General features: G+C 74.2%; 43 protein-coding genes (1 of these 43 running past the window's edge). 27 read left to right on the top strand and 16 right to left on the bottom strand.

The window, feature by feature from the left end; all coding sequences use genetic code 11:
• Window positions 1-886, top strand: partial view of a hypothetical protein gene (locus tag ACGFZL_RS27660; RefSeq protein ID WP_393695716.1) — the 3' portion only. Its footprint begins 23 nt before the window's first position; 886 of the gene's 909 nt are visible here — the last part of the coding sequence; its start codon lies beyond the left edge, outside the window; it ends in the stop codon at window positions 884-886.
• Here the strand turns inward: ACGFZL_RS27660 and ACGFZL_RS27655 are convergent.
• Together ACGFZL_RS27655 and ACGFZL_RS27650 are read right to left on the bottom strand one after the other, a co-directional pair.
• Window positions 810-2129: a D-arabinono-1,4-lactone oxidase gene (locus tag ACGFZL_RS27655; RefSeq protein WP_393695714.1), complete on the bottom strand. Its 1320-nt coding sequence runs from the start codon at window positions 2127-2129 to the stop codon at window positions 810-812. The two genes, ACGFZL_RS27660 and ACGFZL_RS27655, sit on opposite strands and share 77 nt — an antisense overlap.
• A complete protein-coding gene (locus tag ACGFZL_RS27650; RefSeq protein WP_393695712.1) occupies window positions 2089-3327 on the bottom strand; it encodes an MFS transporter in 1239 nt (412 codons plus the stop codon). Before ACGFZL_RS27650 ends, ACGFZL_RS27655 begins: the two co-directional genes overlap by 41 nt.
• Window positions 3328-3516: 189 nt before the next feature.
• Here ACGFZL_RS27650 and ACGFZL_RS27645 point away from each other — a divergent pair, with 189 nt between their 5' ends.
• Complete coding sequence (locus ACGFZL_RS27645; RefSeq protein WP_393695710.1) at window positions 3517-4644, top strand: ferrochelatase; 1128 nt, start codon at window positions 3517-3519, stop codon at window positions 4642-4644.
• 18 nt (window positions 4645-4662) lie between these two features.
• Window positions 4663-5511: an inositol monophosphatase family protein gene (locus tag ACGFZL_RS27640; protein ID WP_393695708.1), complete on the top strand. Its 849-nt coding sequence runs from the start codon at window positions 4663-4665 to the stop codon at window positions 5509-5511.
• Between the two features lie 83 nt (window positions 5512-5594).
• On the opposite strand, the gene ACGFZL_RS27635 is transcribed toward ACGFZL_RS27640, so the two are convergent.
• A complete protein-coding gene (locus ACGFZL_RS27635) occupies window positions 5595-5768 on the bottom strand; it encodes a hypothetical protein (protein ID WP_393695706.1) in 174 nt (57 codons plus the stop codon).
• A 351-nt stretch (window positions 5769-6119) separates the two neighbouring features.
• Here ACGFZL_RS27635 and ACGFZL_RS27630 point away from each other — a divergent pair, with 351 nt between their 5' ends.
• The 4 genes from ACGFZL_RS27630 to ACGFZL_RS27615 all read left to right on the top strand — a co-directional run bounded on the left by ACGFZL_RS27630 (window position 6120) and on the right by ACGFZL_RS27615 (window position 9658).
• The gene (locus ACGFZL_RS27630) at window positions 6120-6773 is read left to right on the top strand and encodes a response regulator transcription factor (RefSeq protein WP_355171385.1); all 654 of its coding nucleotides are present in this window, start codon (window positions 6120-6122) and stop codon (window positions 6771-6773) included.
• Between the two features lie 6 nt (window positions 6774-6779).
• Entirely contained in the window at window positions 6780-8030 is a 1251-nt protein-coding gene (locus ACGFZL_RS27625) for a sensor histidine kinase (protein ID WP_393695704.1), read from the top strand.
• Window positions 8031-8412: 382 nt separating this feature from the next.
• Window positions 8413-8709 carry a DUF4193 domain-containing protein gene (locus ACGFZL_RS27620; RefSeq protein ID WP_003993510.1) on the top strand — a complete coding sequence of 99 codons (297 nt, stop codon included), beginning with the start codon at window positions 8413-8415 and terminating at the stop codon, window positions 8707-8709.
• Window positions 8710-8722: 13 nt separating this feature from the next.
• Entirely contained in the window at window positions 8723-9658 is a 936-nt protein-coding gene (locus ACGFZL_RS27615; protein WP_355171381.1) for a hypothetical protein, read from the top strand.
• A 5-nt stretch (window positions 9659-9663) separates the two neighbouring features.
• Here ACGFZL_RS27615 and ACGFZL_RS27610 read toward each other — a convergent pair whose 3' ends face one another.
• Window positions 9664-10116, bottom strand: a complete 453-nt coding sequence (locus tag ACGFZL_RS27610; protein WP_393695702.1) for a DUF3093 domain-containing protein — start codon at window positions 10114-10116, stop codon at window positions 9664-9666.
• A gap of 57 nt (window positions 10117-10173) precedes the next feature.
• Here ACGFZL_RS27610 and ACGFZL_RS27605 point away from each other — a divergent pair, with 57 nt between their 5' ends.
• From ACGFZL_RS27605 to ACGFZL_RS27575, 7 genes are all read left to right on the top strand, one after another.
• Window positions 10174-10758: a PaaI family thioesterase gene (locus ACGFZL_RS27605; RefSeq protein ID WP_393695700.1), complete on the top strand. Its 585-nt coding sequence runs from the start codon at window positions 10174-10176 to the stop codon at window positions 10756-10758.
• Window positions 10755-11315, top strand: a complete 561-nt coding sequence (gene dut, locus ACGFZL_RS27600; protein WP_355171375.1) for a dUTP diphosphatase — start codon at window positions 10755-10757, stop codon at window positions 11313-11315. The genes ACGFZL_RS27605 and dut overlap by 4 nt, the downstream gene beginning before the upstream one ends.
• Before the next feature lies 1 nt (window position 11316).
• Entirely contained in the window at window positions 11317-12069 is a 753-nt protein-coding gene (locus ACGFZL_RS27595; protein WP_355171373.1) for a DUF3710 domain-containing protein, read from the top strand.
• A gap of 248 nt (window positions 12070-12317) precedes the next feature.
• Window positions 12318-14876 (top strand): ATP-binding protein, encoded by a 2559-nt coding sequence (locus ACGFZL_RS27590; RefSeq protein ID WP_393695697.1) that lies wholly within the window; start codon window positions 12318-12320, stop codon window positions 14874-14876.
• Entirely contained in the window at window positions 14873-15556 is a 684-nt protein-coding gene (locus ACGFZL_RS27585) for a response regulator (RefSeq protein WP_393695695.1), read from the top strand. Before ACGFZL_RS27590 ends, ACGFZL_RS27585 begins: the two co-directional genes overlap by 4 nt.
• A 98-nt stretch (window positions 15557-15654) precedes the next feature.
• Window positions 15655-16053 carry an OB-fold nucleic acid binding domain-containing protein gene (locus ACGFZL_RS27580; protein ID WP_355171367.1) on the top strand — a complete coding sequence of 133 codons (399 nt, stop codon included), beginning with the start codon at window positions 15655-15657 and terminating at the stop codon, window positions 16051-16053.
• Window positions 16054-16056: 3 nt separating this feature from the next.
• Window positions 16057-16839 (top strand): DUF3159 domain-containing protein, encoded by a 783-nt coding sequence (locus ACGFZL_RS27575; RefSeq protein WP_393695693.1) that lies wholly within the window; start codon window positions 16057-16059, stop codon window positions 16837-16839.
• Between the two features lie 134 nt (window positions 16840-16973).
• Here ACGFZL_RS27575 and ACGFZL_RS27570 read toward each other — a convergent pair whose 3' ends face one another.
• Together ACGFZL_RS27570 and ACGFZL_RS27565 are read right to left on the bottom strand one after the other, a co-directional pair.
• Entirely contained in the window at window positions 16974-17651 is a 678-nt protein-coding gene (locus ACGFZL_RS27570; protein ID WP_355171363.1) for a TrkA family potassium uptake protein, read from the bottom strand.
• Window positions 17651-18322: a TrkA family potassium uptake protein gene (locus tag ACGFZL_RS27565; protein ID WP_355171361.1), complete on the bottom strand. Its 672-nt coding sequence runs from the start codon at window positions 18320-18322 to the stop codon at window positions 17651-17653. The genes ACGFZL_RS27570 and ACGFZL_RS27565 overlap by 1 nt, the downstream gene beginning before the upstream one ends.
• Window positions 18323-18828: 506 nt before the next feature.
• On the opposite strand from ACGFZL_RS27565, the gene ACGFZL_RS27560 reads away from it, so the two are divergent.
• Window positions 18829-20892, top strand: coding sequence for an APC family permease (locus ACGFZL_RS27560; protein WP_393695690.1), 2064 nt, complete (start codon window positions 18829-18831; stop codon window positions 20890-20892).
• Window positions 20893-20946: 54 nt separating this feature from the next.
• Window positions 20947-22302 carry a class I SAM-dependent RNA methyltransferase gene (locus ACGFZL_RS27555; protein ID WP_393695688.1) on the top strand — a complete coding sequence of 452 codons (1356 nt, stop codon included), beginning with the start codon at window positions 20947-20949 and terminating at the stop codon, window positions 22300-22302.
• Between the two features lie 89 nt (window positions 22303-22391).
• Here ACGFZL_RS27555 and ACGFZL_RS27550 read toward each other — a convergent pair whose 3' ends face one another.
• Entirely contained in the window at window positions 22392-23015 is a 624-nt protein-coding gene (locus ACGFZL_RS27550; protein ID WP_393695686.1) for a TetR/AcrR family transcriptional regulator, read from the bottom strand.
• A gap of 127 nt (window positions 23016-23142) precedes the next feature.
• Between ACGFZL_RS27550 and ACGFZL_RS27545 the strand changes: the two genes are divergently transcribed.
• The 3 genes from ACGFZL_RS27545 (at window position 23143) to ACGFZL_RS27535 (ending at window position 27309) form a co-directional block, all read left to right on the top strand.
• Entirely contained in the window at window positions 23143-24333 is a 1191-nt protein-coding gene (locus ACGFZL_RS27545; RefSeq protein WP_393695684.1) for a CaiB/BaiF CoA transferase family protein, read from the top strand.
• Window positions 24334-24433: 100 nt separating this feature from the next.
• Window positions 24434-25885: an MFS transporter gene (locus ACGFZL_RS27540; RefSeq protein WP_393695682.1), complete on the top strand. Its 1452-nt coding sequence runs from the start codon at window positions 24434-24436 to the stop codon at window positions 25883-25885.
• A complete protein-coding gene (locus ACGFZL_RS27535; protein ID WP_393695680.1) occupies window positions 25882-27309 on the top strand; it encodes an amidase in 1428 nt (475 codons plus the stop codon). The genes ACGFZL_RS27540 and ACGFZL_RS27535 overlap by 4 nt, the downstream gene beginning before the upstream one ends.
• Here the strand turns inward: ACGFZL_RS27535 and ACGFZL_RS27530 are convergent.
• Window positions 27296-28525: an Lrp/AsnC family transcriptional regulator gene (locus ACGFZL_RS27530; RefSeq protein ID WP_393695678.1), complete on the bottom strand. Its 1230-nt coding sequence runs from the start codon at window positions 28523-28525 to the stop codon at window positions 27296-27298. The two genes, ACGFZL_RS27535 and ACGFZL_RS27530, sit on opposite strands and share 14 nt — an antisense overlap.
• 305 nt (window positions 28526-28830) lie before the next feature.
• Here ACGFZL_RS27530 and ACGFZL_RS27525 point away from each other — a divergent pair, with 305 nt between their 5' ends.
• Both ACGFZL_RS27525 and ACGFZL_RS27520 read left to right on the top strand, forming a co-directional pair.
• Complete coding sequence (locus tag ACGFZL_RS27525; protein ID WP_393695676.1) at window positions 28831-29580, top strand: SDR family oxidoreductase; 750 nt, start codon at window positions 28831-28833, stop codon at window positions 29578-29580.
• Window positions 29581-29687: 107 nt separating this feature from the next.
• A complete protein-coding gene (locus ACGFZL_RS27520) occupies window positions 29688-30563 on the top strand; it encodes a LysR substrate-binding domain-containing protein (RefSeq protein ID WP_393695674.1) in 876 nt (291 codons plus the stop codon).
• A gap of 84 nt (window positions 30564-30647) precedes the next feature.
• On the opposite strand, the gene ACGFZL_RS27515 is transcribed toward ACGFZL_RS27520, so the two are convergent.
• A complete protein-coding gene (locus ACGFZL_RS27515; RefSeq protein WP_393695672.1) occupies window positions 30648-32396 on the bottom strand; it encodes a carbohydrate binding domain-containing protein in 1749 nt (582 codons plus the stop codon).
• A gap of 840 nt (window positions 32397-33236) precedes the next feature.
• On the opposite strand from ACGFZL_RS27515, the gene ACGFZL_RS27510 reads away from it, so the two are divergent.
• A complete protein-coding gene (locus tag ACGFZL_RS27510) occupies window positions 33237-33485 on the top strand; it encodes a hypothetical protein (protein ID WP_355171339.1) in 249 nt (82 codons plus the stop codon).
• Between the two features lie 128 nt (window positions 33486-33613).
• Window positions 33614-33793, top strand: coding sequence for a hypothetical protein (locus ACGFZL_RS27505; RefSeq protein WP_393695670.1), 180 nt, complete (start codon window positions 33614-33616; stop codon window positions 33791-33793).
• Here ACGFZL_RS27505 and ACGFZL_RS27500 read toward each other — a convergent pair.
• On the bottom strand, window positions 33771-37139 hold the full coding sequence (locus tag ACGFZL_RS27500) for a BTAD domain-containing putative transcriptional regulator (RefSeq protein WP_393695668.1): 3369 nt from the start codon (window positions 37137-37139) through the stop codon (window positions 33771-33773). The genes ACGFZL_RS27505 and ACGFZL_RS27500 overlap by 23 nt on opposite strands.
• Before the next feature lie 188 nt (window positions 37140-37327).
• Here ACGFZL_RS27500 and ACGFZL_RS27495 point away from each other — a divergent pair, with 188 nt between their 5' ends.
• Window positions 37328-38578, top strand: a complete 1251-nt coding sequence (locus ACGFZL_RS27495; RefSeq protein WP_393695666.1) for a helix-turn-helix domain-containing protein — start codon at window positions 37328-37330, stop codon at window positions 38576-38578.
• Here ACGFZL_RS27495 and ACGFZL_RS27490 read toward each other — a convergent pair.
• The 6 genes from ACGFZL_RS27490 to asnB are packed head-to-tail and all read right to left on the bottom strand — an operon-like array spanning window position 38527 to window position 48296.
• Window positions 38527-39936 (bottom strand): MFS transporter, encoded by a 1410-nt coding sequence (locus tag ACGFZL_RS27490; protein WP_393695664.1) that lies wholly within the window; start codon window positions 39934-39936, stop codon window positions 38527-38529. The two genes, ACGFZL_RS27495 and ACGFZL_RS27490, sit on opposite strands and share 52 nt — an antisense overlap.
• Window positions 39933-40979, bottom strand: coding sequence for a TauD/TfdA family dioxygenase (locus ACGFZL_RS27485; protein ID WP_393695662.1), 1047 nt, complete (start codon window positions 40977-40979; stop codon window positions 39933-39935). The genes ACGFZL_RS27490 and ACGFZL_RS27485 overlap by 4 nt, the downstream gene beginning before the upstream one ends.
• Window positions 40980-41012: 33 nt before the next feature.
• On the bottom strand, window positions 41013-43778 hold the full coding sequence (locus ACGFZL_RS27480) for an amino acid adenylation domain-containing protein (RefSeq protein ID WP_393695660.1): 2766 nt from the start codon (window positions 43776-43778) through the stop codon (window positions 41013-41015).
• The gene (locus tag ACGFZL_RS27475; RefSeq protein ID WP_393695658.1) at window positions 43775-45643 is read right to left on the bottom strand and encodes an AMP-binding protein; all 1869 of its coding nucleotides are present in this window, start codon (window positions 45641-45643) and stop codon (window positions 43775-43777) included. Before ACGFZL_RS27475 ends, ACGFZL_RS27480 begins: the two co-directional genes overlap by 4 nt.
• Window positions 45640-46416, bottom strand: coding sequence for an aspartate/glutamate racemase family protein (locus ACGFZL_RS27470; RefSeq protein ID WP_355171323.1), 777 nt, complete (start codon window positions 46414-46416; stop codon window positions 45640-45642). Before ACGFZL_RS27470 ends, ACGFZL_RS27475 begins: the two co-directional genes overlap by 4 nt.
• Window positions 46404-48296: an asparagine synthase (glutamine-hydrolyzing) gene (gene asnB, locus ACGFZL_RS27465; protein WP_393695656.1), complete on the bottom strand. Its 1893-nt coding sequence runs from the start codon at window positions 48294-48296 to the stop codon at window positions 46404-46406. The genes ACGFZL_RS27470 and asnB overlap by 13 nt, the downstream gene beginning before the upstream one ends.
• A 298-nt stretch (window positions 48297-48594) precedes the next feature.
• On the opposite strand from asnB, the gene ACGFZL_RS27460 reads away from it, so the two are divergent.
• From ACGFZL_RS27460 to ACGFZL_RS27450, 3 genes are all read left to right on the top strand, one after another.
• On the top strand, window positions 48595-50382 hold the full coding sequence (locus tag ACGFZL_RS27460; RefSeq protein ID WP_393695654.1) for a carbamoyltransferase: 1788 nt from the start codon (window positions 48595-48597) through the stop codon (window positions 50380-50382).
• Window positions 50372-53023 carry a condensation domain-containing protein gene (locus ACGFZL_RS27455; protein ID WP_393695652.1) on the top strand — a complete coding sequence of 884 codons (2652 nt, stop codon included), beginning with the start codon at window positions 50372-50374 and terminating at the stop codon, window positions 53021-53023. Before ACGFZL_RS27460 ends, ACGFZL_RS27455 begins: the two co-directional genes overlap by 11 nt.
• A partial coding sequence (locus tag ACGFZL_RS27450) for an amino acid adenylation domain-containing protein (RefSeq protein ID WP_393695650.1) occupies window positions 53020-57671 on the top strand: 4652 nt, incomplete at its 3' end. The genes ACGFZL_RS27455 and ACGFZL_RS27450, both read left to right, overlap by 4 nt.

Here is a 57671-nt window from a genome sequence, read left to right as displayed (position 1 = left end):
GGCCGGGACGGGCCAGGGGAACCAGGGGAAGGAGACGGGGACCAGGCGCATCGACCTGAGCCTGCCCCAGGTCGCGGGCAGCGCCCTCGCGGCCGTGGTGGCCGCCAAGCTCGCCTCCTCGTTCGGCGTCTACGGCACGATCGTCGGCGCCGGCCTGATCAGCGTCGTCGCCACCTGCGGCGGCACGCTCTTCCAGCACTTCTTCAGCCGCACCGGCGAGGAGCTGCGCAGCCGGCGCACCGTCGGCACCGCCACCGTGCGGCCCACCGCGTCCACGCCGTCGGCCACGCCGGCCGCGGGGCCGGCCGCCGGGGAGTTCACCGCGGGCACCGTCTACCGGGCACGCAACAAGGGCTGGCGGCGGCCGGTGGTCGCGGCGGCCGTCGTCTTCGGCGTCGCCATGGGCGGGATCACCGTGTACGAGGTGGCGTCCGGGCACGACCTGAGCGGCGGCCACAGCACCACCGTCGGCAACGCCTTCTCCGGTCACAACCGCTCCGCGCCGCACCGGCCGAGCGATCCCGGCGGGTCGGACGACCCCGGCACGGGGGATTCCGGCGGCTCCGAGGACGGACAGCGGCCCGGCGGCCCGGGCGCGTCGCAGGACACCGGCGATCCCGACGGCACCGGGTCCGGTTCGGGCTCGGGCTCGGACTCCGGGAGCGACGACCCGGCCGCCACCCCGTCCGGTACGCCCGGCGGTGACGCGGGCGGTCAGGACGACGGCGGCACCCCGAAGGCCACGCCCAGCCCCGGCGCGACAGGCGGCGACGACTCCGGCGGCACCGACCCCGCCCCCGACGACTCCGCTACGGCCCCAGCACCCTCCGCAAGTGGTCGTTCAGGAACAGCCGGTCAGGGTCAAGACGATCCCGCAGCGCCGTGAACTCGCCGAAGCGCGGGTACACGCCGGCCAGGTACTCCGCGGTCCGGGTGTGCAGCTTGCCCCAGTGCGGCCGGCCCTCGTGCGCGGTGAAGATCTGCTCGGCGGCGGTGAAGTACTCCCGGTAGGGCGTCCCGCGGAACATGTGCACGGCGACGTAGGCGCTGTCGCGGCCCGAGGCCGTGGACAGCGCGATGTCGTCGGCCGGGGCGGTGCGCACCTCGACCGGGAAGCTGATCCGCAGCCCCGACCGCTCGACCATGGCGCGCAGTTCGCGCAGCGTGTCGACGAGGGCCGCACGCGGCACGGCGTACTCCATCTCCACGAACCGCACCCGGCGCGGCGAGGTGAACACCTTGTACGGGATGTCGGTGTAGGTGCGCGCGGACAGCGCCCTGCTGGAGAGCCGGGCGATCGCCGGGACGGTGGCGGGCACCGTGCGGCCGAGCACGTTGGCCGCCTGGAAGACGCCGTTGGAGAGGAACTCGTCCTCCAGCCAGCCCTGGAGGCGGCCCACCGGCTGCTCCGGACCGGCGCTGCGGTTGTTGCGCTTGGTGTTGGTGCTGCCGGTGTGCGGGAACCAGTAGAACTCGAAGTGCTCGTTCTCCGCCCACAGCTCGTCGAAGTCGGCGAGCACCCGGTCGAGCGGCATCGGCTCCTCGCGCGCGGTGAGCAGGAAGACCGGCTCGACGGCGAAGGTGATCGCGGTGACGATGCCGAGGGCGCCCAGGCCGATCCGGGCGGCGGCGAAGACCTCCGGGTTCTCCTTCTCGGAGCACCTGAGCAGCGAACCGTCGGCGGTGACCAGCTCCAGGCCCTTGATCTGCGCCGCCATGGAGGCGGACTCGCGGCCGGTGCCGTGGGTGCCGGTGCTGGTGGCCCCGGACACGGTCTGCTCCATGATGTCGCCCATGTTGGTGAGCGAAAGGCCCTCGCGGGCCAGGGCGATGTTGAGCCTCTTGAGCGGGGTGCCGGCCTCGACCGTGACCGTCATGTCGGCACGGTTGATCTCCCGGATGCCGGTCAACAGTTGAGGGCGTATCAACACGCCGTCGGTCGCCGCGATGGCGGTGAAGGAGTGCCCGGTGCCCACCGCCTTGACCCGCAGCCCGTCCTCGGCTGCCCGGCGCACCGCCTCGGCCAGCTCCTCCACGGACGTCGGGGCGACCTCCCGCGCGGGACGCGCGGCGACGGTGCCGCCCCAGTTACGCCACGTGCCGTTCCTCGCGCTCGCTGTGCTGCTCAACGATCCCTCCCTGATGCGGAGCCGGCCGCTTGAGCCGGCGGAACCCCAGGAAACCGACCACCACCGCGACCGCCCCGGCGACCGCCGGAACCGCGTACCCGGCCCGCGCCCCGGCCGCGTCGATCACCCAGCCGGAGACGGAGGACCCGAGCGCGACGCCGACCGCGAGGCCGGTGCTGACCCAGGTCATGCCCTCGGTCAGCCGCGCGCGAGGTACGTGCTGTTCGATGAGGGACATCGTCGTGATCATCGTGGGCGCGATGGACAGCCCCGCAACGAACAGCGCCACGGCCAGCAACGGCAGGTTTCCGACCAGTAGGAGGGGGATCATACTCACGGCCATCGCGCAGACGCCCAGCAGCCAGCGGCGCTCGGGCGGTCCGGCGGGGCGCAGCAGCCCGAAGACCATGCCGGCCGCGCAGGAGCCGGCCGCGTACAGGGCGAGCACCACGCTGGCGGCCGCCTTGTGCCCGCGCTCCTCGGCGAAGGCCACGGTGACCACGTCGATGGCGCCGAAGATCGTCCCGGTCGCCGCGAAGGTGACCACCAGGACCTGGAGCGGCCGGGAGGCCAGCGCGCTCCCCCTGCCGTGCTGCCCGCGCGGGTGCGGCACCGGTTCGGTGGCGCGCTGGGCGGTCAGCCAGAAGACGCCGGCCGCCAGGAAGCAGCCGGCGAGCAGCGGGCCCGCCTCGGGGAACCACACGGTGGACAGCCCGATGGAGATGATCGGCCCGAAGATGAAGCACACCTCGTCCACCACGGACTCGAAGGAGTACGCGGTGTGCAGCCGCGGGGTGCCGCCGTACAGCGCGGCCCAGCGGGCCCTGACCATCGCGCCGAGGCTGGGCACGCAGCCCATGCCGAGGCAGGCGGCGAACAGCACCCAGTCCGGCCAGCCGTAGTGCGCGGCCGGCAGCAGCACCGCCCCCGAGGCCAGCGCCACCAGGGTCGCCGGGCGCAGCACCCGCCGCTGCCCGTGCCGGTCCACCAGGCGGGAGACCTGCGGGCCCAACACGGCGGCGGCCAGCGCGATGGTGGCCGACAGGGCGCCGGCCAGCCCGTACCGCCCGGTGAGCTGCGAGATCATCGTGACCACGCCGATGCCCATCATGGACAGCGGCATCCGGCCGACGAAGCCCGCGGCGGCGAAGCCCTTGGTGCCGGGCGCGGTGAACAGGGCGCGGTAGGGGCTGGGCAACGAGGTCTCCGGGGCGGGTCGTCAGGTGCGAACGTAAGGTGCGAACGCGGCTCGAACAGATTACCGGTCGGCTCATCCGAAAAGTACCCTCGCGCACCACCGCCCGAGTGCCGTCGCGCACCACCGCCCGACGCACCCGGGATCGGGCCCCGATGCCCCGTTGTCGGTGCCTGGTGGCAGGATCGGAGCATGCCTGACGTGCGTGATGCCCAGCCCTACGACGCCCTGCTCCTGCTCTCGTTCGGCGGCCCCGAGGGCCCGGACGACGTGGTCCCGTTCCTGGAGAACGTGACGCGCGGGCGCGGCATCCCCACCGAGCGCCTCAAGGAGGTCGGGCAGCACTACTTCCTCTTCGGCGGGGTCAGCCCGATCAACGACCAGAACCGCGCCCTGCTCGACGCGCTGCGCAAGGACTTCGCCGAGCACGGCCTGGACCTGCCGGTCTACTGGGGCAACCGCAACTGGGCGCCGTACCTGACGGACACCCTGCGCGAGCTGGTCCGCGACGGCCGCCGCCGCGTCCTGGTGCTGGCCACCAGCGCGTACGCCTCCTACTCGGGCTGCCGGCAGTACCGGGAGAACCTGGCGGACGCGCTGGCCGCCCTGACCGCCGAGGGCCTCGAGCCGCCCCGTGTCGACAAGCTGCGGCACTACTTCAACCACCCGGGCTTCGTCGAGCCCATGGTCGACGGCGTGCTGCGCGCCCTGGCCGACCTGCCCGAGGAGGTCCGCGACGGCGCGCACCTCGCCTTCTCCACCCACTCCATCCCCACCGCCGCCGCGGACACCTCGGGGCCGGTGGCGGAGCACGGCGACGGCGGGGCCTACGTCCGCCAGCACCTGGACGTGGCGGCGCTGGTCGCCGACGCCGTCCGCGAGCGCACCGGCGTGGACCATCCCTGGCAGCTCGTCTACCAGTCGCGTTCGGGCGCCCCGCAGATCCCGTGGCTGGAGCCCGACATCTGCGACCACCTCGCGGAGCGGCAGGCGGCCGGCGCCCCGGCCGTCGTCATGGCCCCCATCGGCTTCGTCTCCGACCACATGGAGGTCCTCTACGACCTCGACACGGAGGCCACCGCCAAGGCCGAGGAGCTGGGCCTGCCGGTGCGCCGCTCGGCGACGGTCGGCGCCGACCCGCGGTTCGCCGCCGCGGTGCGCGACCTGGTCCTGGAGCGGGCCGCCCACGAGCGCGGCGCGCAGGCCGCCCCCTGCGCCCTGGGCGCGCTCGGCGCGAGCCACGACGTGTGCCTGGTCGGCTGCTGCCCCGCCCGCGCCCCACGCCCCGCCGCCGCGGGCGCCGACAGCCCCTACGCGTAAGGAACCGTGAGAGTCACCGTGACCGAGGCAACCCCTGGCCCCCTGTCCACCGGCCCCCGGCCCACCGACCCGCTCCACGCCGAGCTGCTTGAGACCGCCCTGGAGGCGGCCCGCCGCGCGGGCGAGCTGCTGCGCGACGGCCGCCCGGCCGACCTGGCCGTCGCCGCCACCAAGTCCAGCCCGATCGACGTGGTCACCGAGATGGACATCGCGGCGGAGAAGCTGATCACCGGCCTGATCGCCGACCGCCGCCCCGACGACGGCCTCCTCGGCGAGGAGGGCGCCGCCACCGAGGGCACCAGCGGCGTCCGCTGGGTCGTCGACCCGCTCGACGGCACGGTCAACTACCTCTACGGCCTGCCCACCTGGTCCGTCTCCATCGCCGCCGAGCAGGGCGGCGAGACCGTCGCGGGCGTGGTCGCGGTGCCGATGCGCGGCGAGACGTACCGGGCCGTGCGCGGGGGAGGAGCCTGGGCGACCGGGGCCTGGGACGGCGAGCGCCGGCTGGCCTGCCGCGGCGCCGCCCCGCTGGACCAGGCGCTGGTCTCCACCGGCTTCAACTACGTCGCCGAGGTGCGCGCCGAGCAGGCCGAGACCGCGCGCCGCCTGATCCCGCTGGTGCGGGACATCCGGCGCGGCGGCTCGGCCGCCATCGACCTGTGCGACGTGGCCGCGGGCCGCCTCGACGGCTACTACGAGCGCGGGCTGCACCCCTGGGACCGCGCGGCGGGCGACCTGATCGCCCGGGAGGCGGGCGCGGTGACCGGCGGACGCCCCGGTGAGCGCCCCTCGGACCGGCTGACCATCGCCGCCACCCCGGCCGTGTTCGAGCCCCTCCAGCGCCTCCTGGCGGACTTCGGCGCCTGAGCCGGGCGGACATGGGCAGACAGGGGCCCCGGCGGTGGATCCGCCGGGGCCCCTTCAGGTCGCCTGTGTCGGTACGGGCCTGGTCAGATGCCGGTGAGCCCGACCTCCACGCCGTGCTCCGCGGCGAGCCGGCGCAGGTCGTCGAGCTCGCCCAGTTCCACCTCGACGAGGAACTCGTCCCCCTCGTCTCGGGCCCGGGACAGGTCGGACTCGGTCGTCTCTATGCGCTGTAGAAGTCCGGCGGTGAAAGCGTCCATGCTGCGCCCCCTCGTCCTGGGTCGGTGGGTCGGTGGCACGGGGTGTGCCGTTCGGAAGGGGCGATCACGTCTCCGGTGGAGTGCCCAGCGCTGCCCGGCCGGGCGGCGACGGTGCCGGACACCCACGCCCGCTCTGCGGAAGCGGACCGCGGCGCACCGCGGGTCGTGCGGTACAGGCAGAGCGTGATCGCGGGGTGTAAAGCCGTCCTCCCCCCGCTCTCTTCCGCGGAAACCTCAACCCGGCGAGAAAATCTCCTATTCCCCGCGTCCCTCACCCGCCTTACCGCCGACTTACGGCCGAAAAGGGCAGGATGGGGGCGAAGACTCCCCACCCCTGGAAGGACCTGAGACGTGCGCGTACTCGTCGTCGAGGACGAGCAGCTGCTCGCCGATGCGGTGGCCACCGGACTGCGCCGGGAGGCCATGGCCGTCGACGTCGTGTACGACGGCGCCGCGGCCCTGGAGCGCATCGGGGTGAACGACTACGACGTGGTCGTCCTCGACCGCGACCTCCCCCTGGTGCACGGCGACGACGTCTGCCGCAAGATCGTCGAACTCGGCATGCCCACGCGCGTGCTGATGCTGACGGCCTCCGGCGACGTCAGCGACCGGGTCGAGGGTCTGGAGATCGGCGCCGACGACTACCTGCCCAAGCCGTTCGCCTTCAGCGAGCTGATCGCGCGCGTGCGCGCCCTGGGCCGGCGCACCAGCATCCCGCTGCCGCCGGTCCTGGAGCGGGCCGGGATCAAGCTCGACCCCAACCGCCGCGAGGTCTTCCGGGACGGCAAGGAGGTCCAGCTCGCGCCCAAGGAGTTCGCCGTCCTGGAGGTCCTCATGCGCAGCGAGGGCGCCGTCGTCTCCGCCGAGCAGCTCCTGGAGAAGGCCTGGGACGAGAACACCGACCCGTTCACCAACGTCGTCCGCGTCACCGTCATGACGCTGCGCCGCAAACTGGGCGAGCCGCCCGTGATCGTCACCGTGCCCGGCTCCGGCTACCGGATCTGATCGACCGTGGCGAGCACCCCCGCGCCCCCGCAGGCGCCACCGAAGCCCACCTGGGACCCGCGCCCGGCCACCCCGCTGCCCTGGCTGCGCCCGACCATCCGGATACGGCTCACGCTGCTGTACGGCGGCATGTTCCTCATCGCCGGCATCCTGCTGCTCTCGATCATCTACCTGCTGGCCGCGCAGGCGCTGAACACCGGCAACGAGCCGCTGTTCAAGATCGTCGGCGGTGGTGACAACGTCAAGGTGGCCAGCGCCAAGTGCCCGGCCGTCAACAACGCCAGCAACCTGCCGCTGTCCACCTTCAACGCCCTGATCAGCGAGTGCACCGACCACCAGCGCCAGGTCGCCCTTGACACCCTGCTCAGCCGCTCCCTGCTGGCCCTGCTGGGCCTCGCCGTGATCGCCTTCGCCTTCGGCTACGCGATGGCCGGCCGCGTCCTGTCGCCGCTGGGCCGGATCACCCGCACCGCGCGCGCGGTGGCCGGCTCCGACCTCTCGCGCCGCATCGAGCTGGACGGCCCGGACGACGAGCTGAAGGAGCTGGCCGACACCTTCGACGACATGCTCGAACGACTGGAGAGAGCGTTCAGCGCCCAGCAGCGCTTCGTCGGCAACGCCTCCCACGAGCTGCGCACCCCGCTGGCGATCAACCGCACCCTCCTGGAGGTGCACCTGTCCGACCCGGGCGCTCCGGTGGAGCTCCAGCAGCTCGGCAAGACGCTCCTCGCCACCAACGAGCGCAGCGAGCAGCTGGTGGAGGGCCTGCTGCTGCTCGCCCGCAGCGACAACCAGATCGTCGAGCGCAAGCCCGTGGACCTCGCCGAGGTGGCCGGGCAGGCGATCGACCAGGTGCGCGCCGAGGCGGACGGCAAGGGCGTGGGGATCCACGGCGTCCGCGAGCCGGCGGTGGTCCAGGGCAACGGCGTCCTCCTGGAGCGGATCGCCCTGAACCTGGTCCAGAACGCCGTGCGCTACAACGTCCCCGAGGACGGCTGGGTGGAGGTCACCACCGCCCTCACGGGCGGTCAGGCGGTCCTGGTAGTCACCAACACCGGGCCGGTGGTGCCGGCGTACGAGATCGACAACCTCTTCGAGCCGTTCCGGCGGCTGCGCACCGAGCGCACGGGCAGCGACAAGGGCGTCGGCCTCGGCCTGTCCATCGCCCGCTCGGTGGCCCGGGCGCACGGCGGGCACATCTACGCCGAGCCGCGCGAGGGCGGAGGTCTGGTGATGCGGGTCACGCTGCCGGTCTGAGGACCGGAGATTTGTTCGCTTTCAGCGCAATTCGGCGTTCGGTGACCGCGAGGGCTCCTGTGTGATCGATCACAGGGGCGCCTTTTCGGCCGCCCACTCTCCGTGATCATGTACCTGGTCGGAAAGCCAGGAAATGCCTGGTTTCCCGGGGTCCTGATCACGGGAAGTACACGGTGAGACGCCTTTGAAGAGCGGCATTCGGACCGTGTACGGTCCCCTTCGCCATCCCGGCCGATCACTCATCAGGAGTCCGGTTGGGTGTCGATTGAGTAACAGACCTTGATGTGAGGCAAAATCTCCGCCTCGGGTCGGGCACAAGTCCGGCCTCTCACGCGTTAGTGCGCTGGAGACACCGCAGACCACCCAGAGGGGGAGAGCGATCATGGCAACCGATTACGACACTCCACGCAAGACCGACGACGACGTCGACTCGGACAGCCTGGAAGAGCTGAAGGCCCGGCGGAACGACAAGTCCGCCTCGGCCGTCGACGTGGACGAGTTCGAGGCCGCGGAGGGCCTGGAGCTCCCGGGCGCCGACCTCTCCAATGAGGAGTTGGCCGTCCGCGTCCTGCCCAAGCAGCAGGACGAGTTCACGTGCATGAGCTGCTTCCTGGTCCACCACCGCAGCCAGCTGGCCCGCGAGAAGAACGGCCAGCCGATCTGCCGCGACTGCGACTGAGGCGGGGTCGGCCGTGACCGGCTCGACCCCTCCCTGGAAGCGCCGCTTCCCGCGCAGGGGAGCGGACCAAGGGCCCACCGCGGGCCCGCACAGCGCGCACGACGACGAGCGGGGCGGCACCGGCACGGAGCCGGCCTCGCTCGGACCGGCGGACGACCGGAGTGACCTCCCGGCGACCGCCTCCTCACCCGCGCCGCCCGCCCGGCGGCGCGCGGCTGCGTTCCGGCAGGCGGCCGGGGAGGGCGTCCGCAAGGGCGGCGACCGCGCCAGGGCCGCCCTGGCGCACCTCGCCGACCGCGTCATCGACCTCGCCCCGCGCGTGCCCGTACGCGACCTGGCGACCCTGCGCCGGCAGTTCCCCGGGCTCGGCCCCGAGGAGATCGCCGACCGCCTGGTGGCCGGCGCGGCCATGGGCACGGCGACCGTCGGTGCGGGCATCGGCGCCGCGGCGATGCTGCCCGTGCCGCCGGCCATGCCCACCGAACTGGCCGCCGAGATCACCGGCGTGGCCGCCATCGAGCTGAAGCTGATCGCCGAACTGCACGAGGTCTACGGCCGCCGCCCGCCGGGCTCCCTCGCCCAGCGCAGCACCGCCTATCTGAACTCCTGGTCGGACGAGCGCGGCGTCGACGCCACCGAGCCCTCCACCATCGGCTCGGCCGTCAACAGCCACATGAAGCGCCAGCTGCGCCAGCAGATCATGAAGCGCATGGTGCGCGACCTGCCCAACCTGATGCCCTTCATGGTGGGCGCGGCCGTTGGCGCCGTCATGAACCGCCGCGACACCCGCAGACTCGCCTCCCGCATCCGCGCGGACCTGCGCAAGTCACAGGTGCCGTGGAGCGCGCTGGACGCCCAGCCGGCGCTGGAGAGCCCGAAGGACGCGCTGGACATGAGCGACCTGACCAAGGAGCTGGGACCCCGCCGGGGCGGCCGAGGCCGCCGCTGAGCCCGCTACCGGGCCGCCTCCAGCGCCTCGATCAGCCGCTCCGGCTCCCGGGTCGACAGGTACAGGTACGGGGTCGGGTCCTCGGGGTCCGTCACCTCCACGCGCACCGCGCGCGGAATGTAGGCGCGCAGCAGCATGAAGGCCCGGGTGTCGGCCTTGTACGTGCGCCAGGCGCGCGCCTCCTCCGCGTCGAGGACCTCCGCCTCGCCCAGCGCCGACACCGGCACCTTCGCCTCGCCCGCCACCAGCGAGCCGTTCACCACCCGGATGCGCACCGCCCCGTAGGAGCTGGCCGCGACCGCCGCGACGGCCGTGCCGGCCACCAGGCCGCCCAGCATCGGCAGGGTGCCGAAGGGCAGCAGGATCAGGGCGAGGGAGACCCCGACCAGGAAGGACACCAGCCACCAGGAGCGGGGCGCGGTGAGGCGTTCTTCGAAGGGGGCGGCGGAGAGCTGCATGGAGCAAGCTTGGCACGGTATCGGTGATCCCCCCGCGCGCGGGTAAGGTCTGCGCCTGTGAGTGGTACTTCCCCGGGCCTGCGGCCCCCCGCCGACGCCGTCGCGCCGGTACGGCATCCCGACGCCCCCGCCCCGGGCGAGCTGCTCGGCGCGCACTACGGCCAGTGCTTCGGCTGCGGCGACGACCAGCCGCACGGACTGCACCTCCAGGCGTACGCCGGCGAAGGCGTGTCGATCACCGCCGAGTTCACCGTGCAGCCCGCCCACCAGGGCGCGCCGGGGCTGGCGCACGGCGGCGTCCTCGCCACCGCCCTGGACGAGACCCTGGGCTCCCTGAACTGGCTGCTGCGCACCATCGCCGTGACCGGCCGCCTGGAGACCGACTTCCGCCGGCCGGTGCCGGTCGGCACCACGCTCCACCTGGACGCCGAGGTCACCGCGGTGGCCGGCCGGAAGATCTACTCCACCGCCACCGGGCGCCTCGGCGGCCCCGGCGGGCCGGTGGCGGTGCGCGCCGACGCGCTCTTCATCGAGGTCAAGGTCGAGCACTTCGTGAGCCACGGCCGCGAGGAGGAGATCCGCGCCGCCATGGACGACCCCGACCAGGTCCGCCGGACCCGCGCCTTCGAGGTGAACCCGTGAGCGACACCCCCCGCGGCCCGCTGGACGTGCTGATCCGCCGCGTCGACGCCGACGTACCGCTTCCGGCGTACGCGCTGCCGGGCGACGCGGGGGCCGATCTGCGCACCACCGTCGCCTGCGAACTCGCCCCCGGTGAACGGGCCGTGCTGCCCACCGGGGTGTCTGTGGCGCTCCCCGAGGGGTACGCGGCCTTCGTGCACCCCCGTTCGGGCCTGGCCGCCCGGTGCGGTCTCGCCCTGGTGAATGCCCCGGGGACGATCGATGCCGGGTACCGTGGAGAGATCAAGGTGATCGTGGTGAATCTCGACCCGCGCGAGAGCGTACGGTTCGAGCGCTTCGACCGGATCGCCCAACTGGTCGTCCAGCAGGTCGAGAGGGTCCGCTTCCGCGAGGTCGCGGAGCTTCCCGGCTCGGCGCGGGCCGAGGGGGGCTTCGGGTCCACCGGCGGACACGCCGGGGCGGGCCGCGGAAGCGGCACAAGCGGTCAGGTCGCCGAGGGCGGCCCGACGGGTGGGAATCGATACGCTTCGGTCGTATCCGACCGGGAAGGACAGTGACGTGTTCGGACGTCGCAAGAAGAGTGACGCCGCCGAGGGCGCGGCCGGCGAGGCCGAGCAGGTCGTCGACAGCGTCGACACCGAGGCGGACGAGAAGGCCGAGCGGGTGCGGCTCGAACCCGAACCGCGTCCCGACGGCCCCTGGGACAGCACCGAGGTCCGCGACCCGGCCGAGGGCCGCGTCGACCTGGGCGGTCTGTTCGTCCCCGGCGTCGACGGCATGGAGCTGCGCGTCGAGGTCGCGGGCGACGCGATCGTCGCGGCCACCGTCGTGCTGAAGGACAGCGCCGTCCAGCTCCAGGCGTTCGCCGCCCCCAAGCGCGAGGGCATCTGGGGCGAGGTGCGCGAGGAGATCGGCTCCGGCATCACCCAGCAGGGTGGCATCGTCGACGAGGTCGAGGGCCCGCTCGGGTGGGAGCTGCGCGCCCAGGTGCCGGTCCAGCTGCCGGACGGCACGGGCGGCTTCCAGGTCGTGCGCTTCGTCGGCGTGGACGGCCCGCGCTGGTTCCTGCGCGGTGTGATCTCCGGCCAGGGCGCGGTGCAGCCGCAGGCCGCCGGGCTCCTGGAGCAGATCTTCCGCGACACGGTCGTGGTGCGCGGCGAGGGCCCCATGGCGCCCCGCGACCCGATCGTCCTGAAGCTGCCGAACGACGCGCAGATGGTCCCCGAGGGCGTCCAGCAGGAGGAGGGCTCCCGCTTCTCCGGCGGCATGGGCCAGCTCCAGCGGGGCCCGGAGATCACCGAGGTCCGCTGACACCCACGCGCCGGCCGTACGGCGAGGGCCGCGTCCCCCTGGGGGCGCGGCCCTCTTCGCGTCTCCCCTGTGTGCCGCCGGGCCGTTTTGGCCACGGCGGCCGGGGTGAGCAGGGCAGCCGGGTCGACCGGCGGCGTCAGGGTTCCGTCAAGACGCCGCGCCCCCGGCACCCCGTACCGATATGTCGCCTTTGCTGGCCGTAGGGTCGACGCTGCGCACTCCCGCGCGGACCGGAAGACGATGGGGCCATGGCACGCGGCAAGCTCAGGATCTACCTCGGCGCGGCACCGGGCGTCGGCAAGACCTACGCCATGCTGTCCGAGGCGCACCGGCGGGCCGAGCGCGGCACGGACTGCGTGGTGGCGTTCGTGGAGACGCACGGCCGGGCCCGCACCGAGGTGATGCTGCGCGGTCTGGAGCAGGTACCGCGCCGGGAGGTCGTCCACCGCGGCGCCGTCTTCACCGAGCTGGACCTCGACGCCGTACTGGCCCGGCGGCCCGAGGTCGCCCTGGTCGACGAGCTGCCCCACACCAACGTCCCCGGCGTCCGGCATACCAAGCGCTGGCAGGACGTGGAGGCGCTGCTCGACGCCGGGATCGACGTGGTCTCGACCGCCAACATCCAGCACCTGGAGTCCCTCGGCGACGTCGTGGAGTCGATCACCGGCGTGCGGCAGCGGGAGACCGTGCCGGACGAGGTGGTGCGGCGCGCCGACCAGATCGAGCTGGTCGACATGTCGCCCGAGGCGCTGCGCCGCCGCATGGCGCACGGCAACATCTACCAGCCGGACAAGGTCGACGCCGCCCTCTCCCACTACTTCCGCCCCGGCAACCTCACCGCCCTGCGCGAGCTGGCCCTGCTGTGGGTGGCCGACCGCGCCGACGAGTACCTCCAGCGCTACCGCAGCGAGCACCGCGTCCGGCGCATCTGGGGCTCCCGCGAGCGCATCGTCGTCGGCCTGACCGGCGGCCCCGAGGGCCGGACCCTGATCCGGCGGGCCGCCCGGCTGGCCGAGAAGGGCGCCGGCGGCGAGGTGCTCGCCGTCTACATCGCCCGCGGCGACGGGCTGACCGCCGCCTCGCCCAAGGAGCTGGCGGTCCAGCGCACCCTGGTGGAGGACCTCGGCGGCACCTTCCACCACGTCCTCGGCGACGACGTGCCGGCCGCCCTGCTCGACTTCGCGCGCGGCGCCAACGCCACCCAGATCGTGCTCGGCTCCTCGCGCCGCAAGTCCTGGCAGTACGTCCTCGGCCCGGGCGTCGGCGCCACCGTGGCCCGCGAGTCGGGACCCGACCTCGACGTCCACATCGTCACCCACGGGGAGGTCGCCAAGGGCCGCGGCCTGCCGGCCGCCCGGGGCGCGCGGCTCGGCCGCTCCCGGGTCGCCTGGGGCTGGTTCGCGGGCCTCGGCGGCCCCCTGCTGCTGACGCCGCTGCTCAGCTCCGTCCACCTCGGGCTCGCCAACGACGTCCTGCTCTACCTCGCCCTGACCGTTGCCGCGGCCCTGCTCGGCGGCCTCTACCCGGCACTCGCCTCCGCGGCGGCCGGCTCCCTGCTGCTCAACTGGTACTTCACCCCGCCGGTCAACCGCTTCACCATCGCCGACCCCCGCAACATCATCGCCCTCGCGATCTTCGTGGGCGTCGCGGTCTCGGTCGCCTCGGTGGTCGGCCTCGCGGCCCGCCGCACCCACCAGGCGGCCCGGCTGCGCGCCGAGTCGGAGATCCTCTCCTTCCTGGCCGGCGGCGTCCTGCGCGGCGAGACCAGCCTGGAGGCGCTCCTCGAACGCGTCCGGCAGACCTTCGGCATGGACTCCGCCGCGCTCCTGGAGCGCGCCGGGGACACCGACCCCTGGACGTGCGCCGGGCGGGCCGGCAGCGGACCTCCGGTGGGCCGCCCCGAGGAGGCGGACGTCGACGTGCCGGTCGGCGACCACATGGCCCTGGCGCTGACCGGCCGGGTGCTGCCCGCCGAGGACCGCCGGGTGCTGGCCGCCTTCGCCGCGCAGGCCGCCGTCGTCCTGGACCGGCGCCGGCTGCGCGAGGAGGCCGACCGGGCCCGGGCCCTGGCCGAGGGCAACCGCATCCGCACGGCCCTGCTCGCCGCCGTCAGCCACGACCTGCGCACCCCGCTGGCCGGCATCAAGGCCGCCGTCACCAGCCTGCGCGCCGACGACGTGGCCTGGTCGGACGAGGACCAGGACGCCCTCCTGGAGGGCATCGAGGAGGGCGCCGACCGCCTCGACCACCTGGTGGGCAACCTGCTCGACATGTCCCGCCTGCAGACCGGCACCGTCACTCCGTTGATCCGCGAGATCGATGTCGACGAGGTCGTACCGATGGCCCTGGTCGGGGTGCCGGAGGCCAGCGTCGAGCTGGACATCCCCGAGACGCTGCCCATGGTCGCCGTGGACGCCGGGCTGCTGGAGCGGTCGATGGCCAACCTGGTGGAGAACGCCGTCAAGTACAGCCCGCCGGACCGCGCCGTCCTGGTCGCCGCGAGCGCCCTGGGGGACCGGGTCGAGGTGCGGGTGGCGGACCGGGGTCCCGGCGTGCCGGACGCGGCCAAGGACCGGATCTTCGCGCCCTTCCAGCGCTACGGCGACGCCCCGCGCGGCTCGGGCGTCGGGCTCGGCCTGGCCGTGGCGCGCGGCTTCGCCGAGGCGATGGGCGGCACCCTGGACGCCGAGGACACCCCCGGCGGGGGCCTCACCATGGTGCTCACGCTCCGCGCGGCGGACCCGGGCACCCCTACGGCGGCCCAGGGCGTCGCCATCGGTACGACAGAAGAGAGGCAGGCCCGATGACCCGGGTACTCGTGGTCGACGACGACCCCCAGCTCGCGCGGGCCCTCGTGATCAACCTGAAGGCACGGCACTACGAGGTCGACGCCGCCCACGACGGCGCGGGCGCCCTCCGCCTCGCCGCCGCCCGCCACCCGGACGTGGTCGTCCTCGACCTGGGCCTGCCCGACATGGACGGCGTCGAGGTGATCCGCGGCCTGCGCGGCTGGACCCGGGTGCCCATCCTGGTGCTCTCCGCGCGGCACTCCTCCGACGAGAAGGTCGAGGCGCTGGACGCCGGCGCCGACGACTACGTCACCAAGCCGTTCGGCATGGACGAGTTGCTGGCCCGCCTCAGGGCCGCCGTCCGCCGGGCCGAGCCGGTGCCGGGCGGTGAGCGGGACGTGCTGGTGGAGACGGACGGGTTCACCGTCGACCTGGCCGCCAAGAAGGTCGACCGGGGCGGCCGGGACGTCCGGCTCACGCCCACCGAGTGGCACCTCCTGGAGGTGCTGGTGCGCAGCCCCGGGCGACTGGTCGGCCAGAAGCAGCTGCTCCAGGAGGTGTGGGGTCCTTCGTACGGGACGGAGACGAACTACCTGCGGGTCTACATGGCGCAGCTGCGCCGCAAGCTGGAGGCGGACCCGGCGCACCCGCGGCACTTCATCACCGAGCCGGGGATGGGGTACCGCTTCGAGAAGTGAACCGGGTCGGGGAAGTGAGCCGGCCGCCGCGAAGGGGCCCGGTGAAGCGCTGTCCACAGGCGTGCATGACCCCCGGCGTGTCCCGGTACGCTTCAGATATGAGTGCTGTTCCTCGCCACGACAAGCCGGCGGGCCGCTTCCGCCGCCTGATCGACCGGCTCTCCTCGCCCCAGGAGGCCCTGGAGTCCGAGGAGCTGCGCAAGGACGCCGAGACCGCCGGCTGCACCAGGATCGGGGACTGCCGGGACCGGCAGATCGTCACCGTGACTGGTACCTTGCGCACGGTCACCCTGCGACCGCGCGCCGGAGTCCCGGCCCTGGAGGCCGAGCTGTTCGACGGCTCCGCCGCGCTGGAGGTGGTGTGGCTGGGCAGACGCTCCATCACGGGCATAGAACCGGGGCGCAAGCTCATCGCATCGGGCCGGATCTCCCTGAGCCGGGGCCGCCGGGTGCTCTTCAACCCGAAGTACGAACTGAGACCCCTCGGACGGGAGTAGCCGGTGACGTCGCTCGACAAGCCGACCCAGGAGACGGAAGCGGACGACAGCCGGGCGGTGACGGAGGCCGCGCTGTTCGAGGCGTTCGGCGGCGTGCGGGGCATGGTCGAGACGGTGCTTCCCGGGCTCCTCTTCGTCACCATCTACACGATCAACAGCGACCTGCACATGTCGGCGATCGCGGCCGTCGCGGTGTCGGTGGTGCTGCTCGTCGTCCGCCTGGCGAAGAAGGACACCGTCAAGCACGCCTTCAGCGGTGTCTTCGGCGTCGTCTTCGGCGTGGTCTTCGCGATGATGTCCGGCAACGCCAAGAACTTCTACCTGCCGGGCATGCTCTACACCCTCGGCCTGGCGGTCGCCTACATCGTCACGACGCTGGCCGGTGTGCCGCTGATGGGCCTGATCCTCGGCCCGGTCTTCAAGGAGAACCTCTCCTGGCGCACCCGCAACCCGGGCCGCAAGAGGGCCTACGCCAAGGCCAGCTGGGCGTGGGGCCTGATCCTGCTGGCCAAGTGCGCGGTCCTCTTCCCGCTGTACTGGTGGGCGGACACCGAGCAGCTCGGCTGGGTCCTGGTCATCCTCAAGATCCCGCCCTTCCTGCTCGCCGTCTGGCTGACCTGGGTCTTCCTGGCGAAGGCCCCGGCCCCGATCGACGTGTTCGCCGAGATAGAGGCCGCCGAGAAGGCGGAGGCGGAACGCGAGACGGCGGGCGCCGAGGGCGGCACGGCGGCCGTCGAGCCGGGCGGCGGCGCCACCGACCTGGGCGGACGGCACCGCAAGCCCTGACGGGCGGCCCGGCGAATCGGCGCCGGGGTGTCAGAGCGGCCTGGCGACTTCGCGCCGAGCCCTGACGCGGGCGTGACGGCGGCGGGGGCGCCCGGATCGCTCCGGACGCCCCCGCCCCGTACCCGTACCGGACGTCAGTCCGCCGCGCCCGCGCGCCTGGCGGACAGCAGGTCCTCCAGCTGCTCCTCGCGCGCCTGGGCCGCCACGAACAGCAACTCGTCGCCCGCCTCCAGGGAGTCCTCCCGGGACGGGGTCAGCACCCGGGTGCCGCGGATGATGGTGACCAGCGAGGTGTCCTCCGGCCACTCCACGTCGCCTACCTGCGTGCCGGCCAGCGCGGACTCCTCCGGCAGGGTCAGCTCCACCAGGTTGGCGTCCCCGTGGCTGAAGCGCAGCAGCCGGACCAGGTCGCCGACGCTCACCGCCTCCTCGACCAGGGCCGACATCAGGCGCGGGGTGGACACGGCGACGTCCACGCCCCAGGACTCGTTGAAGAGCCACTCGTTCTTCGGGTTGTTCACCCGGGCGACGACCCGCGGGACGCCGTACTCCGTCTTGGCCAGCAGGGAGACGACCAGGTTGACCTTGTCGTCGCCCGTCGCGGCGATGACCACGTTGCAGCGCTGGAGCGCCGCCTCGTCCAGGGACGTGATCTCGCAGGCGTCGGCGAGCAGCCACTCCGCCATCGGGACGCGCTCGACCGAGATGGCGGTCGGCGCCTTGTCGACGAGCAGGACCTCGTGCCCGTTCTCCAGCAGCTCACCGGCGATCGACCGGCCGACCGCGCCGGCTCCGGCAATGGCGACCCTCATCAGTGACCGCCCTCCTCATCGGGACCCTTGGCGAACGACGCCTCGACCTTGTCGACCTCGTCGGTGCGCATCATCACGTGCACCAGGTCGCCTTCCTGGAGGACCGTCTGCGAGGTGGGCAGGATCGCCTCCCCGAGCCGGGTGAGGAAGGCCACCCGCACGCCGGTCTCCTCCTGGAGCTTGCTGATCCGCTGGCCGACCCAGGACGGCGCGGTGTGCACCTCGGCGAGCTGCACGCCGCCGGTGGGGTCGCGCCACAGCGGCTCGGCGCCCGAGGGCAGCAGCCGGCGCAGCATCTGGTCGGCCGTCCAGCGGACGGTGGCCACGGTGGGGATGCCCAGGCGCTGGTAGACCTCGGCGCGGCGCGGGTCGTAGATGCGGGCGGCGACGTTCTCCACGCCGAACATCTCGCGGGCCACCCGGGCGGCGATGATGTTGGAGTTGTCGCCGCTGGAGACGGCCGCGAAGGCGCCGGCCTCCTCGATGCCCGCCTCGCGCAGGGTGTCCTGGTCGAAGCCGACGCCGGTGACCCGGCGACCGCCGAAGGAGGAGCCCAGGCGCCGGAAGGCGGTCGGGTCCTGGTCGACCACGGCGACCGTGTGACCCTGCTGCTCCAGGTTCTGGGCGAGCGCGGAGCCCACGCGCCCGCAGCCCATGATGACAATATGCATCGCGTCACACCGTGCCTTCTGCGGGCCGGCCGCCCCTGGCGGGCCCGTCGGCCCTGGTGAATGTCGTCGTCCTCATGTCTCTCTTTCGGCTCGCCGGGCGACACGTCGCGGCCAGTGCGCGGGCCGCACGGGACATCATGCCGGTGCCCGCCGGGGGCGGAGCCGCTCGGGGGCGGGGAAGCGCTCGTTCCGCCGGCCTCACCCGCCCGTCGAGGACCCCCGTCGGCCGATGCTGCGAATGCTGGCGCGGGTCAGGATTCCGAGGCCGACGAGCGTGACGCCGCCGCCGATCAGCTCTGCGGTCAGGTGCATGGAACCTCCAGGGGGCCGCAACGGCGTTCTGCCGGGCGGCTGTCGGGCGGTGTTTGTCATATAGACATGGCAGCCCGGCGGGCCACGGAATCCGCAGCGGCACCGCCCGGCTGAATCACCCGGACGGCAGAGGGCCGGCGGATCGGGGGTGGCGGGTGGGCGCGCGCCCGTTCGAACGCCTACGATCCTCTGTTGTGTCCAAACTGACCGACGTCCCCAAGCGGATCCTGATCGGGCGCGCGCTGCGCAGCGACCGGCTGGGCGAGACGCTCCTGTCCAAGCGCATCGCCCTCCCCGTCTTCGCCTCCGACCCGCTCTCCTCCGTGGCGTACGCCCCCGGCGAGGTCCTGCTGGTCCTGTCCGTCGCGGGCGTGTCGGCGTACCACTTCAGCCCGTGGATCGCCGTCGCGGTCGTCGTGCTGATGTTCACCGTCGTGGCGTCGTACCGGCAGAACGTGCACGCCTACCCCAGCGGAGGCGGCGACTACGAGGTGGCGACCACCAACCTCGGGCCCAAGGCGGGCCTGACGGTGGCGAGCGCCCTGCTGGTGGACTACGTCCTCACCGTGGCCGTCTCGATCTCCTCCGGCATCGAGAACCTCGGCTCCGCGATCCCCTTCGTGGTCGAGCACAAGGTGGCCTGCGCGATCGGCGTGATCGTGCTGCTGACCCTGATGAACCTGCGCGGGGTCAAGGAGTCCGGCTCCCTGTTCGCGATCCCGACGTACGTCTTCGTCGCGGGCGTCTTCATCATGATCGTGTGGGGCGCGTTCCGCGGCCTGGTGCTCGGTGACAGCATGCGGGCCCCCACCGCGGACTACGCGCTCAAGCCCGAGCACCAGGGCCTGGCCGGCTTCGCCCTCGTCTTCCTCCTGCTGCGGGCCTTCTCCTCCGGCTGCGCCGCGCTCACCGGCGTCGAGGCGATCTCCAACGGCGTCCCCGCCTTCCGCAAGCCCAAGTCGAAGAACGCCGCCACCACGCTGGCGATGATGGGCCTGCTGGCCGTCACCATGTTCTGCGGCATCATCGCGCTGGCCGCCGCCACCGACGTACGGATGGCCGAGAACCCGGCGACCGACCTGCTGAAGAACGGCGTCCCGCTCGGCGGCGGCTACGTGCAGCACCCGGTGATCTCCCAGGTCGCCGAGGCCGTCTTCGGCCAGGGCAGCTTCCTGTTCATCGTGCTGGCCGCCGCCACCGCGCTGGTCCTCTTCCTGGCCGCGAACACCGCGTACAACGGCTTCCCGCTGCTCGGCTCGATCCTCGCCCAGGACCGCTACCTGCCGCGCCAGCTGCACACCCGCGGCGACCGCCTGGCCTTCTCCAACGGCATCGTGCTCCTGGCCGGCGCGGCCATGCTCCTGGTCCTGATCTACGGCGCCGACTCCACGCGCCTGATCCAGCTCTACATCGTCGGCGTCTTCGTCTCCTTCACGCTCAGCCAGATCGGCATGGTCCGGCACTGGAACCGCCACCTGGCCGCCGAGCGCGACCAGGCCAAGCGCCGCCACATGGTCCGCTCCCGGGCGATCAACGCCTTCGGTGCCTTCTTCACCGGCCTGGTCCTGGTCGTGGTCCTGGCCACCAAGTTCACCCACGGCGCCTGGGTCGCCCTGCTCGGCATGTGCATCTTCTTCGCCACGATGACGGCGATCCGCAAGCACTACGACCGGGTCAGCGCGGAGATCGCCGCCCCCGAGGACCCCGACGAGACCCCGGCCGACGCCGACCTGCGCCCCTCCCGCGTGCACTCCGTCGTCCTGATCTCCCGCCTGCACCGCCCCGCCCTGCGCGCCCTCGGCTACGCCAAGCTGCTGCGCTCGGACTCCCTGGAGGCGCTCAGCGTCAACGTCGACCCGACGGAGACGAAGGCGCTGCGCGAGGAGTGGGAGCGCCGGGGCATCGCCGTACCGCTGAAGATCCTGGACTCGCCGTACCGCGAGGTCACCCGGCCGGTCATCGAGTACGTCAAGAGCCTGCGCAAGGAGTCGCCGCGCGACGCGGTGTCGGTGATCATCCCGGAGTACGTGGTCGGCCACTGGTACGAGCACCTGCTGCACAACCAGAGCGCCCTGCGCCTCAAGGGCCGCCTCCTGTTCACCCCGGGCGTCATGGTCACCTCGGTGCCCTACCAGCTGCAGTCCTCCGAGGCCGCCAAGCGGCGGGCCCGCAGGCAGCAGAACTGGAGCGCGCCGGGCGCGGTGCGGCGGGGGCCGGCGCACCACGACCGTACGAAGGAGTCATCGCCGTCCGCGTAGACTGGACGGCTGTCGTCCAAGCGCCCGCCCCACCCTCCCTGGAGTCACCCCGCCATGCAGCACGCACAACCCGACAAGCCGCAGGCGGGCTCGCTCGCGAAGTCCCTGGTGGGCACGGAGTACGAGGTCGAGGTCGGCCCGGTCGCGCACGGCGGCCACTGCGTCGCCCGCACCGCCGAGGGCCAGGTCCTCTTCGTCCGGCACACCCTGCCCGGTGAGCGGGTCGTCGCCCGGGTCACCGAGGGCGAGGAGGGCGCGCGCTTCCTGCGCGCCGACGCGGTGGAGATCCTGGACGCCGCCAAGGACCGCGTCGAGGCGCCCTGCCCCTTCGCCGGGCCCGGCCGTTGCGGCGGCTGCGACTGGCAGCACGCCAAGCCGGGCGCGCAGCGCCGCCTCAAGGGCGAGGTCGTCACCGAGCAGCTGGCCCGCCTGGCCGGGCTCACCCCGCAGGAGGCCGGCTGGGACGGCACGGTGCTGCCGGCCGAGGGCGACAAGCTGCCCGCCGGGCAGGTCCCCGCGTGGCGCACGCGCGTGCAGTACGCCGTCGACGCGGAGGGCCACGCGGGCCTGCGCCGGCACCGCTCGCACGAGGTCGAGCGGATCGACCACTGCATGATCGCCGCGGAGGGCGTCAGCGAGCTGGGCGTCGAGGCGCGCGACTGGACCGGCATGGACACGGTCGAGGCGATCGCGGCGACGGGCTCGCAGGACCGCCAGGTCATCCTGACCCCCCGGCCCGGAGGCCGCCTCCCCCTGGTCGACCTCGACCGCCCGGTCTCCGTCCTCCGCGTCGACGAGAAGTCCGGCGGCGTCCACCGCGTCCACGGCCGCCCCTTCGTCCGCGAACGCGCCGACGACCGCACCTACCGGGTCGGGGCCGGCGGCTTCTGGCAGGTCCACCCCAAGGCCGCCGACACCCTGGTCCGCGCCGTCATGCAGGGCCTGCTGCCCCGCAAGGGCGACACGGCCCTCGACCTGTACTGCGGCGTCGGCCTCTTCGCCGGCGCGCTGGCCGACCGGGTCGGCGAGACGGGCGCGGTCCTCGGCATCGAGTCCGGCAAGCGCGCGGTGGAGGACGCCCGCCACAACCTGGCCTCCTTCGACCGGGTCCGCGTGGAGCAGGGCAAGGTCGACTCCGTCCTCCCGCGCACGGGCATCACCTCGGCCGACCTCGTCGTCCTCGACCCGCCGCGGGCGGGGGCGGGCCGGGCGACGGTCACCCACCTCACGTCCCTCGGCGCCCGCCGCATCGCGTACGTGGCGTGCGATCCGGCGGCGCTGGCCCGGGATCTGGGGTACTTCCGGGACGGGGGGTACCGGGTGCGGACGTTGCGGGTGTTCGACCTGTTTCCGATGACCTCGCACGTCGAGTGTGTCGCTGTTCTGGAGCCAGTGACGAAGGGCGCCTGACCTGCCTCAGTCGAGGTCGGCGCGTCGCCTGGGACGCGTCGGCCGAAGGGAGTCCTCCAGAGCGGCAGGTCGGGGATGTGCCGGGGGCCTCACGCTTGCGCGGTCGTCTCCCCGGTCGCGGCGTTCGTGAGCCCCGCGACCATCCGGGCGTACGCCTCCCCCGCCCGTACGTCGAGTTCCGCCAGCGGGATTCCCGTGTCCCGGGCGTACGCCTCGCGGAAGATCGCGTAGCCCATCTGTGCCGCTGCCGTCATCACGTGGGCGGCGACGGCGTCCGCGTCCGGCGGGAGCGCGCCGGTCTTCAGGTCCCTGTCCAGGCTCTTGCGCGTCTGCTCGAAGCGCGGGAGCGGACTGAAGTCGGTGTCGCCGTCCAGGGCCAACAGGGTTTCGAGGCGCACGACTTCGGGCTCCTCGACGCGGTAGTGGAACATGGCCTGGCGGCGTTCGGGGAACGGCCGCTCCCAGTGGCCGTCGCCCTCCGCGACCCGGCGCTCCACCAAGTCCGAGGCGGCGGCCCGCAGCAGGGCCTGCCGGGTGCCGAAGTACTGGTAGATCTGGCCGTGGTTGACGCCCGCCTCCGTTGCCACCTCGCGGAGACTGATCCCGGCGAGGACGCCGTCGCGGTCGAGCAGCCGACGCGCGGCGGCCAGCAGATCGGCCTCCGTCTCCTGGCGGCTGCGCCTGCTCCTGCGCGCCTTGCCCGGTTCGCCCATGCTCCGCTGCTCCTCGTCCTCGGCCGTGCTTCTTCTCGGTTCCGACCCTTGCCGTGCCGGAGGGACCAGCTTAGAGTCCCGCTAGTAACGTTTCGTTAATAACAGATCGTGAATTGAGTGTGTACCCATGACGGCACTCCCACTCGCGGGTATCCGGGTCCTCGACCTCTCCACCGTCCTGGCCGCCCCGGTCACCGCCACCTTCCTCGGTGACTTCGGCGCCGAGGTCGTCAAGGTGGAGGAGCCCGGCCGCGGCGACTTCACCCGCGGCGCGACCCCCGGAGCCCGCTCCGCCTACTGGGCCCAGGAGGCCCGCAACAAGAAGTCGGTCACCCTCGACCTGCGCACCGAACAGGGGCAGCGGATCGTACGCGACCTCGTCCCGAACTTCGACGTGGTCGTCACCAACTACCGCCCGCCGACGCTGCGTTCCTGGGGGATCGACCCGGACCGGCTCAGCGAGCTCGCCCCCGACACCGTCCTCGTCTACGTCACGGGCTACGGCCTCACCGGTCCCTACAGCGACCGCGGCTCCTTCGACCGGATCGCCAGCGCCTTCGCGGGACTCACCTACGTGACCGGGGACGACGACCGCGACCCGGTGCGCAGCGGGTACTCGACGATCGACTACATGGCCGCCTATCTCGGCGCGTTCGCCGTGGTCACCGCCCTCTACCACCGCGACACCGCGAACGGCGGCGGCCAGGTGGTCGACCTCGCCCTCTACGAGGCCGGGTTCCGCGCCTCCGAGGACGCGCTCGCCGCGTACGCGACAACCGGCCGGGTCCGCGAACGGGCGGGCAACCGCAACCCGCAGATCGTGCCCGCCAGCGACTTCACCACCGCCGACGGCCGCCGCGTCTCCGTGCACGCGGGCACCGACGCGCTGTTCCGCCGCCTCAGCCGGCTCATGGGACGGCCCGAGCTGGCCGACAGCGAGGAGTACGCGACCCGCGCGGCCCGCGCCCGGCACGCGGACGCCCTGTACGCGCTCATCGGCGAGTGGGCCGCCACGTACACCGCCGACGACCTCAGCAAGCTCCTCAACGAGTCGGACATCCCGTCCTCGCCGCTGATGAGCATCGCCGACATCGCCGTCGACCCGCACTACCGCGAACGCGGCACCCTGGTGCAGGTCCATGACACCGAGTTCGGCGACCTGCCCATGCCCGCACCGCTGCCGCGGCTGTCCAAGACGCCCGGCAGCGTCCGCTCCACCGGGCCGGCGCTCGGCGAGCACAACGCCGAGGTCTACTCCGGGCTCCTCGGCCTGAGCGAGGATCAGATCGCCGCCCTGGCGGCCGACGGGGTCATCTGACCCCCGGCTCCGCGCGCTCCCCTTCCGCGCTGTCACCGGCCGGTCCCGCAGATCCGGCCGTGCGCGGCATCCTGTCACCGCTTCCGGGAGGTCGTCACCCATGGCCGCACCACGCGATCCCTTCGCACTGGGGGACCGGCTCGACCGGCTCCCGCTCAGCTCGTTCCACCGCAGGCTCGTCCTCGCGCTCGCCGGGATGATCCTTTTCGAGTGGGTGGAGGTCAACGCCTTCGCGTTCGTCGCGCCCACTTTGCGCGAACAGTGGGGGATACCGCTGTCGACGGTGGCTCTGATCGCGGGCGTCAGCCAGCTCGGGGCGTTCGGCGGCGGCGTGCTGGGCGGATATCTGGCCGACCGGCTCGGCCGTCGGCGCACGATGCTCGTCAGCGTCGCCGTGTACTGCGCGGGCAGCGCCCTGTGCGTCGTCGTGCAGGCCCCCTGGCAGCTGATGGCGGCCCGCTTCGTCGCGCATCTGGGCGCCCAGTCCATGGCGGTCGTCGCGATCGTCACGCTCAGCGAGTTCGTTCCCGCGGCGGCCCGCGGGCGGTTGCAGACGTGGAAGGTCGCCGTCGGCGCGCTGGGCATCCCGTTCGCCGCGTGGACGGGCTACCTCGTCGTCCCGCACTGGACGTGGGGCTGGCGGCTCGTCCTCGGACTCGGCCTGTTCGGCGTGGTGTTCGCCTGCCTCGTGCACCGCTGGGTCCCGGAGAGCCCGCGCTGGCTGCTGAGCCAGGGCGAGGGGGAGCAGGCGGAGGAGATCGTGCGCTCCATCGAACGAAGCTGCGGCGTCCAGTCCCCGGCTCCGGACGCGGCGGTCGGAACCGGGGCCGAGTCTCACGGTGCGGCCTCCGCCGACGGGGCCGAGCGCCAGAACACCTCGTCCGCCTCCCGCGTCCGCTTCGCGGAGCTGCTGGCGCCGCCGAACCGCCGCCGGTTCGCCGTCGTCGCCACCATGTGGGTCGCCGGTCTTTTCGCCTACTCAGCCTTCAACACCTGGACCCCGACCTTCCTCTCGGAATCCGGCCTCGACCTCGACGACACGCTGCTGCTGTCCGCCTGCGTCGCCAGCGCCGCGCCCCTCGGGGCCGTCCTCGCCGTACCGCTCATCGACCGCTGGGACCGGCGCCGCACCCAACTCCTGCTCGGTTGCCTGACCGCGGTGACCCTGCTGCTGTTCGGCATGGTCCACTCGCCGGTCGCCGTCCTGGTGCTCGGTGCCCTGACCAGTCTGTTGTTCCAGATGTCGGTTCCCTTCCTCCAGGTGTACTCCGCCGAGGTCTTCCCCACCCGGGTGCGAGCCCTGGGGTCGGGCACCTCCAACGCCCTGTCGCGCATCGTCAACTTCGGCGCGCCGACCTTGGTCGCAGCGGTCTACAGCGGAATCGGCTATGCCGCGGTCTTCGCCATGCTGGCCCTCCTCGGCCTGGCCGGCGGCTGCGTCGCCGTCCTCTTCGGCCCCCGCACCACCGGTGTCAGCCTGGAGGCCGCAGCCGAGACCGCCCCCACCCCGAACGCCCCAGAGCAGACCCTCAAGGAAGACGCCCTGTCGTGACCGACCTGACCTACGCGAGCGCCACCGAACTCGTCGCGCTCGTCAAAGACGGCTCCCTGTCCCCGCGCGAGCTGACCGACCACACCTTGGAGCGCATCGCGGACGTCGACCCGGCGCTCAACTCCGTCGTGGCCCTCGACCCCGAACGCGCCCGCGCCGAGGCCGACGCGCTCACCGAACGACTCGCACGCGGGGCGGACCCGGGCCCGCTCGCCGGGCTGCCCGTCCTCGTCAAGGACCTGGAGGACGCCGCCGGATTCCCCACCTCCCGCGGCACCAGCGGCTTCCGCAACGCCCCGCCCGCCGCCCGCGACTCCGTACACGTCGCCCGGCTGCGCGCCGCCGGAGCCCTGATCATCGGCAAGACCAACACCCCACCCGTCGGCGCCGCCATCCACACGGCCAACGACGCGTTCGGCATCACCCGCAACCCCTGGAACCCCGAGCGTTCGCCCGGCGGATCCAGCGGCGGCGCGGCGGCGGCCGTCGCCGCCGGACTCGTGGCCCTCGCGACGGCGGGCGACGGCGGCGGCTCCACCCGCATCCCCGCCGCCCTGTGCGGCCTTCCCGGACTCAAGCCGAGCCGCGGCCGCATCCCCCAGGGCCCGTCCCGGATGCCGAACTGGCCCCAGAACACCTGCCTCTCCGGCATGGCCCGCACCGTCCGCGACACCGCCCTGCACCTGGACGTCGCGGCCGGCCACCATCCCTGCGACCCGTTCTCGCTCCCCGCGCCGACCGGCTCGTATGTGACCGCGCTCGACACACCGCTGCCCGCCCTGCGCGTCGGCGTCCTGACCACGCTGGGCGTGGCCAGGCCACGTCCGGAGATGCTCGACGCCCTGGAGCGGGTGGCGGCGCTGCTGCGCGGCGAGGGCCACACGGTGCGCGAGGACGGCGCCGTCCTCCCGGACGCCGAGACCTACCCGCGCCCGTTCCAGCTGCGGCAGAAGCTCCTCGCCTTTAACCGCTACCTCGGCCTCGCCGACGAACTCGCCGCCCGGCGCCACGACTTCGAGCCGTGGTTCGTGCGGCTCCTCGACGAGGGCAGCGGGCTCACGCCCGAGGAGGCCGCCGCGCACTGGGCGCACCGCTCCCGGCTCGACCAGTGGACGGCGGACCTCTTCGACCGCCACGACCTGCTGCTCCTGCCGACCGTGCCGACCACCGCCTGGCCCGCCGAAGGGCCCGACACCTTGAAAGCCGTACGGGAGGGCACGTTGCCGATCGCTTTCACCTCGGTCTTCAACGACACCGGGCACCCGGCCATGAGCGTTCCCGCGGGTCTCGCGCCCGACGGCCTGCCCTGCTCCGTCCAACTCGTCGCCCCGCACCACAGGGAGGACCGGCTGCTGGCGGCGGCCCGGCTCGTCGAGGAGGCGGAAGGGCCGTTGCGGCCGCCGTCGGCGGTCATCGGGGGATGAAGGAACGGGTACGTGCCGCTTCCGGCTCTTGATGCGCCGGAGGCGGCACGTACCCGTACGTACGCCCGTCGGTCCGCAGCATCCGACCCAGCCGCTTAGGCGTGTACAGGGCCACCGTGCGTTCGGTGACCGCGAGGCCGGGGAAACGGTCCGTCAAGGAGCGCTCGATCCGGTGGGCATCGTGCGGATGGCGCAGCCACAGCGTCGCGAGGAGGTTGTGGCCGCCGGTCGCGGCGGCGACCAGCCGTGTCTCCGGCAGCGCGGCGAGTGCGCCTGCCACGTCGTCGATCGACCCGCCGGCGGCGTTCAGCCGCAACCGGGCGTCGGTGGACGTCAGCCGGTCCAGGTGCCGGCGTACCGTCGGCGCGCCGACACCCAGATCGGCGGCCGGCCGGGCCAGGGATCGGCGGCCGTCCCTCGTCAGGATGGTGATCAACTCCTGGTCGAGCGCGTCCGCCGGCTCGGCCGCGGGCGGGGGCGGCGGTGCGGAGCGCAGACGGTGGATCTGGTCGCGGGGCAGGGAACGCAGCGTCCAGTGCGCCCCGTCCAGGTAGAGCCGGGTGAGCAGGCTGACGCCGACCGCGGTGGCCCCGGGCAGGGGGACGACGTCCTCGTCGATGCTCCGTGCCAGCGACGCGTGGTCCCGACCCGCGGCCAGCACGGTCAGCGGGCGCGGACCAGCCGTGCGTTCGATCGTCACGGCGCACGGCAGCGCGGCGAGCGCGGAGGTCACCCGCTCCAGGCTGCCCGGTGCGCAGTCCACGTCGAGGAAAGCGAGCGCGACGGTGGCCGCCGCCGGATAGCACGTCACCCAGGCCCAGCCCTCGTCCTCCAGTCGCTTCCAGCGGCGTCCCACGGTCGAGGGAGTGCTGCCCACCTCGCGGGCCACCGCGTCGAGAGGAAGCCGTGGCGAGGTCTGCAGGACGTTGACGATCGCCAGGTCGAGCTCACTGAGGCCCGGCTGTTCCGATTCTCGCGTCGTACGGGTCATGCGCGTTGCTTTCTGCCACCTCGGCGGCGGGCGCGGAGGTACGGCACGACCGGCGCCGGATCCGCGACGCCGTCCGCCGTGACCGTGGGTCACACGCCCTTCGGCCGGGGGGCCGGCCAGGACGATGCCGTTGCCGTCGGGGTCGTCGAGGGTGGCGAACCGGTCCCACGGTGCGTCCTGCGGTCCGTCGACAATGGCGTCGGCCTGCAGGCGGGCGCGGTGCATAGCTTTGCGTGCCCCGTGTGATCTCGTGGGTCCGGAACCGGACGTACGGCATTGGCGGTATGAGGCAGCCGTCCGCCGCTCGCGACGCTTCCGGGGGACAGCGGGCCCGGATGGCCGACGGAATCCCCGGCATCGCGGGCCACGCCGACTCCGGGCCGTGCCGGGCCCGCGACAACGTGCCGGGGTATCGAATCCGCTTGTGGAGTCACGCGAAACTTCTGTTACCCGATGCCCGGAATGTCTGCCTAGGCTCGTACTCGGAGTCGATCACATCGATCGCCGACGACACCGAGGGAGTGAAGAACATGGCCGCGCACACGTTGCGGGACAAGGTCGCCGTGATCGGGGGTGGCGAGAAGAACCTGGGCGGGCTGATCAGCAGGACGTTCTCGCAGGCCGGGGCGAAGATCGTGGTGCACTACCACACCTCCGAGGACGACGCCGAGCGGACGGTGAAGGAGATCCGGGAGGCGGGCGGACAGGCCGTCTCCGTGCAGGGGGACCTGACAAGGGTCTCCGATGTGCGGAGGCTCTTCGACGCGGCCGTCGACACCTACGGCGGTGTCGACATCGCGGTCAACACCACGGGGATGGTGCTGCGCAAGCCGATCCTGGAGACCACCGAGGAGGAGTACGACCGCATGTTCGGCATCAATGCCAAGGCGGCGTACTTCTTCATCCAGGAGGCCGGGCGGCGGCTGAACGACGACGGGAAGATCATCAGCGTGGGTACGTCGCTGCTGGCCGCCTTCACCGACGGCTACTCCACCTACGCCGGCGGCAAGGCGCCCCTGGAGCACTTCACCCGGGCGGCGGCCAAGGAGTTCGCGGATCGCGGGATCTCCGTGAACACCGTGGCTCCCGGGCCCATGGACACGCCCTTCTTCTACGGGCAGGAGACGCCCGAGCGGGTGGAGTTCCACAAGTCGCAGGCCATGGGCAACCAGCTCACGCACATCGAGGACATCGTCCCGATCATCCGCTTCCTGGCCACGGAAGGCCGGTGGTTCACGGGCCAGACGATGTTCCCCAACGGCGGCTACACCACCCGGTGACCCATCGGTGGATCCGGAAGTGAGGGTGACGGCCTGCGCCGAGGCCGTCACCCTCACACCGGCCGGCGGGATCGTCCATCATCCATCGTCGATTCGCGAGGCACCGAGTGCGGCTGGACCTGAACAAGCTCGAACACTTCATCGCCGTGGCCGAGGAGGGCAGCCTCACGCGCGCCGCAGCCCGGCTCCATCTGTCCCAGCAGGCGCTGTCCACCTCCATTCGCGCCCTCGAGCGCGAAGTCGGCGTACCGCTGCTGGAACGCGACCGGACCGGCGTCACAGTCCTCCCCGCCGGGCAGGCCCTGCTGGAGGACGCGCGGGTGATCATCGGCGTCTGCCGCTCCGCCCTGCACCGCGCCCGGCAGGTGGGCCGCGGCGAGACCCGGTCCCTCCGTATCGGGCACACCCCCGCTGTCACCGGGGACGAGCTGGTCACCTTGGTGGCCCCGGTGACCGACGAGCATCCGGACATCGTCCCGGAGATCCACCAGCGCTACCCCTCGGAGCTGACCGCCGCCCTGCTCGCGGGCGACCTCGACGTCGGCCTGTGCCGCGGTATGACACCGGCGCACGGGCTGGCCCGCACGACCCTCGGCCATCAGCGCCTCCACATCGCGGTCGCCTCCGACCACCCCCTCGCCGCTCGTGGCACCGTGACCCTGTCCGAACTCGCCGACCAGACCTTCGCGGTCTGGGGTGCCGCGGGCCGGTCCCCCTATACCGACCTCCTCATCGACCACTGCCGCCACGCCGGCTTCGAACCATCGGTCGAACGCACGGACCGCCAGGGCACACCTCCCCTCACGGCCGTCATCGGCACCCGCCACTGCGCGTTCGTCACCACGGCGCCGGGGACGGCCGTGGGCGCCAGGGTCCGAGTCCTCGCTCTCGAGCCGCCCGTCTTCGCCCCGTTGCACGCGATCTACCTGCCGCACACCACGAACCCGGCCCGGAGTGCTTTCCTGAGCCGGGCCGAGCCCTGAGCACGGCCCGGGCCACGCCGCGACGGCGCTCCGCGGACTCGGGCCGCCTGTTGGAGGACGGGGACGTCTCGCCGGGAGACCGCCTCAGGCGACGCTCAGGTCGTCGAAGTACGCCGCGGCCTGCCCGTACCAGCCGTGCACGTACACCGTCACGGTGCCCGACGCGCCGGTGGTGAACGGCACCGTCAGCTTCTGCCACGCCGCCGGCGAGGCCCAGGTGCTGGCGTTCGCACCGCCGCTGACGCCCAGGTAGGCGTACGGTCCCTGCGCCCAGCCGGTCAGTGTGTAGGCGGTGTTGGGCTTCAGGGTGAGGGTCTGGGCGCACTGGCCGGTTCCCGAGGCCGAGGGCGTCGCCTTCAGCGCGTGGCCGCCGCTGTGCGCGGGCGAGGTCACCGGGACCGCGCCGCTGTCACAGGCCCAGGGAGCGAGCGAGCCGGTCTCGAAGTCGCCGTTGACCAGGACCGAGCCGCCGCCCTGTCCCTTCACGTTCAGGGTGAACGTGGCGCTGTGCCGGGTCGAGCCGGCCGTCCCGGTGACGGTCAGCGGGTAGCTGCCGGGCGTGGTGGACGCGGCGGACTTCACGGTCAGCGTGGCGCTGCCGCCCGCGGTGACCGAGGTGGGGCTGACGGTGGCGGTCACTCCGGCGGGGGCGCCGCTGACCGTCAGGGCCACGCTCTGGGCGCTGCCCGAGGCGACCGAGGTCCTCACGGTCGCCGTCGCCGAGCCGCCCGGGTCGACGGAGGCGGTGGTGGGGGAGAGGGCCACGGCGAAGTCGTTGGCCGGCGGCGGCGTCGTCCCACCGGTGAAGGGCGCGAAGGTGTGGGTGAAGTACCAGGTGTCCTGGGCGATGCCGGAGCAGTAGTCGGAGGCGGCGCCACCGGGGCAGCCGCCGTTGTCGCGCTGGAGCGCCCAGAAGGACAGGGTGTTGATGCCCTTGGCGACCGCCCAGTCGTAGACCGCGGTCGCGTCGGCGGTGGTGAAGGTCTCCGCCGGGCCGTAGTCGTCGACGCCGGGCATCTCGGTGACGCCGATCATGTTCCACAGCTGGGTGTCCGACCGGTCCGGGTACAGCGTGGCGAGCTGGTCGTGCAGGCCGCTCGCGGCCGTCTGGGTGTCGGTGGCCATGTGGTGGGTGGCGCCGTCGTAGTAGTCGAAGGTCATCAGGTTGACGACGTCCACCCGGGCGCCCGCGTTCTTGGCGCTGCGCAGCACGGCGAGCCCGCTGCCCGCCAGGCCCGTGGTCGTGGTCGGCAGCGTGTAGGAGAACTGCACGGAACGCCCGTTCGCGGCGGCCCAGTCCTGGACCTTCTTGATCGCCTGGTTGCGGCGGTTGATCCCGGCGGTGTTCGTCAGCGAGTTGTCCTCGATGTCCATGTCGAGCCGGGGGACGTCGTACGTGGTGATGATCTTCTCGTAGGCGGCGGCGATGGCGTCGACGTCGGTGCAGCTGTCGGCGATCTCGGTGCCGCCGTTGTCGGCGGCGTACCCGCCGAGCGAGGGGATCACGTCGCCTCCGCGTGAGCGGATGGTGGTGAAGTCGGCGCCGAAGACGGAGGCGCTCACCGGGGTGCTGGTCTCGCCGTTCCAGTAGGGGGTGCAGGAGCCCTTCTTCTCGGTCTGGAGGAACGCCATGGTCAGGTACTTGGCGCCGGACGCCTGGGCGAGGGCGGCGGGGCTGTCGCCGTTGTACGCCTCGAAGTAGGGCGCGAAGACGTGCGCGGGAAGCGGGGTCGCCGCCTGCGCGCTGCCTCCGGTGCCCAGGGCGAGCCCCGCGGCGGCGGTCAGCGTGGCCAGGCCGGTGAGCAGGGCGCGTACGGGTCTCGGACGTGTCATCGGGTACTCCCGGATAGCGAACGACAGGTAGTGGGGGTGGAGCTGTCGTGCTGCGCGGCCCGGCCGGGGCGGTTGGTCCAGACCATAGTTGGTCTGGACCAAAGCGGAGTCAAGGTTCGAGGCGCCCCCTTTGCCCGCTCATGGAGGAGAGGGTCCGCCGGGCCTGCGGCCGCTCCACCTGATTGACATGCACAGGAGACGCCCTACCGGCAAGCAGGGATACGGCCGTCCGGTGGAGCGCCGCCGGTCCCGGCCCCCGACGCGGCGTTCGACGGCCCCGCAAACGGCCGGTCAAAGACCGTTCGACTTCCGAAGTTCTCCGGTCGCGTCTATTCGCCTCCTTCTCCACGAGAGCCGCGAGGGCCTCGGTCACCGATCCCCGACCGGCGGAGAAGCCGAGCCCTTCGTGGCGGTCACGATCGGCCGGATCGCCGTGTCGCACGACCGCTCGGTGGTCGGTGCCCTCGGGATGCTCGGTGAACGTGACCTCGGGAGGGCTCGGCCGTCGTCGCTCATGCTGGTCACGAACGCACCAGCGGGCCGGGTCGGTCCACGCCCGCCGGACGGCGTCCCGTGGTGCGCGGATCACGCGTACCACGACGAGGTCGAGGCGAGGGCCGATGGGTATCGCTGCTGCTCCTGAGGGAAAGCTGCTTCCTCTCGCAGGTACGGGCCGCTTACCGGCGTCTTGCCGCCCGGTTGCCTGGTGCGGGGCGAACGCCGGAGCCGACGATCGGGGACGAGCGGGGCGGTTTCAGGAGCTGCGCGCACGGGCGCGCGGCGCGCGCCGGGCCGGTGCGCCGCGGTGCCTCCCGCGCACGAGAACGAGGAGTCCAGGCGATGTTCGCAGTGGAGACGATGACGACCGACGGGATGCACGAGATCGTCCGCATCCGGCAGGCGTCGGCCGACGGGGCGGCCCCGGACGCCGACCCGCCCCCGCTCGGCACGGCGGAACGGGCGGAACTCCACACCACCGTCCGCGCGCACCTGGACCTGATGGGCCACCAGGCCGGGCCCGCTCTCACCGAGGTGCTGCTCTCCTCGTCCGGCACCAGAATTCTCCGCTGCCGCCTGCGGGGGCTCTGACCTGCGTACGCGCCCGGTTCCCGGTCGGCGTCCGGCGAGCGGGAACGGCACGGGACAGCTTCGGGAACGGGCCCGGCGAACGTCGGAGCCGTCGGAAGAACAGCCCTCCACCATCCGGGAGTTCCCCCATGCAGCGCACGCCGGTCACCGCCCTTCGCCACTTCGCCGTCCTCCTGGCCGTCGCCGTCCTCGTGACGCTCGCGGCCATGGCGTCGCACGGAGCGGGCCACGGCCCCGCCGCGCCCACCCGGGTCACCGCCGACGACAAGGTCCCCACGGGCGGCATCACGGACCCGGCGACCAGCTGACCGGCTCCGGCGCCCGGCGGCGCAGCTCGGCGGGCACGCCCAGCTCCGCGAACACCTCCTCGGCGGCGGCGCGGTGCGCCGCGGCGGCGGCGGCCTCACCGAGCGCGTCGGCCGCCACCGCCATGCCCGCGCAGGCGTAGGCCTCCTCGGCCCGGAAGCCGACCGCGACGGCCGCCCGGTGGGCGGCGGTGTGCTGGCGCATCGCCTCCGCGTGCAGCCCGCGCCCGTGCAACAGGCGGCCCAGGACATTGCGCGCCTTGGCCTGGCGCAGCGGCGACCTGCTCCGCTCCACCTCCTGGCGGGCCCGCTCGGTCAGCCGGTCGGCCTCCTCGGCTGCCTCCGGCCGCCCCGCGCAGTAGCCGGCCTCCGCCGACAGGGCCAGGGCCAGGGCCATGAGTCCGGGCTCGTTGCGCTCCTCGCACAGGCCGCGCGCCTCGGCCAGGGACTCCCGCGCACCGTCCAGGTCGCGCAGGCCGATCCGGGCGAGCGCCAGGTCCGTCCGGATCGACAGCGCGCTCTCGTGCCGTCCCAGCCCGCCCAGCAGGACGACCGCGCTCTGCGCCGCCTCGGCGGCCTCCCCGTAGCGGCCCCACTGCTCGTAGAGGGTGCTCAGCGCGCTGAGGGTGTCGGCCAGGGCGCGCGGGCTCTCCAGGCGCCGCTCCAGGGCCTCCGCCCGCAGCAGGTGGTCCAAGGCCTGCGGGAAGCGGCCGCGCAGGCTCTCGCACAGCCCGAGCGTGCCCCGGGTGTGCGCCTCGGTGTGCCAGTCCTCGATCTGGAGGGCCAGGTTCATGCCCTCCGTCGCCGCCTCGATGCCCTCGGCGAAACGGCCCAGCTTCCAGCAGGCGACCCCGAGGTTGGCCAGACTCACGCTCAGCAGCGGCGCGTCACCCAGTTCGCGGGCGCAGTGCGCCGCGATCCGGGTGAACTCCGCGAACTCCTCCAGCGCGCCGACGGAGTTGAGGTAGAACGCGAAGTTGCGGCTCAGGCACACGGCGTGCCGCCACCGGCCGCCCGAGTTCGCCGAAGCGATCACGTTGGCCAGCGCGGTGTGCTCCTTCGCGAACCAGGCCCGCGCGCTCTCCGGGCGGACCAGCGCCCCCTGGCGCAGCGTCGGCAGCTCCAGGCCGGTGGGGCGGCGGCTGCGCCCGGGATACAGCACGTCGCAGGCGGCCTCCGTGGCGGCGAGGTAGTAGTCGAGCAGGCGCTGCGAGGACACCGCCTGCTCCGCCTCGGCCGCCGGGTCCCGGCACAGGCCACGTGCGTAGCTGCGCACCAGATCGTGGTAGACGTACCGGCCGGCCTCGGACTGCTGGAGCAGGTGCGCGTCGAGCAGGTGCTCCAGCTGCTCCTCGGTGCTCCGGTCGTCCTGCCCGAGGACGGCGGCCGCCGAGTGGACGTCGAACTCGGGTCCGGGGTGGAACGCGAGGGCGCGGAAGGCGCGCCGGCACTCCTCCGACAGCACCTGGTACGACAGCCGCAGCGTCGGGGCCACCCCGCGGCGCCCCGAGTTCAACTCGCTCAGCTTGTGGTTCTCGTCGCGCAGCCGCTCCACCAGGTAACCCAGCGTCCACATTCGGCGGTTGCGCAGCCGGGCCGTCGCGATGCGCAGCGCGAGCGGCATGTGGTCGCAGAGCCGGGTCAGCTCGCGGCTGGCCTCCTCCTCGGCCGCCACCCGCTCCCGGCCGAGCAGCCGGGCGACCAGTTGCAGGCTCTCGCGCGGCTCCAGCACGTCGAGGGAGAGCCAGTCGGCGCCGTCCAGTTCGACCAGCCGGGCCCGGCTGGTGACCAGGACCAGACAGCCCGGGGCGGTCGGCAGCAGACGCTCCACCATCGTCGTGTCGACGCCGATGTTGTCGAGCAGGAGCAGGACGCGGCGCCCGGCGAGGACCGAACGCCACAGCAGTTCCTTGTCGACTACGTTGTCAGGCACCCGGTCGGGGGGGACGCCGAACGAGCGCAGGAGCAGCTCCAGCGCCGCGTTGAGGGTGACCGGCTGCTCGTCCTGCGAGAAACCGCGCAGGTTGAGGTACAGCTGGCCGTCGGGGTAGGCGGCGGCCAGCAGGTGCGCGGCGTGCACCGCCAGGCAGGTCTTGCCGGTGCCGCCCATCCCGTCGATGGCGATGACCCGCGAGCCCGTCCCGTCCGGCCGGGCGGCGTCCAGGAGCCGGTCCAGCTCCTTGGTCCGGCCGACGAAGTCGGCGAGATCGAGCGGAAGCGTACGGGGCACCGGGGACGGTGCGGGGGCCGCTGCCGGTGCCGGGACCTCGGTGGTGGTGACCTCCAGCACCTGGGCCTCCGGCACGGTGACTTCCAGGACGGGGAGTGCGGGTGGGGCGACCCCTGGCGCAAGGGTTCCCGGCACCCCGGCCCCGAGTATGGCGTCGCCCCCGACTGCCGCACCCGATACGGCGATTCCCGGTACGCCCGCCTCCGGCGCGGCAGCCCCCGCTGCCCCGCCCCCGGTTCCGGCACCGCCCGCCCGGCCCGGCGGTGCCTCCGGCCGTGCGCGGGGCCGCGCGCCGTGGCCGGCCGCGTGGTCCGGGTCGTCCGGCGGTAACCGGCCCGGATCGGCGCGCTCGGCGAGGATTCTGCCGTGCAGCGCGGCGAGTTGCGGGTCGGGGTCCACGCCCAGCTCCTCGACCAGCGCCCGGCGCAGCCGCTCGTACTCGGTGAGCGCCTCCGCCCGTCTGCCCGCGCCCGACAGCGCCCGCATGAGCTGGCCGCACAGCTTCTCGCGCAGCGGGTGCCGGCCGCTGTGCTCGCGCAGCTCACCGACGAGCCCGGCGCCCTGACCGCAGGCAAGACGCAGGTCGAAGTAGTCCTCCACCACCGAGAGGTAACGTTCCTCCATGGTCCGGGCGACCGACCCGACGACGCCGTCGGTGATCCCGGCCAGAATCGGGCCGCGCCGCAGCGCGAGCGCCTCGCCCAGCAGGCCGGCGGCCTCCTCGCGGGCGCCCCGCCGGGCGGCCTCCCCGCCCTGGCGGACCAGGTCCGCGAACCGGGTCGCGTCCAGCTCGGCGTCCTTGACGATCGCGTAGCCGGGACCGTCGGTGACCAGGACCCCGGCACCGCCCGGGATGCGCCGGCGCAGCTCGCTGATGGCCTTGCGGATCTGGTGCGCGGCGGTCGCCGGCGGGTCGTCCGGCCAGGCGGCGTCCACCAGCCGGGGCACCGTGAGCAGCCGCCCCGGCTCCAGCAGGAGCACGGCGAGGACACGGCGTGAGATCGGGCCGCCGAGTTCGAGACGGCGCGCGCCGGACCAGCACTCCAGGGGACCGAGGATGCGGAAGCTCGGCGCGGGACCGGGCGCCGTGGCCGCGGACACGCCTTCAGGAGTCGCCATGAACGGCCCACCTCCAACCGGGTCTTGGGCACAGAGCCCGCATGATCCGCCCGAAGCATAGACGCGGCACCGGGCCGGCGGTACACCAGCGGGACCGGATCAGGAACCGCCCGCCGGAGGCTGTGGCCATGTCCCATCCGGTGAGCGCCGCGCCGTGCGAAGTGCTCCCTGTCCCGAGGGGGAACGCCATGACGGAGAATCTGTTGCTGCGTCTGCGGCTGCGGAGCGGCCTGACCCAGGAAGAGCTGTCGGACTCCTCCGGCATCAGTGTCCGCACGATCCGGAATTTCGAGCGCGGCGCCATTCGCCGGCCCCGCCGCAGCTCGGTGGAGATGCTGCTGGACGTCCTCGACCCGGAACTGAAGGAGCGGCTGCACACCGCCGCGGTGGACGACCTGGCCACACCGGTTGGTATGGCCACGGATTGGCTGAAAGTGCTCGGTCCCGAGCCGGGGGTGTGGCGCGGCGGTCGTCCCCCGCGCTCGTCCCTGCTCGGGCGGGACGCCGAGATCGCCGAACTGGGCCGGCGCCTGCGGGACCAGCAGGTCGTGGTGGTCACCGGCATGGGCGGGGCCGGCAAGTCCCGGGTGGCGCTGGCCGCCGCCGAGGAGGCCGGGCGCCGGCTGGACGAGGGCGTGGCGGTGGTCGGTCTGGGGCGGGTGCCGCGCGAACACGAGACGGGCCCCGGCGAGGCGCTGCGCCTGGCCGGCGAGGCCGTCGCCCGGGTCCTGGGCACCCGCCTCGCCGAGGGCGGCCCACACCGGCTCGTCGTGGTCCTGGACGACACCGAGCACCTGCCGCTGACCACGGCACGGCTGGTCGACCGGCTGCTGGCGCGCCTGCCGCGGGCCCACGTGCTGGTGACGGCCCGCCGTCCGCCCGGACTGATCGGCGCGTCCCTGTACGAGGTCGCGCCGCTGGACGGCGACACCGGGGTGGAACTGCTGCGCAGCCGGGCCGCCGACGCCTGCCCCGAACTGGACCTGTCCGGGTGCGGGGAACGGCTGGCCGCCCTGGTCGGCCTGCTGGACGGGCTGCCACGGCTCATCGAGTTCGCCGCGCGGCGGCTGCGGACGGTCTCCCTCGACCTGCTCCTGACGGACGACCGGGCACCCCGCCTGCTCGGCTGCGACGACCCGGCGGCCCCGGAGCACCAGCGCAGCGCCGGGGCCGGCCTGCGGTGGAGCCTGGACCTGCTGGACGCGTCGCACGAACGGCTGCTGCGCCGCCTGGCCCGCGGTCCCGTCGCGGGCGGCGACGTGCTGGCCGGACTCACCGACGCGGCCGACGTCGGACTCCTCGCCGATCTCGCCGACGCCTGCCTCCTCCAGGTCGACAGGGGCGAGCGGCCGGAACGCGGCGGCCACTACGGCTACCGCCCGCTGCGTCACGTACGGGCGCTGCTCGCGGACGACCCGCCGGCGGTCACGGCCCCCTGACCGGACGCCGGTCGCGCGGCGTCCTCACGCGCGGCGTCCTCGGGGGAGGCCCGGCGGGTCTCCGGACCGCTCCGCGCGCCGGCCTCCGGGCCGGGCGGTGCGGCGGGCCGGGCGCGATCCAGTTGCTTCCACTCCGGGCGCAGGAACGGCAGTACCGTCGCCCCGAAGGAGAGCGCACCCGCCCCCAGCAGGACCGGTACCAGGCCGGCCGCGCCGACCAGGACCCCGGCCAGCGCCACTCCCGCCGGGATGCCCGCCCAGGCCAGTGAGTCGCCGGTCGCCACGACCCGGCCCAGCAACGCGCGCGGGATGCGTTCGAAGATGACCGCGCTGGTGATCGGGTTGAGGAACCCCGCCCCGAACCCCCCGACCGCCACCACGACGGCCGCCCCCCACAGCGGCGCCCCCGTGGCCAGGACGACGAAGCGCGGCGCGCCCGCGAGCACGAAGCCCACCAGGAACACCCAGCGGCGCGGCAGCCGTTCGGCGATCGTGGCCGCCACCAGGCTGCCGCACACGGCGGACGCCCCGAGGACCGTGCCCAGCAGACCGACCGCCGCCGGGCCGCCGTGGCCGGAGCGCGCCCACACCGGCAGCAGCACACTGCTCCAGCCCGCCCCGAGCAGATTGCTCAGGCCGACGACGAGGAGGACGGAGAGCACCAGCGGATTGCCGCGCAGCCACCGGAAGCCGTCACCCATGCTGCGCCAGTAGCCCGGCCGCTCCGGGTCGTGTGTGTCGTCCGGCGCCGCCCCATCGGGGTCACCGCGCGGCACGAACATCGTGATCAGCACCGAACCGAGTGCGAAGGCGGCAGCGTTGACGAGGACGCCGGTCATCGGCCCGGACACCGCGATCAGCGCCCCGCCCAGGCCGGGGCCCACCGTCTGGGCGCCGTTCTCGATGACACCGCCCACGCCGGTCGCCCGCTCCAGGGCCACTCCCGAGCGCCGCGCGGCCTCCGGGATCAGGACGTCCTTGGCGAGGTCGCCGGGTCCGCGCGCCGCGCCGATCAGCGCGACCAGTGCCAGCAGCAGCCCGAAGTGCAGCAGTCCCAGGGCCGACAGCGCGGCCAGGCAGGCCGCCGACAGGGCGCTCACCACGTCGGTGCTCAGCGACACCCGGCGCGGCCCGATCCGGTCGACGAGCGGCCCGGACAGCGCCTTCACCGCCACGTACGGGGTCAGTTCGCAGAACGCCACCAGGCCCGTCAGGGCCGCGCTGTCGGTCGTGACCAGCACGAACCAGGGCAGCGCGACGGCCGACACGCGGGTGCCGGTGTTGGCCACGGCCATCGCCGCCCACACCCCGAAGATCGGCCGACGGCTGGGCCGGTCCGGAGCCGGACGCGCGCTCACGCCGGGCTCGGCCGGCACAGTTCACCGCCCCGGGTCAGCCGCTCCACCGGGTCACCGAACGCGACGGTCAGGGCGCGCGGGCCCCGGTAGGGCTCCCGGCTGTGCGCCATACGCAGGTTGTCCACGACCAGCACGTCGCCCGCGCGCCACGGCTCGCGCACGGTGTGGGCCGCGTACACGTCGTTGATCAGGTCGACTGTCACCCGGTCCAGCGGTGTGCCGTCGCCGAAGCGGGTGTTGTACGGCAGTCCGTCCGCACCGAACTCCTCCACCAGGAAGGACCGGACCCCCGGTTCCATCGTCCACTCGTTGAGGAAGGCCAGCTGGTTGAACCAGACGGGGACGCCGGTGGCCGGGTGGCGCAGTACCGCGGCCGTGCGGCGGCGTGTCGTCAGGCCGTCCTCGCCCGACCACCGCCAGTCGATGCCGTGCGCGGCGCAGTGCCGCTCCACGGCGCCCCGGTCGTCCGTCGCGAACGCCTCCCGCCAGTCCACGCCGACCATGCCGTTGTGGTGGCGGGTCAGCTCCCAGCCGGTGGCCTCGGCCCGCGCGCGCAACCACGCCGGCAGCGCGCGCAGCACGGCCGCGCCGTCCGCGAGGGCCGTGGCGCCGCCCTCGTCGGGGGCCTCCAGGCAGCAGTGCACCAGCCGCCCCGGGAACGTGGGTGCGTAGCTCGACTCGTGGTGCATGCACATCGGCTGTTCGGCGGGCCACTCGTTCGACGACCACAGAGCCGCCGCGAGCGCCCGGCGCGGCGCGAACGGCTCGTGGTCGCCGGCCGGGCGGTCGATCAGGGCCCCGCTCACGGCCGCCGCGCCGGCGTGGTCGCGTACGGGCAGGCCGCGCACGAGGACACAGCCGTGGCGCAGCACGAGCGCGTCGAGTCCGGCGCGGTGCTCCGCGACCCAGTCGGCGGGGGAGCGCCCGCCGGGCCGGGCGGTGACGACCGGGGGGCGCCCCGGGGCGAGTTCGGCGTCGACCCGCGGCCCGGCGCCGGGGGCCGGCGGGTGCGGGGCGGGGCTCGGGCGGGCGTTCAGGAGCATGGTTACCTCCGTGGGATGTCGTACGGTCCGGCCTCAGGCGGCCGGCCACGCCGGGGGCCGGGGCAGCCGCGCCCGGTCACGCTTGCCGGTACGGGTGCGCGGCAGGGCGTCGAGCAGGACGACGAGGTCGGGTACGGCGGCGGCGGGCAGCAGGGACGACAGGTGGCGGCGCAGGTCGGCGGGGGTCGCTCCGCCCTCGACGGCCGCGTAGCCGACCAGGCGCCACTCGCCCGGCCCGTAGGAGTGCGCGGCCACCGCGCCCTCGCGGACGGCGGGGAACCGTTCGAGCACGGCCTCCACCTCCTCCAGCTCGACGCGGTTGCCGCGCACCTTGACCTGGTTGTCGGCCCGCCCGGCGAAGGCCAGTTCACCGTCGGGCAGCAGCCGGCCCAGGTCGCCGGTGCGGTAGAGGGTGCCGCCGGGCCGCCACGGGTCGGGGCGGTGGGCGAGGGCCGTCTCGACGGGCCTGCGGTGGTAGGCCGTGGCGAGGAACGGGCTGCGCAGGTGGAGGTCGCCGGTCACGCCGGACGGGCAGGGGCGCAGGTGCCGGTCGAGCACGAGGACGTCCCGGCCGGGGATCGCCCGCCCGACGGGCACCGAGTCCGGGTGGTCCTCGCCGGGACTGAGCGGCCGGTGGGTGGCGAGGATGCATTCGGTGGGCCCGTACAGATTGTGCAGCCGGGGCGGGTCGGGCCAGCTGCCGTGCCACCGTGCGGCCAGGTCGGGCGGCAGGACCTCACCCGCGAGCAGGACGTGTTCCAGGGCGGTGGGCGCGGCGGCGGTCCCCGTGGCCTCGGCCTCGTCGGAGAGTGCCTCCAGGACCAGTCGCAGGAAGGCGGGGACGGTCTGCAACTGGGTGACCCGCTCCCGGCGCAGCCAGCGCAGCACGGCGAGCGGGTCGCGGCGGGCGCCCTCGGGAGGGACGCACAGAGTGGCGCCCGTGGTCAGCGCGGCGAACACCTCGGTGTAGGCCGCGTCGTAGGTGAAGGGCGCCCACTGGGCGACGCGGCTGCCCGGGCCGAGCGCGAAGGTCTCCCGCTGCCAGTCGGCGAACTGCACGAACGCGGCGTGCGCCAGCGCGATGCCCTTGGGCAGGCCCGTCGAGCCGGAGGTGTGCACCAGGCACAGCGGGGCGTCGGGGCGCGGCGGGGCGGGGTCGAACGGGACGGGGGTGCCCCCGGACGGTTCCGGCGGGCAGGGGGACACCGGCACGACCGGCAGCCCGGTCGACGGGTCGGTGCGGAGCGGGTGCTCCCCCGTCTTCTGCGGGTCCTGCCGCATGCGGGGGGTCTCGTGCTCGTCGGGGACCGCCAGCAGGCACACCGGGCCGACGTCGGCGGTGATCGTGGCGATCCGGTCGGGCGGATCGGCGGGGTTGAGGCAGACGAAGGCCGCGCCGGTCCGGGCGACCGCGACCAGTGCCGCCGCCTGGACGGCGCCGCCGGGCAGCCGGAGCGCCACGAACCGGCCGGGACCCGCGCCGGCCGCGCGCAGCCGGTGCGCGACGCGGTCGCTCCAGGCGTCCAACTCCCGGTAGGTGACGGCGTCTTCCCGACCGTCCCTGTCGTGTCGTACGGCGACGGCGTCCGGGGTGAGCGTGGCGTACCGGCGTACGTGCTGGTGGATGCCGCCCGTCGCCGGGTCGGTCGCGGGGCGCCGGGGCGCGGACGGCCGCGGGTCGGGGACGCCCGGCGGGTCGATGCCGTCGAGGAGGGCGCGGGGGTTCGCGGCGACCGCGCGCAGGACGGCCGCGAGGTGGGCGGCGAACCGGTCCCCGGACGCGACGCTCCGCCAGGCGGCGGGCCAGGTCAGGACCGCCCGCCCGGCGCCGGCGGTGAGGTCGGCGCGGCGGTGGCGCGCGGTGGGCGGGGCCGGGTCGAGGGCGGCGGTGACGCCGGGCAGATCGAGACGCGGGTCGGGGTCCTCGCCGTGGCCGAACGAGATCTGGCACACCTCCTCGACCGGGGCACCGAGCACCTCGCTCAACGCGGCCGTGGAGATCGGGTGCTGGGCCCGCGTGTCGGCGAACCCCTCCTCGACGCGGGCCACCAGCCGGTCGAAGGCCGATGCCTCGGCGGGACGCAGCCGGACGAGCAGGGGCAGGCTGTGCGGCAGGCCGGCCGGACGCCCGGGGTCGCCGGGGCGCCGGGCGGGGTCGGCCGGTACGGCGACCGCCAGGTCGTCGGTGTCCAGGTAGCGGCCCAGTACGGCGGCGAACGCGGCGAGCAGGACCGCGTCGGGCGTCGCGCCGAGCGCCCGCGCAGCCCGCCGTGCCGACTCGGCGCCGTCCTCGACGGTCCAGGTCGCGGCCGGCGGACCGCCGGCCGCGCGGGGCGGCTCGGGCGGGGTCGCCGGGGTGGGCAGGTCCTCGCGGAGGCGGCGCCAGTGGGCCGCGGCCCCGGCGGTCCCGGTCGTGTCGCCGGGGGAGGCCGGCGGGGCGGGGGACCCCTCCACCCGGCGGGTGTAGCGGTCCCCGAGCGCGGCGAGCGCCCCCGGGAGACTCCACGCGTCCACCCCGCCGGGACGCGTGAACAGGGTCAGCTCCCACGCGGACGCACCTACGTGGATGAGGTGTGCCGTCCCGCCGGGGCCCGGTGCGGCGGCCAGGTCGGTGGCGACCCGCCGTTGCCGCGCCGCGTCGAGCCGGGACAGGTCGAGGACGCGTGGAGCCGGCCCGAGTGAGGCGCCGGGCGCCTCGGCGACGGCCGCGGCGAGCGCGCCGGTGTCCAGTGCGCCGGACAGCCGGACCGTGACGAGCGGCACCGGTCGCGACCGGTCCCCGGGCGCGTCGCCGCTCATCGCCCGCCCTCCCCGGCAGCGACCACGGCCGGCACCGGCTCGGAGCCGGACGGGGCGCTTTCCGCGGCACCCTCGGACGGGGTGCGCCCGGCCGGTTCGCCCGGCACCGCCGCCTCGTTCCCGGCGGACACACTCCCCACTGCCACCGTCGCCCTCAGAGCCGTCACCGTCGCCGCCAGGCCCGCCACCGTCGGGGCCGACAGGAAGGTGCGGAGGGGGATCTCCACGCCGTGCCGGGTGCGCAGGCGGTCCAGGAGGCGGGCCGTGGCCAGGGAGTCGCCGCCGAGGCGGACGAAGTCGTCGTCGCGGCCGATGGCCGCCAGGCCCAGCAGCTCGGCCCAGATCGCCATGATGTCCCGCTCCAGGCCGTCCCGCGGCGCGCTCCCGCTCACCGGGCCCGCGCCGGGCCGGGGCAGCCGGCGCCGGTCGGCCTTGCCGTTGAGGGTGCGGGGGATCTCCGCCATGGGGACGAACACGGTGGGCACGGCGGCGGGCGTCAGCAGGCGCCGGGCGTGTGCCCGCAGGTCCGCCTCCGCGGCGTCACCGACGTGATAGGCGGCCAGGACGGTGCCTTCCTCGTGCTCCACGGCCGCGGCGACGACGTCCCGTACGTCCTCGTGGAGCCGCAGGGCGCCTTCCACCTCGCCGAGTTCGACCCGTGCGCCGTTGACCTTCACCAGGCCGTCACGCCGCCCGAGCACCTCCAGTTCGCCGTCGGCGCGGACCCGGCCCAGGTCACCGGTGCGGAAACGGCGGCCATCGGCGTCGAAGCCGCCGGGCTCGTCCCCGAGATAGCCCGGCAGCGGGAACGGCGTCTCGATCTCGATCTCACCGATGCCACCCGCCCCGAGCACCCGGAAGGACACCCCGGGCAGCGGCCGGCCCACCGGCACCGGCCGGGCGTGCGCGTCGTCCGCGGTGGTACGGCGGAAGAACTTCGTCATGGTCGTCTCGGAGGGGCCGTACAGGTTCACCAGCGCGGCACGGTCGCCGAACGACCCGCGCCACCACGCCACGTCGGCGGCGTGCAGCGGCTCGCCCGCCAGGAGGACCGCCCGCAGCGCCGGCAGCCGGTCCGCGACGTCGCGCGCGGCGCGCAGCGTGCGGAACACCGTCGGGACGCAGTGCGCGATCTCCACGCGGGCCGCCGCCAGCCACCGCGCCAGGCCGTCCCCGACCGGCGGCGTCGCTCCCGGCGGCACGCAGACGGTCCCGCCCGCGCACAGCGGCACGAACGCGTCGCGCAGGAAGGCGTCGAAACCGGGGGAGGTCAGCTGGGAGACCCGGGTGCCGGTCCCCACCCCGAACTCGGTGCGTTCCCAGTCGACGAAGTGCCGGACGGCGCGCAGGCTGCCCCGGATGCCCTTGGGCCGGCCCGTGGTGCCGGAGGTGAAGCACACGTACCCGTGGTCGGCGACGGTGGCGTCGGCCCAGCGGTCGGCCGACGCGTCGCCGGACACCACGTCCTGCGGGCACAGCGTCTCGACCGGGGCGGCGGCCGTCGCCGCGTGCCGGACGTCGTGCAGGACGTCCACGTGCGCGGCGTCGACGACCGCGGTCCCCGGTCGCAGCGCGTCGAGGATGCCGGCCAGGACGGCGGCCGGGGTGGCCACCGACACCGGGGCGAAGGTCCGCCCCGCCGCCATGCAGCCGAGCATCGCGGCGATCACCTCGACCGGGTCGGCCGACATCAGCAGCACCGGCGGCGCCGGGCTCCCACCCGTCGTCAGGCGTGCCTCGTACCCGGCGACCCGGGCCGCGAGGTCCGCGTAGCCGACCGGGCCGTCGGCCGTGTCGAGGGCGCACGCCGGGCCGAGCCGGACGACCTGCCGCGCCCAGGTGCTCAGGATGGTCGACTCGGTCATAGCACTCCGTCCCTGATCCGTCGGGCCACAAGGGCCATGGGGTCGATGCTGGGCAGGGCCGCCGACCGTCCGGCGGCCTCGATCGCCCGTGTCACCAGGTGCAGTTCGGTGCAGCCCGCGATGAACGAGGACGCTCCGTAGCGGGGCAGTGTCCGCTCCAGGAAGCGGATCGCGTCGTGCGCGTCGCCGCCGCGCTTGAGCCGGTACAGGCCCTGGTGCAGCGCGGCCTGGTCCGCCGCGTCGGGCAGCACGATCCGTTCGCGCAGCTGCGCGAACCGTTCGTGGCCGGTGAAGACCCCGCTGGCGCGGCTGCCGTCGGTGCACAGCAGCAGGTGCCGGGCGGGGCGCCGGGCCAGCTCGTCGAAGACGAGGTCGACCAGGGACACGCAGCGCGAGGTCAGCGCGGGCGGCAGCAGGCGTACGGCGTGGTGCGCGGTGACACACGCGACGACCACCCGGTGCGCGCCCGCCGCGAGGAGTTGGCCCACCGACCGCTCCAGCGCCTGCGCCACCGGGCCCAGCCGGCCGCCGTTGATGGCCAGGGTGCGGTCCGCGACGGCCGGGTCGGACCACAGCAGCACGCGCGGGGCCCGCTGCTCGACGGGCGGGGGGTCCAACCGGTAGATGGTGGACAGCAGTTCGGCCGAGGCCAGCGGGCCCATCCCGCCGATCACCCCGACCAGCGGCAGGGTCTTGGTGTCGGCGGGCGCGGCGGGCTCGGTGGCCGGGCGGGGGCGCGGCCCGGCCTGCGCGGGGTGCGTCATCCCAGGCATGGCAGCTCGAACTCCTCGACGAACAGGGCGAAGGTGGCGGCGACCATCAGGTAGTCGGTGTCCAGGTGCGGATGGACCTGGCGGGCCCCGGAGCGTTGCCGCTCCACGAGGGCGCTGACCGTGGCCGGGTCGAAGTAGCCCTGCCGGCGGACCACCGACGGGGAGAGCAGTTCGGCGAACCAGTCGCTGCCCAGCAGGTCGGTACTGGTGTGCCCGCGGAAGCCGAACTTCTGGCGGCGCAGCACCTCCGGCGGCACCAGGCCGTCGGCGGCGCGGTGCAGCACCGCCTTCTCCCGGCCCCCGCGCACCATCAGCGACGGCGGGATACGGGTCGCGTACTCGACGACGTCCCGGGCCAGGAACGGGAAGCGCATCTCGACGGAGTTGGCCAGCGCCATCCGGTCGCCGTGATCGCCCAGCAGGTGGTCCGAGAGGCGGAGCCGGAAGTCCAGGTAGGAGCGCTGGTGCAGGGGGTGGCGGCCCGTCAGGCGGGCCGGGTCGACCAGGGCCTGCGCGGTGACGGCGAAGGTGTCGAGGCCCGCCGCCAGGTCGGGGGCGTACAGCGGCCTGCGCCGTTCCAGGGCGGCCACCTGGTCCTGCTCGTAGCGCAGGTCCAGGCCGAACATGCGGTGGTTGGCCTCCCGTTCCAGCTGCTCCTCCAGCAGGCCGGACGGGGACCCGCCGCCGGCGGGCGGCCCGCCCGCGTCGAAGCGGTAGCCGGGGTAGCCGCCGAACAGCTCGTCGGCGCCCTCGCCGCTCAGGACGGCCCGCGTCCCGCTCGCCCGCACCCGGCGCGACAGCAGGTAGGAGCACACGTTGTAGGACTCGCGGACCGGGGTCTCGGCGTGCCGCACCATGGTGCGCAGGGTGTCGGCCGCGATCCGCTCGTCCAGGCGCACCTCGTGGTGGCGGGTGCCGAGCTTGCCGGCCACCAGCCGCTGGTGCCCGGCCTCGTCGAAGGCGCCGCCGGGGAAGGTCACGGAGTAGCTGGGCCAGGCGTGCTCGGGGCGGGCCCCGGCCATCAGGCCCCCGATCAGGCTGGAGTCCAGGCCGCCGCTCAGGTAGAACCCGACGGGCAGGTCGGAGTCGAGCCGCGCCTCGACCGACTCCTCCAGGAGCCGGCGCACCTGCCCGGCGTGGTGGTCGAGGGCGATCCCGTCATCGTCGGTGCCGGCGTCGGCGGCGTGGTCGAGGTCCGCCGCCATCGGGTAGTCCAGGTCCCAGTACCGCCGCGTGGTGACCCCGGACGGGTCGACGGTGATCAGCTCGCCCGGCGCCACGGACGCGATGCCCTCGAACAGGGTGCGCGGGCTGACCAGGCCGGGCAGCGACAGCACCTGGTCCAGGCCGCCCAGGTCCACCCGGCGCGCCACCCCCGGGTAGCGCAGCAGGCCCTTGATCTCCGAGGCGAACACCAGATGCCCGTCGGCCCGGGTGTGGAACAGCGGGATGACACCGCAGCGGTCGCGGCACAGCAGCAGCCGCCGCTCGTGCCGGTCGTACAGGGCGAACGCGAACTGCCCGTCGAGGTGGTCGACCAGGTCCGGTCCGTACTCCTCGTACAGGTGGACCAGGACCTCGGTGTCGCAGCGCGACCGGAACCGGTGGCCCGCGCGCCGCAACCGGTCACGCAGCGCACGGTGGTTGAAGATCTCGCCGTTGCACACCGAGACCACGGAGCCGTCCGCGTTGGTGTGCGGCTGCCGGCCGCCCTCCGGGTCGATCAGGGCGAGCCGCCGGAAGCCCAGGGCCACCGGCCCGTCGGCGAACGAACCCGCGGAGTCGGGCCCGCGGTGGGCCAGCTCGGCCGCCATCGCGGCCACATGGCCGGGGTGCGGGGCGGCCCCGTCGAGCGCGAACGCGCCTGCAATTCCGCACATGTGAAAAGTCCTCGCATTTGTTCGCCGATATTTCCGTGGCATTCCCGAAGGCTGATTAGTCCGGCATTCATCACGCGTCGGCAGCGATCCGCGGCCAGCCTAGGATTCACCGCCGGAATAGGTCAACGACAGGGCCTGGTCCGAAAGTCCAGTCTTCTTCCTGTACGAAGGTCGAGGTCGGAAGTTATTCCTGCGGCGGGGGGAATACGGCGTCGCACCGCCTAGTGTCGGGGGGCGTAGACGACCTGCCGACGACCGCGAAAGTGGACACGAGATGCGAATCCTTGGCTACAGCGGAATGCACAACGGAACGGATTTCAAGCGGCGGGCCCTCCCCGGCGCGGACCCGCGGATCCACCGCTTCGCGCAGGGCTACGAGTCGGCCGCGGCCCTCGTGGTGGACGGCGAGATCATCGCGGCCGCTGCGGAGGAACGGTTCACCGGGGAGAAGACCACGGGCGCCTTTCCCGTGAACGCGATCCGGTACTGCCTGGCCGAGGGCGGCCTGAAGCTCGACGACATCGACCGGCTGGCGCACGGCTTCGCCTACGGCCCGCCGGCCGGGCTCCCGGCGGACGGCGCGGACAGCACGGGCGGCCTCGCCGCGGAGCGCCACCGTCTGGTGCACTCCCGGCAGGCGCAGCTGGGCTGGGCGCGGGAGTTCCTGCCGGGCCGGTCCTGGGACGACGCCTTCACCCCCGTCCCGCACCACCTGGCCCACGCCGCCAGCGCCTTCTACCCGAGCGGCTTCGACCGGTCCCTCGTCGTCGTCAACGACGGCATGGGCGAGACCGAGAGCCTGAGCGTCTTCCTCGGCACCGGCGACCGCCTCGAACCCGTCTCCACCGTGCCCGCCATGCACTCCGTCGGCATCCTCTACGCGCTGCTCACCCACCACCTCGGCTTCGTGCCGTTCATGGACGAGTACAAGGTGATGGGCCTGGCCCCCTTCGGCGACCCGCGGCGCTACTACGACACCTTCGCCGAATTCGTCCAGCCGCGCGAGCACGGCGCCTACAGCGTGCCGCTGCTGGCCCGCGACCGCACCGCCGAGGAGCACGAGACCCACGCGGGCGCCCTGCGGGAGCTGGCCGAGCGCCTCGGCCCGGCCCGCGAGCCGGGCACCGAGGTGCGCCGCGAGCACATCGACATCGCCGCCGCGCTCCAGGCGACCATCGAGAACACCCTGCTGCACGTGCTGCGCGACGCCCGCGAGCGGACCGGCGAGAGCCGCCTGTGCCTGGCCGGCGGTGTCGCGCTGAACTGCTCGGCCAACGGACTGGTCACCCGCACCCGCCTGTTCGACGACGTCTTCGTGCAGCCCGCCGCCGCCGACGACGGCAGCGCGCTGGGCGCCGCCCTCCAGGCCGACGCGACGGCCGCCGCCAAGGCCGGCCGCATGAGCATGCCCTACTGGGGGCCCGGCTTCACCGACGAGGAACTGGCCGCGGCCGCCGGCACCCCCGCCGGCTGCGTCGTCGAGCACGTCGGCACCGACGCCGACGCGGAAGAGGCCGACCGCCGACTCGCCGACCACGTGGCCGGACTGCTGGAGGAGGGCCGCATCGTCGCCTGGTTCCAGGGGCGCATGGAGTTCGGCCCGCGCGCCCTGGGCCACCGCAGCATCCTCGCCGACCCCCGCCAGGAGAACATGCGGGACCGGATCAACGCCGTGGTCAAGGAACGCGAGAGCTTCCGCCCCTTCGCCCCCGCCGTACGCGCCGAGGACGCCGCCGACTACTTCGACATCGAGCCCGGCACCGAGGACCGCTACGCCCACATGCTCTTCGTCACCAGCACCCGCGCCGAGCACCGCGCCGGACTGGGGGCCGTCACCCACGTCGACGGCACCGCCCGCGTGCAGACCGTACGGGCCGGCGCCAACCGCCGCTTCTGGGAGCTGATCGGCGCGTTCGGGCGGCGCACCGGGACGCCCGTCGTCCTCAACACCTCCTTCAACCTCAAGGCGCAGCCCGTCATCGCCACCCCGCAGGAGGCCCTGCGCACCTTCCTGCGCTCCAACCTGGACGTGCTCGTCCTGGGCCGCACGGTGATCCGGAAGGAGACGACCGACGATGCCCGCTGACTCCGCGCGCCGCACCCGGGTGAGCCTGCCCTGCGACCGGCCCCGGCCGCCGGTGCCCCAGTACCTGCGCGAGACGACCGGCGGGGAGGCGCCCGAGCCCGGCCTGCTCGCCAAGACCGCCGCGCAGAACGGTGCCTCGCCCACCGCCGTCGCCGTAGCCGCGGTCGCCGCCGTCCTCGCCGAGCGGGGCCGCGTGCCCCGCGTCCCGCTCGTCGTCGCCGACCCGGAGGCCGGCCCCGAGCCGCGCGGCGCGTGCGTCGACGTGGCGCAGCCCCTCGCCGCCGTCGTCACCCTGGCCGGCGTCGACGCCGAACTGGCCGCGGCGAGTGCGCCCGGACAGGACGCGGGTGTCGCCGTCGTCGTGCTGACCGAGCCCGGCGCCACACCCCCGCCCGGTCTCGCCCGCGACCTCGCCGACCGCGACCTCGTGCTCACCCTCACCCCCGACGGGCCCACCCACTGCGCCTTCGACCGCGACCTGTACGACACCGCCACCGTCGAGACCTTCCGCACCGACGTCGCCGGGGTCCTGCGCCGCCTCCTGGACCGCCCCGACCTGCCCCTGGCCGACGACCCCGCCGCCCTCGCCGACGCCATGGCGCCGCAGCGGGAGGAGGCGTCCGACGCCACCGCGCCCGCCGCGGCGCCGCCGCGCACCCCGACCGAGACGCTCCTGGCCGGCATCTGGGCCGAGGTGCTCGGCACCCGCCCCGACCACATCGACGCCGGCGCCGACTTCTTCGCCCTCGGCGGCCACTCCCTGCTCGCGGCCCGGGTCGCCATGCGCACGGGCCGGGCCCGCGACGTCGAGATCACCGTCGAGGACGTGTTCGCCCACCCCCGCCTCGCCGAACTCGCCCGATTCGTCGACGACGGCGCCCGCCCGGCCCCCGCCCCCGCGATACCGCCCGCCCCGCGCGACACCGACCAGCCGCTGGCCCCCAGCCAGAGCGGCATCTGGTACGCCGAACAGGCCGCGCCCGGCACCTCCCGCTACCACGTGCCGATCGCCTGGGAGCTGACCGGCCCCCTCGACCCCGACGCGCTGCGCGACGCCCTCGGCGCGGTGATCCGCCGCCACGAACCGCTGCGCACCGCCGTACTGGCCCCGGGAGACGGCGCCGACGGCCCCCGCCAGCGGGTCCTGCCCCCCGGCCCGGTCCCGCTGACCACGCACGACCTGACCGGCACCCCGGCCGACGCCCGGGACGCCGAGCTGACCGGCATCGTCACGCGGGCCGCGGCCACCCCCTTCGACCTCACCGCCGCGCCCCTGCGCGCCGTCCTCGCCACCACCGCGCCCGACCGGCACGTCCTCGTGCTCGTCGTCCACCACCTGGTGTGCGACCAGTGGTCCCTGGCCCGGGTCGTGGGGGACCTGTGCGCCGCCTACCGCGACCCCGCCGCCGTACCGGCCGCGCCCGCCCCGCGATTCGCCGACTGGGTGCACTGGCAGGGCGACCGCCTCGCCGGACGGCTGCCCGAGCTGACCTCCTACTGGGCCGAGCGCAACGCAACCGCCCCCAGCCCGCCCCTGCCCGGTGCCCGCCCCCGGGACGTGGACCACGGCCCGCGGCGCACCGCCGGCACCCTCCGCTTCGACCTGCCCGCCGACCTCGTCGCGGCGCTGCGCGCCGCCGGCCAGGAGTGCGGCACCACCCTGTTCACCACCCTGTACAGCGGCTTCCTCGCCCTGCTGCACCGCTGCGGCGGTGCCCGCGACCTCGCGATCGGCACCTCCGTCGCCGGCCGCGACCATCCGGCGCTGGAGGACCTGGTCGGCTCCTTCGTCAACATGGTGCTGCTGCGCACCGGCATCGAGCCCGGCGACCGCTTCCGCGACCTGGCCCGGCGCGCCCGCACCACCGTCCTGGACGCCTACAGCCACCAGGACTACCCGTTGCAGGAGGCGCTGCGCCGCCGCCGCGAGCACGGCACCCCCGGCCCCTCCCCGCTCAACTCCGTCGTCTTCGAACTGCTGAGCGTCGACGCGGTGGAACTCGACCTGCCGGGCGTAAGCGCCCGCGAACTGCCGGTGCGGGCCGGGCACGCCAAGTACGACCTGCTGGTCACCCTCCAGTACGACGGCGAGGACCTGTACGGCGTCGTCGAGTACGACACCGGGCTCCTCGACGGCCCGGCCGCCGAACGGCTCGCCGCCGACTACCTGGACGTGCTGCGTGCGGTCGCCGCCGACCCGGACCGCCCGGTCGGCACCCTGCCCGCCCCGGCCCCCGACGCGCGCACCGCCCCCGGCCCGCCCGAGCCGGAGGCGGCCGGGGCCGACGCGCACCCCTCCGCTCTCCAGGCCGTCGTGGCCCGCGTCTGGGCCGAGGAACTGGGCCGCGACCGGGTCGGCGTGCACGACAACTTCTTCGACCTGGGCGGCTACTCCCTGTCCGCCACCCGGGTCCTGGCCCGGCTGCGCGCCATGTTCGCGGTCCGTGTGCCCCTGCGCGTGATGCTCGGCGAGGGCACCGTCGCCGCCCTGGCCGAGCACATCGAGGCCCATGTCTCGGGCGCCGGCGAGGACGCGAGCAGCCTGCGCCGCGCGGTCCGGGTGGCCCGCATCATGCAGGCCGACGACGAGAACCGCGCCGAGGCCGGCCGGGCCGTACGACACGAAGGACTCCCGTCATGACGATCACCGGACCCGCCCCGTCGCAGCCGACGGACCAGCCGCAGCGGCCGGAGGCCACGCCGCTGAGCGCCGCGCAGCGGGCCGTCTGGCTCGCCCAGCAGATCGACCGGGAACCGGCCCTGTACAACGTGCCGTTCGGGTTGCGGATCACCGGTCCGCTCTCCAGGACCGCCCTGCGCCACGCCCTCGACGCCCTGACCCGGCGCCACGCCGGGCTCGCCGCCACCGTCCACGCCGTCGACGGCGAACCGCTGCGCGCGCCCGTCCCCGCGGCCCGCGTCCCGCTCACCGTGCGGCCGGTGCGCGACGAGGAGGAGGCCCGCGCCGCGTCGGCCGCCGAGACGACGGCCCCCTTCGACCTCACCCGCGAACTCCCGCTGCGCGCCCTGCTGCTGCGGCTCGCGGACGACGACCACATCCTCCAGTTCACCGCCCACCACCTCGCCGTCGACGGCTGGTCGGTGGGGGTGCTGGTCGAGGACCTCGCCGAGGAGTACACCCGCCACCTCGACGCGGACACCTGCCCCGACACCGGCATCGCGTACGACAGCACCACGGCACCCGCGCCCCCGGTGCGCGTCCGCCCGGCCGAGGAGGACGCGGAGGACCTCGACTTCTGGACGCGGGCCCTCAGCGGGGCCCCCGAGGGCGTCACCCTGCCGTCCCCGCTGCCCCGCCCCGCCGCGCCCACCTCCCGGGGCGCCACCGCCGTCCACGTCGTCCCCGCCGAACTGGTCGCGCGCATACGAGACTTCGGGCGCCGGCAGCGGGTCGGCGCCGCCACGACCCTGCTGGCCGGTCTCGCCGTGCTGCTGCACCGCCACACCGAACGCGACGACCTCGTCCTGGGCGCCTCGCTGGCCGGACGCGACGACCCGGCGACCGAACGCCTGGTGACCTGCCTGGTCAGGACCGTGCCGCTGCGCCTGGCCGTACCGCCCACCGCCGCCTTCGCCACCGTCCTCGACGGTGTGCGCGACGCCTTCGCGGACGCCATGGACCACCAGGACGTCCCGCTCGACCGGCTCGGCCGCCGGCTGCGCCCCGACAGCGCCGGCGAGCGCTCCCCGTTCTTCCGCGTCGTCTTCGGCTACGAGCGCGAGGAAGCGGCCCCCGCCCTGCCGGGTGTGGACCTGCGCCGCCTCGCGCTGAGCACGCCGACCGCCAAGTTCGACCTGACCTGGAACGTCGTCGACGACGGCACCGGCCTGCGCGTCGAGGCCGAGTACCGCACCGACCTGTACGGCGCCGAGGACGTCCGGCAGCTGTTCGACCAGTGGGTGCGGCTGCTCGACGGCTGCACCACCGCCCCCGACACCCCGGTCGGCCTCGCCACCCTGCTCCCGCCCGCCGAGCGCCGGGAGCTCCCGGCCCCGGCGCCCTCCGCCTGCGTCCCGGACCTGTTCGGTGTGCGGGTGGGTGGGTGTGGTGGTGCGGTGGCGGTGGTGGACGGTGCGGGTGTGTCGGTGTCGTATGCGGAGTTGGATGTGTGGGCGGGGGTGGTGGCGGGGCGGTTGCGGGCGTCGGGTGTGGGGCGTGGTGACCGGGTGGGGCTGTGTCTGGGGCGTGGTGCGGGCATGGTGGCGGCGGTGCTGGGGGTGTGGCGGGCGGGGGCGGCGTATGTGCCGGTCGATCCGTCGTATCCGTCGGACCGGGTGGAGTTCGTGCTGCGGGACGCGGGTGTGCGGGTGGTGCTCGGTGACGCGGGTGCTCTTGCGGGCCTGCCCGCGGGGGACTGGGCGTGTGTGGAGCTGGGGGACCGGCCCGAGGCGGCGGGGGAGGTGCCGGCGGCGGTGTCTCCGGCGCCGGAGGATCTCGCGTACGTCATCTACACGTCCGGTTCCACCGGCACCCCCAAGGGCGTCGAGGTCACCCACGGCAACCTCGCCGCGCTGGTCGAGGCGGGACGCCGCACCGTCGAGCCCGGCCCCGACGACGTGTGGACCCTGTTCCACTCCTTCGCCTTCGACTTCTCCGTCTGGGAGATGTGGGGCGCCCTCGCCTTCGGCGGGCGGCTGGTCGTCGTCGACGACGCCACCGTCCGCGACCCCGGCGCCTTCGCCGACCTGCTGGTCGCGCAGCGCGTCACCGTCCTGTCCCAGACGCCGTCGGCCTTCCGCCAGCTCGTCGCGGAGGACACCGCCCGCCCCCGCGACGGACTCGCCCTGCGGCTGGTCGTGTTCGGCGGCGAGGCCCTGGACACCGCCGCCGTCCGCGCCTGGCACCGCCGGCACCCGGCCGGCACCCCGCTCCTGGTCAACATGTTCGGCACCACCGAGACCACCGTGCACGTGACCTGCGTGTCGCTGACCGACCAGGCCCTGGCGCAGACCGGCAGCCCGATCGGGCACGCCATCCCCGGCTGGGACGTCCACGTGCTCGACCGGTTCGGCAACCCCGTCCCGCCGGGCGTCACCGGCGAACTCTGCGTCGGCGGGACCGGCGTCGCCCGCGGCTACCTCGGCCGCCCCGGCCTCACGGCCGACCGCTTCGTACCCGACCCCCACGGCGTCCCCGGCGCCCGCCTCTACCGCACCGGCGACCTGGCCCGGCAGCTGCCGAACGGGGTCCTCGAGTACCTGGGCCGCGCCGACCAGCAGGTCAAGGTGCGCGGTTTCCGCATCGAACCGGGCGAGGTGGAGGCCCGCCTCGCCGAGCACCCGGGCATCGCCGCCTGCGCGGTGGCCGCCGTCGGGGAGGGCGACGAACGCCGCCTGGCCGCCTTCGTGGTCCCGGCGCCCGCCGCCCCCGCCGCGCCCGCCGACGAGCTGCGCGGCTGGCTCGCCGCCCGCCTGCCCGCCTACCTGGTCCCCGCCCTGTTCGTGCCCCTGCAGACCCTCCCGACGACCCCCAGCGGCAAGACCGACCGCGGCGCCCTGCCCGCGCTCGCCGGGAAGGAACGGGCGGCCGCCGGACCCGGCCACCGTCCGCCGGCCACCGCGACCGAACGCGCCCTGGCCCGGATCTGGGCCGACGTCCTGCACGTGGACCGGGTCGGCCTCGACGACGACTTCTTCGACCTCGGCGGCGACTCCATCCGGGCCGTGCGCATCAGCGGCGCCGCCCGCGACGCCGGCCTGCCCGTCTCCATCCCCGACCTCTACGCGTGCCGCACCGTCGGCGCCCTCGCCCACCGGGCCGCGACCAGCCCCGACGGGCCGGGCCGCGACGAGTCGCCCGCCCGCTCCGCGCCGTTCTCGCTGCTGCCGCCCGGAGCTGCGGCGCAGTACGGGGACACGGTCGCGGACGCCTACCCGATGACCGCCCTCCAGCTCGGCATGGTCTACCACATGGCCTCCGACCCCGAGCGCCTGCCGTACCACAACGCGGCCGGATACCGGGTGCCGCTCCGCTTCGACGAGGACCACTTCCGCCGTGCCCTGCGCGCCGTCGTCGCCCGCCACCCCGTCCTGCGCACCGGCCTCGACCCGACGGCCTCCCCCGAACCGTCGCAGATCGTGCACCGGTCGGTGGAACCGGTGCTCGCCGTCAGCGACCTGCGCGGCCTGCCGGCGGCCGAGCAGGAGGAGCGGATCGACCGGGCGGTCGCGACCGAGCGCCGTACCCCCTTCGACCTGCTCGCGCCGCCGCTGCTGCGCTTCGCCGTCCACGTCCAGGACGACGACACGTTCCACTGGACGGTCGTCGAGCACCACGCGATCCTCGACGGCTGGAGCCTGTGGTCGACGCTCTCCGAGATCCTCGCCCACTACCTGGCCCTCCTCGACGGGCGCGAGCCCGCCGCCGAGCCGCCCCCGGCCTCCCTCTTCCGCGACTTCGTGGCCGAGGAGCGCCGGGCCGTCGACTCCGCACCCGCCGCCCGCTTCTGGGGAGCGGCCCTCGACGGCTACGAGCCGCTCGTCCTGCCCGCCCCGCCGCGCCCCGTCGCCGGCACGGGCCGGCGCGACGCGCACGTCCCCGCGGAGCTGGTCGCCCGCGTCGAGTCCCTCGCCCGTCGCCTGGGCGTCCCCGACAAGACCGTCTACCTCGCCGCCCACCTGCGGGTCCTGGCCGCGCTGACCGGCCGGACGGACGTGTGCTGCGGTGTCACGCTCAACGGCCGCCTGGAGGAGACCGGGGCCACGGAGGTGCGGGGCCTGTTCCTCAACACCGTCCCGCTGCGGATGCGTGCGGACGCCGCGTCCGGCGAGGACCTGATCGCCCGGGTCTTCGACGCCGAGCGCGCCCTCCTGCCGCACCGCAGGACCCCACTGACCCGCGTCCAGCGGATCGCCGGGAAGCAGGACCTGTTCGCGACGAACTTCGTCTACAACAACTTCCACGTGGCCCGCGAGACCCTCGGCGCCGACGGGGCCGGGCTGCTCGGCGGCCTCGGCGACCTCACCGCCGCCCGGCGCGAGGAACCCGCCGACGTGCCCCTCACTCTGACCATCTTCAAGAACCCCCTGGCCGGAGGCGTCCAGCTCTGCATGGACTACGACACCGAGCACCTCGCGGGCGAGCAGGCCGACACCGTCGCCGCCGCCCACCTGCGCGAACTCGCCGCCCTCACCGGCACCGACCCGGACACCCCGCACCGCGACCGCTTCCTCGACCTGTTCGGTGTGCGGGTGGGTGGGTGTGGTGGTGCGGTGGCGGTGGTGGACGGTGCGGGTGTGTCGGTGTCGTATGCGGAGTTGGATGTGTG

Origin of the sequence: Streptomyces sp. NPDC048182 (assembly GCF_043202555.1) — a bacterium.
In the GTDB taxonomy this organism is placed as follows: Bacteria; Actinomycetota; Actinomycetes; order Streptomycetales; family Streptomycetaceae; genus Streptomyces.
This window is presented reverse-complemented; position numbering and strand designations above follow the sequence as displayed.

Excerpts from the sequence above, each read along its gene's own strand:
- ACGFZL_RS27500 (WP_393695668.1), bottom strand. The coding sequence starts at position 37,139 with ATGGCGACTCCTGAAGGCGTGTCCGCGGCCACGGCGCCCGGTCCCGCG.
- asnB (WP_393695656.1), bottom strand. The coding sequence starts at position 48,296 with ATGTGCGGAATTGCAGGCGCGTTCGCGCTCGACGGGGCCGCCCCGCAC.
- ACGFZL_RS27515 (WP_393695672.1), bottom strand. The coding sequence starts at position 32,396 with ATGACACGTCCGAGACCCGTACGCGCCCTGCTCACCGGCCTGGCCACG.
- ACGFZL_RS27545 (WP_393695684.1), top strand. The coding sequence starts at position 23,143 with ATGACGGCACTCCCACTCGCGGGTATCCGGGTCCTCGACCTCTCCACC.
- ACGFZL_RS27525 (WP_393695676.1), top strand. The coding sequence starts at position 28,831 with ATGGCCGCGCACACGTTGCGGGACAAGGTCGCCGTGATCGGGGGTGGC.
- ACGFZL_RS27635 (WP_393695706.1), bottom strand. The coding sequence starts at position 5,768 with ATGGACGCTTTCACCGCCGGACTTCTACAGCGCATAGAGACGACCGAG.
- ACGFZL_RS27460 (WP_393695654.1), top strand. The coding sequence starts at position 48,595 with ATGCACAACGGAACGGATTTCAAGCGGCGGGCCCTCCCCGGCGCGGAC.
- ACGFZL_RS27590 (WP_393695697.1), top strand. The coding sequence starts at position 12,318 with ATGGCACGCGGCAAGCTCAGGATCTACCTCGGCGCGGCACCGGGCGTC.
- ACGFZL_RS27475 (WP_393695658.1), bottom strand. The coding sequence starts at position 45,643 with ATGACCGAGTCGACCATCCTGAGCACCTGGGCGCGGCAGGTCGTCCGG.
- ACGFZL_RS27495 (WP_393695666.1), top strand. The coding sequence starts at position 37,328 with ATGACGGAGAATCTGTTGCTGCGTCTGCGGCTGCGGAGCGGCCTGACC.
- ACGFZL_RS27510 (WP_355171339.1), top strand. The coding sequence starts at position 33,237 with ATGTTCGCAGTGGAGACGATGACGACCGACGGGATGCACGAGATCGTC.
- ACGFZL_RS27530 (WP_393695678.1), bottom strand. The coding sequence starts at position 28,525 with ATGCACCGCGCCCGCCTGCAGGCCGACGCCATTGTCGACGGACCGCAG.
- ACGFZL_RS27570 (WP_355171363.1), bottom strand. The coding sequence starts at position 17,651 with ATGAGGGTCGCCATTGCCGGAGCCGGCGCGGTCGGCCGGTCGATCGCC.
- ACGFZL_RS27565 (WP_355171361.1), bottom strand. The coding sequence starts at position 18,322 with ATGCATATTGTCATCATGGGCTGCGGGCGCGTGGGCTCCGCGCTCGCC.
- ACGFZL_RS27480 (WP_393695660.1), bottom strand. The coding sequence starts at position 43,778 with ATGAGCGGCGACGCGCCCGGGGACCGGTCGCGACCGGTGCCGCTCGTC.
- ACGFZL_RS27540 (WP_393695682.1), top strand. The coding sequence starts at position 24,434 with ATGGCCGCACCACGCGATCCCTTCGCACTGGGGGACCGGCTCGACCGG.
- ACGFZL_RS27555 (WP_393695688.1), top strand. The coding sequence starts at position 20,947 with ATGCAGCACGCACAACCCGACAAGCCGCAGGCGGGCTCGCTCGCGAAG.
- ACGFZL_RS27485 (WP_393695662.1), bottom strand. The coding sequence starts at position 40,979 with ATGCTCCTGAACGCCCGCCCGAGCCCCGCCCCGCACCCGCCGGCCCCC.
- ACGFZL_RS27455 (WP_393695652.1), top strand. The coding sequence starts at position 50,372 with ATGCCCGCTGACTCCGCGCGCCGCACCCGGGTGAGCCTGCCCTGCGAC.
- ACGFZL_RS27550 (WP_393695686.1), bottom strand. The coding sequence starts at position 23,015 with ATGGGCGAACCGGGCAAGGCGCGCAGGAGCAGGCGCAGCCGCCAGGAG.
- ACGFZL_RS27585 (WP_393695695.1), top strand. The coding sequence starts at position 14,873 with ATGACCCGGGTACTCGTGGTCGACGACGACCCCCAGCTCGCGCGGGCC.
- ACGFZL_RS27580 (WP_355171367.1), top strand. The coding sequence starts at position 15,655 with ATGAGTGCTGTTCCTCGCCACGACAAGCCGGCGGGCCGCTTCCGCCGC.
- ACGFZL_RS27470 (WP_355171323.1), bottom strand. The coding sequence starts at position 46,416 with ATGCCTGGGATGACGCACCCCGCGCAGGCCGGGCCGCGCCCCCGCCCG.
- ACGFZL_RS27610 (WP_393695702.1), bottom strand. The coding sequence starts at position 10,116 with ATGCAGCTCTCCGCCGCCCCCTTCGAAGAACGCCTCACCGCGCCCCGC.
- ACGFZL_RS27505 (WP_393695670.1), top strand. The coding sequence starts at position 33,614 with ATGCAGCGCACGCCGGTCACCGCCCTTCGCCACTTCGCCGTCCTCCTG.
- ACGFZL_RS27645 (WP_393695710.1), top strand. The coding sequence starts at position 3,517 with ATGCCTGACGTGCGTGATGCCCAGCCCTACGACGCCCTGCTCCTGCTC.
- ACGFZL_RS27620 (WP_003993510.1), top strand. The coding sequence starts at position 8,413 with ATGGCAACCGATTACGACACTCCACGCAAGACCGACGACGACGTCGAC.